A 57,671-nucleotide genomic window follows, 5' to 3' on the forward strand; every position below is an offset into this window, starting at 1 on the left:
GGTATAAGTACCGGCATTTCCACAGCCTGAAGAAGCTGTAAACGAACCGCTTACTTTGATGATATTGCTTACATCGGTATCACATAAATCGGCTGCAATCGGTAGTGCAGTTTGTGCATTGGCCAATCCCTGAGTATCACTACATTCCAAAGTTACATTAAGGGCAGTTGCAGCAGTTGTCCATTTTGGAGCTGTAGTATCTTCAATAGTGATGATCTGAGTAAAGACATCAGAGGTATTTCCGCAGTCATCTTTGGAAACCCAGGTATTGGTATAAGTTCCGGCATTCACACATAATAAAGAAGGGACAAATGCGCCACTTGTTTTTGTATATGTTACTGAAGAGCATGTATCAGTGGCTTGAGGTGCCTGATTTTGAGCTGTTGTCAAATCTGCAGAGTTGCTACATTCCAGAGTGACGTCTAGCGAAGTGGCTAATGTTGTCCAGGTTGGTGCTGTATTGTCTGTAACAGTGATAGTTTGACTTACCGGAAGGGATTCGTTATTACACGCGTCTTTTGCGGTCCACGTTCTTGTAAGAGAATAGGTTCCAACACAAGATCCGGGAGTATTTAAGTCAACATAAGTTAAAGAAGCTACAGTACCACTATTATCGGTAGCAGTAGCTTGAGCAAATATTGGTGTGTCAGGACAATTAATGGAAGAGGGAGCTGGCAAAGGATCAATTATTGGCTTGATTAAATCACCGCTACTTATCGTTACAGAGAGTTGTTTGGTACAATTGTTTGCATCTGTAACTGTAACTGTATAAGTTCCTGGCGCTACATTAGTCAAATCTTTAGAGGTAGCACCTGTATTCCATAAGTAAGTATAAGAAGGAGTTCCACCTGCAGGAGTTAATATTATAGTTGAGGTTCCTCCACTACAACCTACATTGGTATGAGATTCACTTAACGTCAACTCTGCAGGCTCAATTATAGGAAGTGTATAAAAGTTTGATATACCTTGAGAATCGGTTACTGTTAGTCTTGCTGTATTATTTGAAGTTGTATACGTATAGGTTGGGTTAGGGCTGGTTGAATCTGCCGGCCCACCATCATTTTTAAAATCCCATGCATATGTATATGGTGTTTTACCTCCATTGGTTGTGGAGTTGAAGACAACAGTTGTGTTAGTGCCCACTTTACACGCCTTATAGGTAAATTGAACAGCTAAAGGCTTAGATATTGTAAATGAATTTGTGAAATCACATTGTGAGTTTGTAAAACTGCCACAATTATAATTTGGTCCAGGGTCATTGTTACTGTTCGTTTTCCAGGCTATTATAGTATTGCTAAGACTTAGCTCCTGACCACAAACCCAATTAAATGGTCCATATATTAACTTTTTATTACTTCCCGGCATAATATCTCCCAATAAAACATTTAAAAAAGTGGTAACTCCATTTATAGTTAAATCAGAGTTTAACCTTGTGAAGTGAATACTGGAATTTGAATTTGAAGAATAATTAAGATAGATGTATACGGGCTGTACCTGTCCAATGGTACAAGTCGTATTAGTAATTGGAGTTCCATTTACATCAGAAAGACTTAAGTAAACATCCGTCAAAGTGTAATTGTTGGATGTACAGGCAAAGCCGCATGTTCTCAAATCTACTTGTGAAAACGAATTATGGACATTAAATATTAAAAGTAACGCTATAAAAACGCCTTTAATATTGATATTTTTTAAAGAAGAAGTAATGTTTTTCATAATCTCTAATTTTTAAAACTTTAATACTTTTATTATGAGACTTATATATTTTTTTAATCAGTTTTGTTTTGATTAAAAATTATCGATCGGCAATAACAAGGAACTGATATTTGAAGAGGCTTTCCTGTTTCGTTTGGGAGTGTATTTCTTTTAATACTTTATAAATGAAATAGATTAAGTAGTAATAGAATTGTTGGATTTATATTGAAAAGCAATACTAAATTCCGTTATAGTACTTTTAAAAGAATCTGTAAAAGGCCTAATAAGTGCAATGTTTGGAATATTTGAATTGCAGTAGACATCTAGAGAAGAAATTTTATTACTTCTGTGGGTATCGATCTTTAGAATTAGATCGAGAGAGTTGGCTCGTTCAAATGAAATAAGTATAATGAAACAGAACAGTGCAGAAAAAATGTTTTTTTGGAAGATGTTTTTTCTGAACGAAAAAATAAACTTACAATTGTTGACAAATTTTAAGGCTTTTATTAGAGTAGTTTTAGTTCTCATAACTTGGGTTTTTATTTTTTGGTATTTGTTCATTTTTAACATAATCAAAGTTATATAGAGTGTTTTATTTTGATTTTTTTTGTCTGTAACTAACCTAAAAACTCGTTGAAATGTATTTTTTTTGTTAAATAATGATCAAAAAAACATTTTTTTATGCCATTTCTAACAAATAAAAAATTGCCGTTTTTTTACTTTTTCCAGTTAAAAAGCAATTTTTGATCGATTATAAATAATTGATAATCAGATATTTAGTTAAAAATTTATTAATTTGAATAAATCGACTAAGTGAATGGTTTAATAGATGAAGTACACTTTTTTTTAAAATTGAACATTTTTATTTTTTGATTTTCTTCATTCCGGCCTCTTCTTTTTTCTTGTTAAAATTTTGAGCTAAATGTTAACAGAAATAAAAAAGTGAGAACTATTAAAATTTCTTTTGTAAATTAGAACTTCAATAAATCAGAACTTCTTTTTTTGATGTTTCTAAATAACTTCAGCCTATGAAAAATTTAATCTTAATACGTCATGCTAAATCAAGTTGGGAAGCACCTTTAAAAGACTTTGACAGACCTTTAATGAAAAGAGGGATTTTAGATGCGCATGATGTATCGGCCAATATTTCAAAATTTCTTCCAAAAACATATATAATATGGAGTAGCACTGCGGCACGCGCCTCAGAGACTGCTTTAATTTTTGCCCAAAATATTTCATACCCTATCGAGAGTATCGTTTATAAAGACGATCTTTATACTTTTGATGAAAGACAGCTCGAAAAGGTTATTAAATCATGTGATAATAGTTTCGAAAGCGTTATTCTTTTTGGACATAACGAGGCTATTACAAATTTTGTTAATAAATTTGGGGATGTTTTTATCGAAAACGTCCCGACTTCAGGTTTTGTATCATTACAATTCGACAGTGAAAGCTGGGATAACATCAATAAAGGCAAAACCCATAAAACAATTTTCCCCAAAGATTTAAAATAAATAAAGTGTACGAACAGAAATATATCGATAGAGAAAAAAGTTGGTTAGCGTTTAATGCAAGAGTGCTTCAGGAAGCAGCAGATAACACAGTACCACTTTTAGACAGGTTGCGTTTTGTTGGAATTTTTTCGAACAATTTAGATGAGTTTTTTAGAGTTCGTTATGCCGCAATCCGTAGACTAAGCCTTTCAGGAATTTCTGGCGAAAAATATTTAGGAGGCGTTTCTGCCCATCAGTTAGTAAAAGATATTACAGAAATAGTTATTCAGCAGCAATCTGAAAGTCTTCGTATTTTAGGTAATATCGAAGCTGAATTGGAAGCTGAAAACATATTCATCATTAATGAAGATCAAATTACGCACGATCAGGAAAGATTTCTGAAAGATTTTTTTATTCAAAAATTGAGTCCCGAACTGGTAACGATCATCCTGAATGATTTAGCTGAATTCCCTATTCTTAAGGATACTTTAGGATATTTGGCTGTTCGTCTGGAAATGAATCAAAATGATGAAGTTCGTTATGCGGTTATTGAAATCCCAAAAACAATAAACAGATTTGTGGTTCTGCCATCGCATGATGATAAACATTATGTTATTTTGATTGATGATGTGATTCGATATAATCTGAAGAATATTTTCAATATTTTCGATTATAAGAGTGTTTCGGCACACATGATTAAAATTACACGTGATGCACAGTTGGATATCGATAGTGATTTGAGTAAAAGTATGCTCGAGAAAATTGCTTCTTCGGTAAAAGACAGAAGAATAGGTGAACCCGTTCGTTTTATTTATGATAATTTAATTGAAGAAGACACTTTGCGTTTCTTTTTGGATAAAATGAAAATTGTCGAGACAGATAGTATTATTCCGGGAGGAAGATATCATAATCGTCGTGATTACATGAACTTTCCCAATTTAGGACGATACGATTTGCTTTATAAACCAAATGAACCATTACCAATTCCGGGATTGAGTTTAGGAGGAAGTATATTGGAGAAAATCAATAAAAAAGATTATTTATTGCATGCCCCATATCAGTCATTCTCTTATCTGACGAAGTTTTTACGTGAGGCTGCTTTAGATCCTAAAGTAACCAGTATAAAGATTACTTTATACCGATTGGCCAAAAACTCACAAATTATCAGTTCTTTGATTAATGCAGCCAAAAATGGTAAAAAAGTAACAGTTCAAATTGAATTGCAGGCTCGTTTCGATGAAGCAACGAATATTTCGTATGCTGAACAAATGCAGACAGAAGGAATTAATCTTATTTTCGGAATTAAAGGATTAAAAGTACACAGCAAAATATGTGTTATTGAAAGAGTTGAAGACGGAAAAACAAGGCGCTACGGATTTATTTCAACCGGAAATTTCAACGAATCTACGGCTAAAATTTATACTGATGTTACGCTTTTTACCTGTCATCAGGGAATTTTGAAAGACATATCTAAAATATTTGAATTCTTTGATATCAATTATAGAGTACACCGATACAAACATTTGATTGTATCACCACATTATACCCGAACCAAATTTATAAAACTGATTGACCGTGAAATTTTGCACGCGCTTGCCGGCAGAAAAACGCATATAAAGCTTAAAATGAATAGTTTGTCTGATTTTAAAATGATCGATAAATTATACGAAGCCAGTAATGCCGGAGTGAAAATTCAGTTACAGGTTAGAGGAATTTGCTCTTTGATTCCGGGAATTCCAGGAATGAGTGAGAACATCGAGGCCATAAGTATTGTAGATAATTATCTGGAACATTCAAGAGTTTATATTTTTGGAAACGCCGGTTTAACCGAAGTTTATATTTCATCTGCCGATTTTATGACCCGAAACCTGGACGGAAGGGTAGAAGTTACTTGTCCGATTTATGATCTTGAAATTAAAAAAGAACTTATTGATAATTTTAATATTGCATGGAAAGGGAATGTTAAAGTGAGATATCATTCCTATAAATTAGATAATAAATACAAGCCTAGAAATCATCATGCCCCATTTAGAGCTCAGCTTGAAACCTATAAATATTACCAAAATAAAATTGCGGTATTAGAGCAGATTCCTCAGAAAATAAATTAATAAAAACCAAAATCAATTTCAAATCATAAGTGAGCATGATTAATATAAAGAAGTTTGCAGCAATAGATATCGGATCAAATGCCATGAGGCTGCTGATATCGAATGTTGTAGAACAAGAAGGTAAAGAACCACAATTTAATAAAAGTTCCCTTGTTCGTGTACCAATTCGTTTGGGACAAGATGCCTTTACTGTAGGAGAAATTTCAGAAGAAAATATAGATCGAATGGTGGATGCGATGAAAGCATTCAATCTTTTGATGAAAGTACATAAAGTAGAACGTTATATGGCGTTTGCCACTTCAGCAATGCGTGAAGCGTATAATGCCAAAGAAGTTGTCGCTTTGATTAAGAAAAAAGCCGACATAAAAATCGAAATTATTGATGGAAAAAAAGAAGCTGCTATTATTGCTTCTACAGATTTGCATCATTTATTAAAAACAGACGAAACTTATTTATTTGTAGATGTCGGCGGTGGAAGTACCGAGTTCACGTTATTCTCTGACGGAAAAATGATTAATTCAAGATCGTTTAAAGCCGGAACAGTTCGTTTGCTAAATGATATGGTTTGCGATGTGGTTTGGGATGAAATCGAAAAATGGATTAAAACCAATACGGCAGATTATGAAGAAGTAACGCTGATAGGTTCTGGTGGAAATATCAATAAATTGTTTAAAATGTCTGGAAAACAGCAGGAAAAACCGCTTTCTTACATTTACATCAATTCACAATATGCTTTCTTGAATTCGTTAACATACGAACAAAGAATCGCCGAACTAGGACTAAACTCTGACCGCGCCGACGTAATTATCCACGCAACAAGAATTTATCTTAACGCAATGAAATGGAGTGGAGCACGCCAAATTTACGTTCCAAAAATCGGACTTTCTGATGGTATCGTAAAAGCAATGTACTACGGTAAAATTTAATTCCATAACATAATTTTGTTGCCACGACTCGAGCGATAGCGAACTTGCGAAGCAATTTCACAAATTTACACGAACTTAATATATTCTCCAAGAATAAAAAATTAGTGAAAATTAGTGTAATTTGTGGCAAACCCTTTTTTAAAACTTACATAAAATGAATAAAACCAGACTCGAAGCTTTTAGTGATGGTGTTTTAGCAATCATTATAACCATAATGATTTTAGAAATTAAAGTACCACACGGACATGAATTTGCCGATTTAAAACCGCTCATTCCAAAGTTTCTAAGTTATATTCTGAGTTTTATTTATGTTGGAATTTACTGGAACAATCACCATTATTTACTTCACGGTTTATCTAAGGTAAACGGAAAAATACTCTGGGCCAATTTACATTTACTATTTTGGTTGTCACTAATTCCTGTAGCGACAGGCTGGATGGGTGAACATAATTTTGCAAAAGCAGCAATGGCATTTTATGGCGGTATCTTATTGCTTTGTGCTATAGCATATGTAATTCTTCAAAAAACGGTATTAGATGTCGAAGGAAGAGATTCTGTATTAGCAAAAGCGCTGGCGAAAGATGTAAAAGGGAAAGCTTCAGTAATTTTATATACGGTTGGAATTGTGGCTTCATTTTATAACGAATGGATTTCCGGCGCAGCTTATTTCATTGTTGCAATGTCATGGCTTATTCCGGATAAAAGAATTGAAAGAGTTTTTGCTTCAAAAAATTAATTCATGAAAACTGTTTTTCAGTCGATTCATTCTTTATCAGACAATGAATTAAATAAGCTTGACGATTTAATCACTTTTCGAAATCTAAAAAAAGGAGATTTTTTATTAACTGAAAACCAAGTTAGTAATGAAATTGTTTTTATAAAAAAAGGAATTTTACGTTCGTATTTCTTTAATCATCAAGGTGATGAAGTTACCAATTGTTTTGCTTTCGAAAACGAATTTATGGCGTCATTTTCCAGTTTTATAACCCGTGAATTAGCTCAGGAAAATATTCAGGCTTTGGCCGATACAGAATTACAGATTATCACTCATGAAAATCTGGAAAAACTTTATAAAATAGGAATTCACTGGCAGGAAATCGGTAGAAAATTGACTGAAATGGAATATGTAACGCTTCAAAAAAGAATGATTTCTTTTCAGAAACTATCAGGGAAAGAACGTTATGAAGAGTTGTATAAAAACCATCAAAAATACATTAAGCTGATTCCGCTTCAATATCTTGCGTCTTATTTAGGTATTACACCAAGACATTTAAGCAGAATCCGAAAGGCTGCTTTATAGGACATTTGTCCAGTATCATTTTTCATGCGAATTGTATTTTTGAAAAAAAATGTAAATATGAAAAATATACTGATCATAAACGGACATCCAAATTCGGAAAGTTTCAATTTCGCTATCGCAGATTCTTACCAAAAAGGTGCTATAACTTCTGGCGCACAAGTAGAAACAATTACAATCGCCAATTTAAATTTTAGCCCGAATTTAAAATTTGGTTATCAAAAAAGAACCGAATTAGAACCTGATTTATTAGACTCCTGGGAGAAAATCCAAAAAGCAGATCATTTAGTTTGGATTCATCCTGTTTGGTGGGGCGGACTTCCGGCCATCACAAAAGGATTTATTGATCGTTTGTTTTTACCCGGAATGGCTTTTCAGTATCGTGAAAATTCTGTTTGGTGGGATAAACTTTTAAAAGGAAAAACGGCACACATTATAACAACTTTAGATCAGCCAGGCTGGTATTACAGATTATTTTATGCGAGGCCAAGCGTTAATCAATTAAAGAAATCAACCCTGGAATTCTGCGGTGTAAAACCTGTAAAAGTCAGTTATATTGGGATTATTAAAGGATCCAATGAAGCTCAAAGAGAAAAATGGCTCGATAAAGTATATGATTTCGGACTAAGAAATAAATAACAGTATTACGAACAAAAACATTAAGTATGTAAATCCAATCCAAAAGTTGTACGTAAAAGTTCAATATTTGGGTTGATTTCTAATAAACGATTGTAGCGATCCTGGTCATTAAAACTTCTTTTAGTTTCTATAGCTTCGTTTACAATAATCTCAATTGAAATATCGTGATTGTGCAAATGCCCTCTCAAATGCCCTAAAAGCCCATTTAGCTGACTTTCAAAATCTAATTTAGAACCTTCATTTGGTAATTCAAGAGTAATTTGTGTGCCGTTTAATTTTGGGTCGTTAATCAATAATAGCGATTCCATGATTTTGAAACCTTTTTCACCCAAACGTTGCGCATATTTGTTCCATTGTACCAACATTTCTGTTTCTGTAAAATCTTCAGTAGGTAAAACAGAAGTAGGCTTTACATAAGATCTGTTGCTTTCTTCCATTTCTTTTTTCGCACGAATACTCGCCAGAGAAAAAGCAGAAACTTTTTTCGGTTGATTTTCAGTTGAAGAAGTTTGGTTTTCAACGGAAGGAGAAACAGGGGTTTCAGCTTTTGCAGTTGAAACTATTTCTTCTTTTTGTGGATTTAAAGCTTCAGAAGAATTTTTTGAAGTTTCAGTAGAACTTTCGACATTCGACTTTTGACTTTTAACTTCAACTATAGAATAACCTCCATTTTTAAAATAAGTAGGCGGAATTATGAATTGCTCAACTTTTTTTTTTCTCCATCAAAGTTGATAGAGGCTAATTGCATCAAACATAATTCGACCAAAAGACGTTGGTTTTGACTTAGTTTGTATTTTAAATCGCAATCGTTGGCAATGTCAATTCCTTTTAATAAAAAGTCCTGAGAACATTTTTGAGCCTGAACACCATACATTTGTTGTGCTTGCTCGCCAACTTCAAGTAAACTCAAAGTTGCAGGCGTTTTGCTTACCAATAAATCTCTAAAGTGCGAAGCCAGACCAGCAATAAAATGATGTCCGTCAAAACCTTTTGCCAGAATATCATTGTAAGCCAGTAAAAGATCCGGAATCTTATTTTCTAAAAGTAAATCGGTAATGCTGATGTAAGTTTCGTAATCTAAAACGTTTAGGTTTTCAGTTACGGCCTGACGCGTTAAATTAGTTCCGCAATAGGAAACTACACGGTCAAAAATAGATAAAGCGTCACGCATGGCACCATCTGCTTTTTGGGCGATAATGTGCAAAGCATCGTCTTCAAAATTGATTCCCTGACTTGTTGCAACTTCTGCCAAATGTTCTTTAGCATCTTTTACCGTAATTCTTTTGAAATCAAATATCTGGCAACGAGATAAAATCGTTGGAATAATCTTGTGTTTCTCTGTTGTTGCTAAAATGAAAATAGCATGTTTTGGCGGTTCTTCTAATGTTTTCAAAAAAGCATTAAAAGCTGCCGAAGACAACATATGAACCTCGTCAATAATATAGACTTTGTATTGCCCGGTTTGTGGCGGGATTCGAACCTGATCAATAAGGTTACGAATATCATCAACCGAGTTATTTGAAGCCGCATCTAACTCAAAAACGTTAAAAGCAAAATCTTCATTTGGATCATCATATCCTGGCTGATTTATTTTACGGGCCAAAATACGTGCACAGGTCGTTTTTCCAACACCACGTGGTCCTGTGAATAAAAGGGCAGAAGCAAGATGGTTGCTATCAATAGCATTCAACAAAGTGTTGGTAATGGCTTTCTGACCTACAACATCCTTAAAGGTCTGTGGGCGATATTTACGAGCCGATACTACAAATTGTTCCATATTCTATTTTATTCGATAGCAAATATAGGGTATAATTTAATGATTTGAAAATTTAAAAAATGAAAGATTTTAAGTGTTTTGAATATCAGAAAGTAAGGTCTTGTTATTTAAAATTTAAATTAAAAAATAACAATATTACTCTTGTCAAATGGATTTCAAATTACTTAGATGCGTCTTTTTTTTCTTTAAAATTATTCTTTCTAAGATTCATTCCGTAAGTATAATTTGTAGAAAGAATTACATCATTGCAGTCAAAATGTTTTATGACCCCATTTTCTTGCAAGGCGACAACCCAACAAGTATTCTGATGCATTCCGTAATCAATAAGAAAAATAGCCTGACCGGTTCCGAGCGGTGTTTCGACTAATATAGAAGGTTTTAATTGATGTATCATAATTTCTAATTTTCGTAAAAGTACATTTACTTAGAAACAAGGAAGTTATATGATTATTGGAATGCTTTACAGAATTCCTTTTTCGAAAAATACGGACACCAAATGTTCGCCCCTGATTATTTAGACTAATATTTTAGTTTACAGTCTCAGTCATAGTTTTCAGTCTTGATATTTGATATCACGGACTTAAAACTGTGACTCTATACAGCTACTGTAAACTAAAAAAAACTGGAAATAATATAAATTTGATAACATAATTGTGTAAAATGTTGATTTTTAATTTTTTAACTTTAAAAGTTACTAAACTAAAAAAATATCATTATGAAAATTAAATCAATTTTATTAGGAATGAGCTTTGCTTTTCTGTTGGTCGCCTGTGGTCCTAAAGACGCAGATATTGAAAAGGAAATAGATGCAAAAATTAGTGGCCTGCCGGGAGTTGATGTCACGGTTGTAAAAGGTGTTGCTACGATTTCGGGTACTTGTCAGGATGATAGCGTTAAACAAAATGCAGAAAGTATTGTAAAAGGAGTTAAAGGCGTTAGATCGGTGGTGAATAACTGCGAGATTATAGCTCCGGAACCTGTAGCGGCCGAACCTGCTCCGGTTGAAATTAATCCGGATACTGTTTTAACAACTTCGGTTAATGAGGTGGTGAAAGCTTATAATGGTGTTAGTGCAACTGTTGCTAATGGTGTCGTAACACTTACAGGAGAAATTAAACGCAGCCAATTAGCACCATTAATTCAGAGTGTGCAGGAATTGAAACCTAAAAAAGTAGAAAACAAATTAACTATTAAATAATGATGTTATGAGTTTACAAGAGAAATACAAAGAGTTAACAGACTTGGCTTCTTCTTTGGGTGTAGCAAATTTACAAGTTAGAGAACAGGATAATGTATTGTATATTGATGGTACGGCAAAATCTGCAGCTGATAAAGAGAAACTTTGGGATAGTTACGGAACATTAGATCCTGATTACAGATCGGCTGATGTGGTGATGAATATTGAAGTTACCGAAGGAACAACTACTGAATATACAGTTAAAAGTGGCGATTCTTTGTCAAAAATAGGAAAAGATCATGGTGTTTCATGGCAGGATATTTTTGAAGCCAATAAAGATATTATTAAAAATCCAGACCTGATTCAGCCGGGTTGGAAATTGAAGATACCAACTTCGTAATTTAGTTGCGAAGTGTTTTGAAAGTCTGTCATTTTATGATGGACTTTTTTTGTTTTAACCGCTTTACTTAACCGCAAAGAGCGCAAGGGCTTTACGCGAAGTTCGCTAAGTATTTTATTCTCATTTTTGTCATTTCGAGGAACGAGAAATCACATTACGGATTTACAGTTCGTACGCTCTGAATGTGATTTCTCGTTCCTCGAAATGACAAGATTATTAACTTCTTTTGAAACTGAGTGCCCTAGCCCTGATGGGAGGGAAAATCCTTTTGTGGTGGGGTTCACCACAAAAGATTTGGAAGGACAGCAGGATTAGCTCCTGAAAAATCACCTACCCTTTATACTCAAATCAAATAAAAATTTTGCGGTTTCCTGATCGGAATCGGCGGAGAAACCTGCTACATAAACGCCCTTTTTGCCCGAATTCGATTTAATTCCGTATACAACTGCCTCATCGCCTGGATCTGAATCCCCTTCGTATCGATACACATGTACAATTTCAAATTTTTCAGGATTTTTTTTAATCATTTCAGAGTTTCGATTAAAATCGCATGTAAATCCTTTTTCATGAAGTTGGTCCAAAGCTTTTGAAACAGTTGCGTAGTGATACATTCTTGTCATGATAATTGATTTAAAAATTAAGGATTTTAAAGGTAACCAATTTAAAATTAAATTATTATGAAAAATTTATAAAAATCGGAAATTTAAATGGCTGATTCTTCGTTGATAAATCGCTACTTTTGCACCGCAGACCGCCTTATCGTCGCTCAATTCGTTGGGGGGAGGAAAGTCCGGACACCACAGAGAAGCATAGCGGGTAACACCCGTCGGCGTTAGAAATGGCGCAAGGACAAGTGCAACAGAAAGTATGTACAGGTAATGCTGTAGTGAAACCAGGTAAACTCTATGCGGTGAAATACCAAGTATATCAGCATTTAAGGGCTTCTCGTCCGTTGTTGAAGGGTAGGTAGCTTGAGTCCAGTAGTAATGCTGGATCTAGATAAATGATAAGGCCCTGATTTATCAGGGACAGAATCCGGCTTATAGGTCTGCATTTTTTATATATTTGTGAAAGCGCTAAATCAAATTCATGAATATCCCTACTCCAAACTCTTCTCCGAAAACTAAGAAAAGCACTTTTCATGCTGTAATTACCAATCTTACTTTTTGGGTTCTAATTGCCATTATTGCTGGTGTTTTGCTCGGACATTTTTCGCCCGAAAATGGTGTAAAAATGGAAATTGTCGGAAAAACATTTGTCGATATTATCAAACTATTTATAGGTCCGATTATATTCCTGACGATTGTTTTGGGAATTTCCGGAATGGGAAATCTGAAAAAAGTAGGCAGAATTGGTGTAAAAGCTTTGTTTTATTTTGAAGTGGTTTCGACGATTTCATTAGCAATTGGGGTTGGCGTTGCTTATTTCTTTCAGCCCGGTAAAATTGACAAATCAGGTTTGGCTTTGCAGGATGCAAGCAAATACACGAATCATGCTGCGGAGAATTTTTCGTGGCTGCAGTTTTTCCTTTCTAATTTTACATTACAGGTTTTGTTGGCTGCAATTGTTTGCGGAATCGCCTTGAATTTTTATCAAAAGAGAGAACAGACTATTTTGGTTTTAGAACGTTTCTCGAATGTAGTTTTCCTCGGATTGAAATATGTAATGTACTTGGCTCCAATTGGTGCTTTTGGAGGAATGGCTTATACCATTGGAAAATTCGGGTTGCAAACTTTGATTCCACTAGGAAAATTAATGCTTTGCGTTTATTTGACGATGGCTTTATTTGTCTTCATGATTTTGGGAACTATTCTAAGATATTATAAAATCAATATCCTTTCGATTCTAAAATACATCAAAGAAGAACTTTTATTGGTTTTGGGAACATCTTCTTCTGAAGCGGCTTTACCAAGCATAATGGTAAAACTGGAACAAATGGGCTGCAGTAAATCGGTAGTAGGTTTGGTGATTCCGACCGGCTATTCTTTTAATTTGGACGGAACTTCAATTTACTTGTCAATGTCGGTGATATTCCTTGCTCAATTATATGATGTGCATTTGAGTTTTGCTGAGATTTTGAGCGTAATTGGGATCTTGATGATTACTTCGAAAGGTGCGGCAGGCGTAACCGGAAGCGGATTTATTGTTTTGGCTTCGACCTTGACAGCCATTCATAAAATTCCGGTTGAAGGTTTGGCTTTTTTACTGGGCGTTGATAAATTTATGAGTGAAGCAAGAGCAATTACAAACATAATTGGAAATACAGTTGCCACAATTGTAATTTCGAAAACAGAGCATGATTTTACGGAATTGAATTTGGAACCTGTTATTGAGGAGTAGTTTTGGCACACGGATGAAACGGATTTAAACGGATTTGTACTGTTTTTTGTTTTGTTTTTTTATTATCGCAGCTAGTTGGAATTTGGAATTTAAGAATTGGAATTTTAAATATTATGATAAGAATTGGAATTTTAGGACTTGGTGGAGTAGGAGGATATTTCGGTGGACTTTTGGCGAAAGCGTATTATAATTCAACTGAAGTTGAAGTTGTCTTTATTGCCAGAGGCGCAACAAAAGAAGCCATCGCGGAGAACGGATTGAAAATTATCAACGACGATTCTGAAGTGATAGCGTATCCAAAATTGGTTTCGAATAATCCAGATGAAATTGGTGTTTTAGATTATTTAATTTGTGCTACCAAAACCTATGATATTGAAGAAAGTTTGCTTTCGTTGCAAAAATGCATCACTCCAAAAACTGTAATTCTTCCTTTATACAATGGTGTTGATGCGCCAGAACGTATCCAGAAAATATTTCCTGAAAATGATATTTTACAAGGCTGTGTTTATATTGTTTCGATGATTGCCTCACCGGGAACAATTCGCAGGTTAGGATTTTATGAAAAACTGTTTTTTGGTTCAAAAACCACTTCAATTGATAAATTAGAAGAACTGCAAAACATCCTTCAAAAAGCGAAGATTGAAAGTTATTTGGTAGATAATATTGAAGAAACGGTTTGGGAGAAATTTATTTTTATTTCGGCTTTGGCTTCAGCGACTTCTTACCTAAATCAGAATATTGGTGAAATTCAAAAGAAAAAGAAATCTATGAAGGTTTATGTAGAATTACTTCATGAAATTGAATCAGTTGCCAAAGCAAAAGGATTGCAATTGCCTGATGATATTGTGGGTAAAACTATTATTAAGCTTGAAAAATCGCCTAAAGAAGCGACTTCATCCATGCACAGAGATTTACTGGCAAATCGAAATACAGAAGCAACTTCGTTGACACAATTTGTAGTCAACGAAGGTTTAAAATATGGTGTTACGACTCCTCTTTATGAAAAGATCGCAAATGCATTATTGTAAAATTACAACCGTCTACGATTCGTCTTTTGTAGTTCTAACTAAACTTATTCCGGATGTAAAGAAAACGATTCCAAGGATTCCGTAAATAATTAGCGATTTAATATCTCGCTCTCCTCCTGAAGTATCAGCAAAAATAACTGCTGTGTAAATAAGACCTACAATTCCAAGAATGGTAAGTATTCCTCCAAATAATCTTTTTAGGTTCATGATTTTGATTTTTAATGTTTATCAAATTTACTTTCTAAAAACTTTACGACTGTTATACAATTACTTAGAGAACTTATATGATTTGCAGTAGAAATCATGCGGTATAGAATCGATTGACTTTAGGATAAAGCAGTTACTTAATATACTGTAAGAAAATTTTTTATTTTTTTAATTTGATTATATTGTTTAAATGCTATTTTTGCCACAACTAATTTAAAACCACCAATGAAGAAAAATTACCTATTCGCTATTTTATTTGCCTTTTTATTTAATGCATCTTACGCACAGGATGAAGCAGTTACAGCTGTTCGAAAAAATCAGTTTAAAATCAACATGTTATTTCCTGGATTTGTCTATGAACACGGATTTTCTGAAAAGAACACACTTTATTCTGAAATAGCTTTAGGTCTTGGATATCGATATAATAGTTATCATAACGATGGAAACGTGTATCTCTTTCCGCTTATTAGTGAACAATTTCGTCATTATTATAATTTAGAAAAAAGAGCTGCTAAAGGAAAAAGAACCGCTTTTAATTCTGGAAATTATATTGCTGCAAATGCACTTTATAATTTTAAATCCATCTCAACGAATGATGATTATGGTAATTATGATTCATCATTTACTGTAGCTGCACTTTGGGGATTGCAACGTACCTACAAAGGGAAATTTAATCTGGAATTTAATATTGGACCAGGAGTGAATTTTGACCAATACGATACAGAATTTGTACCGGTTGGAAACTTTACTTTAGGTTGGGTTCTTGGAAAATAAATCTTATTTAAAATAGAAAAACCTTGATGTATCAAGGTTTTTCTATTTTAAATTCTAAGCCAATATTACGAACACTTTCAATTTTGATTTTAGGATCTGAATTAAAATATTTTCTAAGCCTGCTGATAAAAACATCCATACTTCGTCCTGAGAAATAATCGTCTTTTTTCCACACCGACATTAAAATTTGATCTCTCTTTAATAATTGGTTATGGTTTAGATACAAATACTCAATAAGAGAAGCTTCCATTTCTGTGAGTTGCTGAACGTGGTTTTTATTGTTGAGGGTTAATCTTTCATTATCAAAAACATAAGAGCCAATTTCAATTATATTATTTCCTTCCAGACTTCTCTTTTGTTCGATTCTCTTTAGAATATTCTGCAAACGCAAAATTAGTTCGTCGACTTCAAAAGGTTTTATGATATAATCGTCTGCACCTAGTTTTAATCCGATGATTTTATCTTCTTTTAACTTTCTTGCGGTCAGAAAAATAAATGGAATTTCGGGATTGATTGTAATTACTTTTTCGGCCAGTGAAAATCCGTCTATTTTGGGCATCATTACATCAAAAATACAAATATCAAAAGTTTGGGTTTTAAAATAGTCTAAAGCTATTTCTCCATTTTCTGCCCAGATTACTTCGAATTGATGCAATTCTAAATATTGTTTTAAAATGGCTGCAAAATCAAAATCGTCTTCAGCTAAAAGTAGTCTTTTCAAAATAAGGTAATTAAACTTTTAATAAAATAGTAAACTCGGTTCCTTTTCCTAAATCACTCACGACTTTAACAGAACCCTGATGCGCTTTTACAATTTGATCTACATAATAAAGACCTAATCCTAAGCCTTTTGTGTTGTGCAGGTTTCCTTGTTGTACGCGATAAAACTTGTCAAAAAGAAGTGATTGTTTGTTCTTTTCAATTCCTATTCCATCATCTTCAATACTGATCGAAAACTGATTTTCTATGATTCTGGTTTTTATGGTAATCGTTTTTGAACCATATTTTACAGCATTTTCCAAAACATTTAAAAAAGCGGTTGTCAGATGGAATTTATCTAAAACCAAAATGGTTTTCTGAGTTTGAAAATCGGTTTTAAGATTAATTTTCGGAAATGTAATTTTAAAATCATTTACAATGGAAAGCAGAAAATCTTCGGTTTCTATTTTTTCTTTCTGTAATTCAATTTCATTTTCTGCCAATGAATTTGCCATAACTTGATCGATCAGATTTTGTAAACGATTATTCTGACGCGAAATCGTATTGACAATCGCATTAAAATTTTCATCGTTTTCACGAATGTTTTTTTGCTCTAAAATTTTAGTAGAAATCCCTAAAGTTGCCAAAGGCGTTTTGAGTTCGTGTGTGATATTATTGATGAAATCAGTTTTGACATCACTTACTTTTTTCTGTTTGATTAAAGCTTTAATGGCTATTACAAAAAGTGTAATTAGCGTTAAGATAGAAAGTAAGGATAAGATCAGAATGAAAGTCATTCTTCTTAAAATAATCATTTCCCAATCAATGACAGAAACATACATCGAATCTTCTGTCAACAAACTGTAATCCTGATTTTCGAAAGTTCCATTGGTTGTTCCAACATAATTCCGAACCAGAAAGGCATTGTTTAAAGAGGCTAAGTTGCCATATAGCTTATTACTTATAAAAGGTTTTTCACAGAATATGGTATCAGCTTTTTTACTGTTTTTATACAGAATATATTTGTTGAGCACGATGGCAAAATCGATTTTCAGATTTGGTAATTCTCTTTCAAACTTGCGTTGGATTTTCTGCGTTAAAAGAGCACTGAATTCATTTTTAACAATACTGTTTTTAATATCTATTTTAGAATTTTTTCCCTGAAGATAATTCTCTGATAATGATTTGTATAGTGCTTCCTTTTTAGCTACCAGAACCGAATCGATATCACTGTAATTATTAGAAATCTGAGCGATTTCATTTTTGATTTCCGTATGAAACTGCGCCACTTTATAATCATAAGTGGTTTTTACCAAATAGCATTGTACAGTCGACAAAACGATTAACGCGACAACTGAAAATGCTATTAATAAATTGATTCTTTGTTTCATAGTTTTTATGGCTCGCGGATGACGCGGATGACGCGGATTAAACAGATTTATTTTATTTTTCACGCAGATTTAAAAAAGATTTTAGCAGATTAAAAATTGATCTTTTTAAATCTGCTTCAATCTGTATAATCTGCGTGAGATTATCCCACGCTGATCAATAAAATCTGTAGGCAATTTTCTCATCCCAAAAATAAAGCTTTTACAATACAATTTCAGCATTAACCCCGCATTAACCTTCAATTAACTTTCAAAACGCATTTTTAAAGGCATTTTTGCATCAAATCAAATCCTTTTAGAATGAACCTTTATTTGCCCTTTAAACTTTTCCTGATTCTAATTCTTTTCTTTTTTTCGCTCTTTGCAAATGCACAAAACGAAATTCCAAAAGATAGCATTTCAAACAAATTGAATGAAGTTGTAATTACTCAAAATAAAAAGACTTTTACTAACACCAACGGAAATATAAAAGTGGATGTTGCTAATTCTATATACAGCTCAATTCCTAATTCAGTTGATTTGTTAGCCAAATTGCCGACAATTCAAATTAGTTCAGACAAAGAAAGTATTTCGGTTGTAGGTAAAGGAAATCCGCTAATTTATATTGACAATCAAAGAGTTGGGATGAATGATTTAAATGCTTTGGCTGTCGCCGATATTAAAACAATTGAAATCATTCAGAATCCATCTGCTAAATATGAAGCTGAAGGGCGTGTCGTGATTTTGATTACTCGAAAATTTAGTAAAAAAGACAGTTTTAGAACAGAGATTTCAGAAGTGGCTTCGTTTAAGAAAAATTACAATAATTATCTCGGATTTAATTCTAATTTCAAAAAAAATAAAATTGAATGGAAAGCTAATTTCAATTATAATCAGTTGCAACCATGGGAAAGTCACACTATTGCCTACGAGATTCCGCAGGCAAATATTACTTCAAATTATGATGTGGAAGCGTTCACGAAAAGAACCCAGTTTATTTTTGGTGGAGGTTTGTTTTACAAAATAAACGACGAGGATTCTTTTTCATTTAATATAAATAGTAAACTGCAGACGGATACTTTTCCTATTAATACAGTAACAGAAAATAAAAACCAGGAAGTTGTAAATAATGTTGTGACGTATAGTGATAATAATGGTGATAAAAACTTTGTGAACTCTTCTTTAAATTATAATAAAAAGATAAATTCACTCGATGCGCAAATTTTTAGTGGATTACAATACTCTAATTTTGATCAGACTTCGTGGAGTCAGGTTCAAAACAATTTTAATGAAACAGAATTTGAATTAGCTCAGATTCGGGATCAGAGGTTTAAAGTCAATGTTTTTTCAGGCAGAATTGATATTGAAAAGAAGTTTAAAAATGAAATGAAATTTGAAGTAGGCGGACTGTACTCCGCCGCAGATTCAAAATCTGATTTTGATATCTTTTATTATGAAACCAATACAAATGAAGTAAGTCATTATGATTTTAAAGAAGAGAATTTAGCCGGATATAGTCAACTTTCGGGAAAAATTAAGAAAATTGATTTCTCTGTTGGAGTTCGGGTTGAAAATACGAATGTAAACGGAAAGTTTAAAACAGATTTATTGCCATTGATAGATAAAAATTATACTAACTTTTTTCCAAAAGCACAGTTTACATTTCCTATTGACAGCACAAAAAATATTAGTATAAATTATGCGAAAAGCATTTCCAGGCCCAATTATTCGTCATTAAGTCAGGGCGCAACGTATATAAATCCTTATTTTCTTTACGCTCGAAATATCAATTTAGACCCAACTTTTACTAACGAAATTGCATCGACTTTCCAATATCAGGATAAATCGGTGAAGCTGAGTTATTATCAGAATAAAAATCCGGTTTACAGTAGTTTTATTTATGACGAAGATGATAATATAATGACTTTCAAAGAAATAAATTTAGATAAGGAATCAGGTATAAGTCTTGACTTTGAACTTCCATTTACTTATAAATTCTGGACAACGACCAATTCTGTTATTTTTATTTTGGAGAAAATTGAAGATTCGTCTGCGGTTTTTTTGTCTTCAAAACCATACATCTATTATTATTCAAACAACGAATTCAAATTTCCCAAAGATTATACTTTTGTCGTAGGATGGTGGGGTGCTACTAAGCAAAATAAGGGTGTTTTTGAAAGAAGTGCTAATTTTATAATGGATATGTCACTTTCGAAAAAGATCAGGAATTGGAACATTACGCTGAACTTCAATGATATCTTTAGAAATACGATCTATAAAGAGCAATTTACGATCAATGAAGTCAGTTCAAAATCAAGATATTTGGTTGATGCGCACGAAATTTCGATTGCAGTTCGATATTCTTTTGGAAAAATTAAAGAAACGGAATTCAACGAAAAAAGTATCAATGAGAATGAAAATAGAATTAGATAAAAGAAAAAGCCCTTGAATTTCAAGGGCTTTCTTATGCTTTAAAGGAAATTATCCTTCGTCTTCTTCTGTAACTTTTTTTAATGAATCGTCTGGTAATTCCTCGTCATCGTCAGTTGAATTCAATTCGAAGAAACTAAAAAACGAGCCACCGTAACTTTTCTGGAAAGAGAAATTACTTAAATGCTCCATTTTAGTATATTTTGAATGTTCGATAATCATCATGCCGTCTTCATGCAATAAATCTCTTTCGAAAACGGTTAGCACAATTTTTTCAAACGCAGCCTGATCTAACCCGTAAGGCGGATCGGCAAAGATAATATCGTAAGAAGTTTTGCAGTTTTCTAAAAATTTATAAACATCACTTTTGGTTGCGGCGATATCAAAATCATATTCTGATGAAACTTGTTTGATGAATTTTACACAACCAAAATCTCCGTCAACAGAGGTGATTGGTGCACTTCCGCGTGAAGCGAATTCAAAGCTAATATTGCCAGTTCCAGAAAATAAATCTAGAACTTTTAAACTGTCAAAACTAAAATGATTGTTCAAAACATTAAATAATGCTTCTTTACTCATGTCAGTTGTAGGTCTTACAGGAAGGTTTTTTGGCGGAAAAATGCGGCGTCCTTTGTATTTTCCAGAAATGATTCTCATGATTGAAATAAGATATAATGTTTTTGATTTTGTGCAGTAGAAAAGTCATTTTTCTCTTGTAATGTGCTTACATCTAAGAAGGAAACATTACGAATGTATTTATACGCGATGGCATAAAAAGGATCATTTTTTTCTATAGTACCTAACAATTCGAGCGGGAAAATCTCAGGATTTAAATTCGATTGTTCGGCCGTAAAAAGCAAGTAATAGATAAAATCTTCTGGTGTATTGTATTCAAAAGAATTGAATAACAATAATTTTTGATTCTGAACTACAATAATTTCAAAATGCTCCTGATTAAAATTGACGATCATTTTTTTGTCGTCATTGTTTCTTGAAGCATCAAGGATTTTTTCGACTAGAATGCTGTTAACATGTTTGTAATCAAAAGATCCGACGTTATCAATCAGGAAATTATTGATGTTTACATACGGAATGTAAACGGCATTCATTTCGTAATTTGATATAGTATCGAAGGTGAAAAAATCAGTTTCAAAAACTTTTGTGTTGTATTGTAAATAGCTGCCCAGATAATTTTCATCAAAAAGAGCAGTTGGAACAAAAGTGGAAAGATTGTTATTATGAATGACCATTATTTCGTCATACGTATCTTTTAGCTCTGGATACTTTTTGAAAGCATCACTAAATGACTCCTCAATTTTAGTCGGTTTTTGAGTAGTTTCAAATTTAACTTCATTAAATGAAGTTATGGTATTATTTAAAGTATCAAAACAACAAAAAGAGAATCCGGTCAGTGAAACCTGAATAGAAAGTTTTTTATAAAGTTTTGATGTGATATTAGTATTTTGAAATGCCATAATTTGATTTTCAATTCATTACCTGTTATAGTGTCAAGAAAGAATTTAATTCGAATACAAACTTACAAATTAAAAAGCAACAATAATAATTGCAATTTCAAAAAACAATTTAATATATATTTTAAGGTATCGTTAAGTTTTTTTCGCCATATGAGTGAAAAAAAATAAATTCCAATTTTTTAAAATTCCAAATTCCAATAAAACCTTTTTTTATTCGCGTCTTTCCTTAAGTGAATCAGTTTGATTTTGCTTCAGTTTATTTTTTTGATATTTGAAATTGTCAATGTATTGTAATTTTGGATTAAAAAAAATTGGAATTTTATAAATTGAAATTGCCATTTAAAAAACCGTACTTTGTAGTTCAATTTTACCCTATGAATTCAGCACTGTTTTACGGCGTTTTACAAAGAAAATTTCCTTTTGCTCCTACTTATAAACAAGATATTTTTTTTCAAAAAATTGCCATCTTTTTAACCGAACCGGCAAACGATACCATTTTTGTGCTGAAGGGATATGCCGGAACAGGAAAAACAACGGTGATTTCGACTATTGTAAATAATTTAGGGGAAATTAATAAGAAGTATGTTTTGCTGGCGCCAACGGGCCGTGCGGCAAAAGTAATTGCCAATTACTCGAATACTCCTGCATTTACTATTCATAAAAAAATATATTTTCCGAAAAAATCTTCTGGCGGAGGCGTAGCTTTTACCAAACAGGTCAACAAACATAAAAACACGATTTTTATCGTCGATGAGGCATCGATGATTTCAGACAGTAATTCGGATTCGAAATTGTATGATAACGGATCGCTTTTAGATGATTTGATTCAGTATGTATATTCGGGAACCAATTGCAAAATGATCCTTTTGGGAGATACGGCTCAGTTGCCTCCGGTGAATTTAGATATTAGTCCCGCACTTGATATTCAAACTTTAGGTATTCACTACGATAAGGAAGTGGAACATATAGAATTGGATGAAGTAATGCGTCAGGAAGAGAATTCCGGAATTTTATACAATGCAACTGAATTACGCGAACTGCTTAAAGAAAGCTTTATTACAGAGTTTAAATTCAATGTAAAAAAATTCAAAGACATCGTTCGTTTAACGGATGGATATGATATTCAGGATGCGATAAACACAGCGTACAGCAATTATAGCATTGAAGATACGGCCTTTATTGTGCGCTCGAATAAAAGAGCAAATCAATACAATGAACAAATAAGAACACGAATTTTGTTTAAGGAAAGTGAACTTTCTGTTGGCGATTTTTTGATGGTCGTAAAAAATAATTATTTCTGGCTGAAAGAAACGGATGAAGCCGGATTTATTGCCAATGGAGATATTATTGAAGTGTTAGAAATGTTCGGAATTAAAGAACTATACGGATTTACTTTTGCCAAAGTAAAAATCAGAATGGTCGATTATCCGGATCAAAAACCTTTTGAAACAGTTTTGCTTTTGGATACGATTAAAAGTGAATCTCCGTCTTTAACCTACGAAGAGTCCAATCGTTTGTATGAAGAGGTGATGAAAGATTATGAAGATGAAAGTACAAAATACAAGAAGTTTCAAAAAGTAAAAGAGAACGAATATTTTAATGGATTACAGGTAAAATTCTCCTACGCCATAACCTGTCATAAATCGCAGGGAGGGCAGTGGGATACGGTTTTTATCGAACAGCCATATTTACCAAACGGAATCGATCGCGATTACATTCGATGGTTGTATACGGCAATGACACGTGCTAAAAATAAGTTATATTTGATAGGATTTAAAGACGAAAGTTTTGAAGAATAAATTTTTCGCCACGAATTCACGAATTTTATTTGAATAATTCGTGAATTCGTGGCGAAAAAAAACTTTAGCTAATGACAACACTAAACGACTTACATTCGATTTCCTCTACGTTTTCGACTACAGATAAAATGCCAGTTTTGTTTTTGGGACACGGAAGTCCGATGAACGCTATTGAAGAAAATCAGTTTGTAGCTGGTTTTCGCAATTTGGCTAAAACATTGCCGCAGCCAAATGCGATTTTGTGTATTTCTGCGCATTGGTTTACCAAAGGAACCAAAGTAACATCCATGCAAATGCCAAGAACGATTCATGATTTTGGTGGTTTTCCGCAAGCCCTTTTTGATGTGCAATATCCGGCAAAAGGAAGTCCGGAATTGGCTGTAGAAACGAAGAAAATATTAGAACCTGTTCATGTTGATTTAGATGAACATTGGGGATTAGATCACGGTGCGTGGAGCGTTATTAAACATTTATATCCTGAAGCAAATGTTCCTGTAATTCAGTTAAGTATTGATTATACAAAATCGGGACAATATCATTTTGAATTGGCTCAGAAATTACAAGCATTACGTCATAAAGGTGTTTTGATCATTGGAAGCGGAAACATTGTTCACAATTTACGTTTAGTAGATTTCAGAAATTTTGATAAAGACAATTACGGTTTCGATTGGGCCATTGAAGCCAGAGAAACGGTAAATAATTATTTGTTGGATGGAAATTTTCAGCCGTTGATTGATTTCGAAAAAATGAGTAAAGCGGTTCAGATTGCAATTCCAACACCGGATCATTATTTGCCTTTGTTGTATACGCTAGGTTTAAAAGAAAAGTCAGAAGAATTGAGTTTGTTTAATGATAAATTATTGGCGGGTTCGTTGAGTATGACTTCCGTGAAAATTATGTAAAAATAACTTTGCGAATCTCTGTGAAAACCTTCGTGTAAATTTGTGTTATAATTTTTACCACAGAGAATCGCAAAGGTTTTCACAGAGTTTCACAAAGAAAAAAATAAATTTAAAAATATTAGAATGAAAATAATAGCTGTAATTCCGGCGCGATATGCATCAACACGTTTCCCTGCAAAATTGATGCAGGATTTAGGAGGTAAAACGGTAATTCTAAGAACATACGAAGCTTCTGTAGCAACAAATTTATTTGATGATGTATTTGTTGTTACCGATTCTGATCTGATCTTTAATGAAATTGTTTCAAATGGAGGAAAAGCCATTATGAGCATCAAAGAACACGAATCAGGAAGTGACCGAATTGCTGAAGCTATATTTAGTCTGGATGTTGATGTTGTTGTGAATGTTCAAGGGGATGAACCGTTTACAGAAGCAGGACCGTTAGAACAGGTTTTGTCAGTTTTTAAAAATGATGAAGATCACAAGATAGATTTAGCTTCGCTAATGCGCGAAATCACAGATGAAGAGGAAATCAATAATCCAAATAATGTGAAGGTTGTTGTTGATCAGTCGCAGTTTGCATTGTATTTTTCACGTTCTGTAATTCCGTATCCGAGAGACAAAGATGTTGGTGTTCGTTATTTCCAGCATATCGGAATTTATGCTTTTAGAAAGCAGGCTTTATTAGACTTTTATAGTTTGCCAATGAAATCTTTAGAAGCGTCTGAGAAATTGGAACAATTACGTTATTTGGAATTCGGAAAACGTATTAAAATGGTCGAAACGACACATGTTGGAATTGGAATTGATACTGCTGAGGATTTAGAAAAAGCTAGGAGTATTTTGGCTTCGAAGTAGTTGTATTGTGGTGAATGGCACGCGGATGAAACGGATTCGCTAAAGCGAAAGCGCAGATAAAACGGATTTTTTCTCATTTTATGTCATTTCGACGGAGGAGAAATCACATAAAGTAAAGACACACAGTGCGTCACTCTCTGGATGCGATTTCTCCTTCGGCGAAATGATAAACAGTGCGAAAACAAAAAAGCTCCAAATATTTGGAGCTTTTTTTATATCTAATACATTCTAAATCCTTAATACAAATTAGGAAATTTAGAAGGATTAACTTCATGCATCATGCTGTATACTTTCTCAAAAATATCTTCTGCAGAAGGTTTAGAGAAATAGTCACCATCAGTTCCGTAAGCCGGTCTGTGGGCTTTTGCAGCAAGAGTTTGTGGTTTGCTGTCTAAATGAACATATGCATCTTGCTCTTCCAAAATTTGTTGTAAAATAAAGGCAGAAGCTCCACCGGGAACATCTTCGTCAATTACTAACAAACGATTTGTTTTCGCGATACTTTTTACTATATCTTTATTAATGTCAAATGGAAGTAAAGACTGAATGTCAATAACTTCACAATCAATTCCTAAATCTAATAATTCAGTTGCTGCTTGTTCTACTAATCTCAATGTTGAACCATAAGAAACAAGTGTAATATCAGATCCTTCTTTTAATGTTTCAACCACACCAATTGGTGTTTTGAATTCACCAAAATTTAAAGGTGTTTTTTCTTTTAAACGGTATCCATTTAAACATTCAATTACCAAAGCAGGTTCGTCAGTCTCTAAAAGAGCGTTATAAAATCCTGCAGCCTGAGTCATGTTTCTTGGAACCAAAACATGGATTCCACGAATAGCGTTGATAATCATTCCCATCGGAGAACCAGAATGCCAGATACCTTCTAAACGGTGTCCACGAGTTCTGATGATTAACGGTGCTTTTTGTTTTCCAACAGTTCTGTATTGTAATGTAGCCAAATCATCACTCATGATTTGGATCGCATATAATAGATAATCTAAATACTGAATTTCAGCAATTGGACGTAAACCTCTCAAGGCCATTCCTATTCCCTGACCAACGATAGTTGCTTCACGAATTCCGACATCGGCAACACGAAGTTCTCCATATTTTTCCTGCATACCTTCTAAGCCCTGGTTTACATCACCAATGTTTCCTACATCTTCACCAAAAATTAGTGTTTCAGGATATTTGGTAAACAAAGCGTCGAAGTTATCACGAAGGATCATTCGGCCATCTGAATCCGGTTTTGCATTTTCTGCATATTCCGGAAGCACTTTTTGTACAGAATAAACATTCAAATCTGAATCAGAATGTAAATGGCTGCTAAATCTTGGTTGTGTTTTTGAAATGTAATCTGTAATCCAGTTAGATAACAAAATTTTACTATTTGGTACTTCTACAAAACGTAATATTTTGCGTGCTATAACCAACATTTCCTTTTTTAAAGGCGATTTGATAGCGCTTAATTCTGAAATATATTTTCCAATTCTTTCTTTATGATTGATGCTTGCTTCTGCAATTTGCTCCAATAAAGCCAAAAGATTTTTTTGATCTTCAATAATTGGGTTGATGAAAGAATTCCAAGCCTCTTTTTTAGCCTCAAGAACTTCTTTTTTCAATTCAAAATCAATTTCTGAAAGTTCTTCAGGAGATGCAATATTGATGGCAATCATCCATAAACGCATCTGGCGAATACAATCGAAATCTCTTTCCCAAGCAAGTCTTTCTCCATTCTTATAACGTTCGTGAGAACCTGAAGTAGAGTGTCCTTGTGGTTGTGTTAATTCATTTACGTGAATTAATACCGGAATATGTTCTTCGCGGGCAATAGCACCGGCACGTTCGTAAGTCGAAACCAGCTCAGCATAATCCCAGCCTTTTACTCTAAAAATTTCATAACCTTTAGAATCTTCATCGCGTTGATATCCTTTAAGAATTTCAGAGATGTTTTCTTTAGTAGTTTGATGTTTAGCGTGAACCGAAATTCCGTATTCATCATCCCAAACGCTCATTACCATCGGAACTTGTAGAACTCCTGCAGCGTTTATGGTTTCAAAAAATAAACCTTCAGAGGTACTTGCATTACCAATAGTTCCCCAGGCAACTTCGTTTCCATCTACAGAGAATTTGTCTTTGATTTTGATGCCATCGACATTTCTGTAAATTTTAGAAGCCTGAGCCAATCCCAATAATCTTGGCATTTGTCCGGCTGTAGGAGATATATCTGCGCTTGAATTTTTTTGTTTTGTCAGGTCTTTCCAGGATCCGTCTTCGTTTAAACTGTGCGTTACAAAGTGTCCGCCCATTTGTCTTCCGGCAGACATTGGATCAAAGTCTAAATCGGTATGACCGTATAAACCTGCGAAAAATTGTTTTGGAGTTAATTCGCCAATCGCCATCATAAAAGTTTGATCACGATAGTATCCTGAACGGAAGTCACCATTTTTGAAGGCTTTTGCCATCGCAAGCTGTGGAACTTCTTTTCCGTCACCAAATATTCCAAATTTGGCTTTTCCGGTCAATACTTCTTTACGACCTAAAAGGCTACACTCACGGCTGGTTACTGCAATTCTGTAGTCATTTAATACTTCAGTTTTGAAATCCTCAAATGTTAATGTAGTATTGTTTTTTTCTGTAATCATAATCTGGAATGGTCATGTTGAGACTGCGAAATTACTTAAAAACAATCAATAATCATAATTCTTTAAAATAAATATAATTTAATTATTTGTATTTAAAATCAAAAAACTACGTACTTTATTTATGTTATTTTAAATAAAAAACATAATTTAGTAATAATAATGCATATTTTTGATTAAAATTTATTCAATTAAAACCATTTTCGGGTAAAAAGATTGACTAATGTTTTAGGCGATAATGTTATAACAAATCTTATTTTTTCGTTATATTTTGTTTGACTGATTTCCCATCCATTATTTGAGTAAACCGGAAAATAGAGTTCAAAATAGTCCGGAACCAGATTTAAACGAACTCCGGTATCGTAAACAAAATCGGCGCTTTGATGTTTACTTTTCATAAAACCAATATCACCATACATTTCAACCCAGTTCCAAACAGAGTAACTTGCATTTAATGTTGTCATCCATTGATTAGCGAATGAGGGTTCGATTTTGGACTTAAAACCACCTTCAGCCATGACAAACTGCTGACTAAAAAAACCGCTGCTTTCAGATCTTCCATAAAAATTATAATCAAACATATAATCTGTAGGACGATCTAGACCAAAACTGAAATAATCCGAATCTGTTTTATTATAGAGAAAAGTTCCGGCATACATTCTTAAATTCAATTTATGATTGTTCTCAAACAGTCTTCTGTATTCAATTTCACCCGCTATTTTTCCAAAATCTCCAGAAAACTGCACATCAGTCATAAAATTAAAATGATTGATTAATTCAGTTTTGGTATTAGAATAACGAACATTGAAAATAGAATAATTTGGTGGTGAATTGTCAGTAATATATTCGCTTGCCTCTCGATTTACAATAACCTCGCGCATTAAGAAAAGTTGTTTTCTGTTGTCTCTGAAATTTTTCTCCCGAATACGGAATTGCACCATTGGATTCAATCTCAAATAAGTTGCATCCGGCGCGTAGTGAAAATAGTTCTGACTAATCGAATAACGTACATTATAGAGTGTACTGTTTCGATAATATTGACTCCATGAAAATGCCGATGAACCAGAAATTGTTCCTGCATTTATAGAATATGCCGGATTGATATCAAATGTAAAAGGTTTGTCTAAAATGGTTTTATTATGAAAACGAATTCCAGGCGTCAAACCATCATATAAATTATAGTTAAGTGTCGGAATATATAAAATCTGATTGTAATAAGGATCTTCCAGATCTTTAGCAAAATTAAATTTGATCGGACGATTGACAATAACTACACTTTTTAATGATTTCCAGTTGTTTCTTTGATTGTATTCCGGAACCTCATTGTCGTAATTAATGACAATTTTATCTGCATTTTTTCGATCAAAGTTATAAACCGAATCTTTTTTTGTGGGTTCAATCCAGGTTTTAAAAACGACTTCATTTTTCTTGATTCCATAAATCGGAATTGGAGCATAAATTCCCGTCTTATTTTTGATTTGAAATTGTACACTGTCTTTGGTTCGCGAAACATTGGAGAATTTATAATCGATAATTTGGCGAGAATCAATAATAGTTTCAAAAAACCAATTGATTTTTTTCGGACTATTTTTAGTTAATATAGCTTCAAAGTCAAAGCGGTTTGTCTGCTCTTTTTTATTCAGATTATAAAATTCCTGAACACTTTCAGGCACAATATTATGATTCAGATAATCGTCTAAATAACTCAAACTTAAACCTGCACGATATTTACTGGCAATTTGCTCGTTGAATTTTATCAGCGTATTTTTAGGGTCACCAAGAGGCTGATCCAGGTTTTTTCTTGCCATCAGCATATAATAATAGCTGTACTGCTCGTTGAAAGTTATATTGGTAATGTTATAACTTTTAAAGAGTTTCATGTCTGAAAGTCTACCCAGCATTTTCTGATCCAAATGATGTTCTTCCATGTATTTCATCATGGTGTAAATCTGAATTCCGTCATAAACCCAATTATCCCTTCTTGGATCAAGGCGCAAACTGTTCTTGAGATAATTGTTGAGGTAGGTTTTTAAAAAAGTAATCTCAAAGATAAATTCATCTGTAAACGGACTAATAAACGATGGTAATTGATTTAGTCCATAAAACGGATTTCTGTCATAATCTGCCTGAGAAACCGTGATTTTTTGATGAGGGTACTTTCCAATAAAGTTATTAGCAAAACTAGCTACTCTATCAATAATTAATGCTCTTTGTATTTCACTGACCCTTTTGGTTTTTAAATCTGAAAGTACTTCGATTTCTCCGTTACTATAACTTCTGAAGCTGTTTTGTTTTTCGATAAATAAATTAAAATCGGTTCTGTTATTGCCTGAAAAGGAATAAGCGGTATAAGCTGAATTCGAATTATCTTTTGAAACCGAGTTCAAATCGGTGGTAATAGAATAATTATGTGGAATCTTTATTTCAACTTCGTAATCTGTGCTGGCATTTGCAATATCATCAAGATTAAAATTGTTGTTTTTTACAAAATGATGATTTTCAAAACGGGCAGGACTTATAAACCAATTTTTTAGGTTCATTTCTCCATTTTGATCAAAACCATAATGTGTGAATTTGGCACTGGGAATTTTAGAAATATAAGTAAGATGTAGGTCGATTTTTTCGCCTGGACTTAATTTTCGATTCAGCTTCACAACAATAAAATCAGGGTTTTTAACGGTTCTTTGCCATTCCAAAGCCAAATTATCAGAATCGGTCAAACTCAAAATAGTCGTATTTCCTCTTTCCTCTGGTTTGGCGACATGAAAACCTCTGTAAAATTCATCTGAAAAACGTTTGGCCAAAGGAGTGTTTTTATCTGAAAAAGCATTATTCCAGTCATTCAATACAATTGAATCCAGAGAATCATTTGAGGTGTTGTAAAACGTAATGTCCTGTCTTACATTCAGTGTTTTAAGTTCAAGATTAACCGCCACATCCATCTTAGACTGATGTTGTGCATATTGTTTTATTGAACTGAATAAAACTAAAATGAAGAATATGATTTTATAAAGTGATTTCAATGATGACTCAGGATAATTAGACGTATACTTAAGTTACGAGTGTAAGGTCGTTTTGGTTTTTTGTAAAAATAGCATAAAAAAAGCTGTTTAAAAAACAGCTCTTAATTTTTATGATAATATAGAATTCAAACCTTAGAAATTTGGACTCAAATCGTATTTCTTGTAGAACTTATCCAGAACGTCAACTACTTCATCTTCAGTGTCTACTATTTTAAACAAGTTTAAATCTTCAGGACTTACCGTATGCATTTTTTCAACTAAAACCGTTTTCACCCATTCGATCAAGCCTGACCAGAATTCCACACCAACTAGAATAATTGGAAATTTTCCAATTTTCTTAGTTTGAATTAAAGTAATTGCTTCAAACATTTCGTCCAAAGTTCCAAAACCTCCTGGCATTACTACAAATCCCTGAGAGTATTTTACAAACATTACTTTTCTAACAAAGAAATAGTCAAAATTCAGGTTTTTATCATGATCGATATAAGGGTTAAAATGCTGCTCAAAAGGCAATTCAATATTCAGACCAACCGAAGTTCCGCCACCTAAGTGTGCGCCTTTATTTCCGGCTTCCATAATTCCGGGACCACCGCCCGTAATCACACCGTAACCGGCTTTACTAATTTTATAAGCAATTTTTTCGGCTAATAAATAGTATTTGTCGTCTGGTTTTGTTCGCGCTGATCCAAAAATCGATACACACGGACCAATACGCCCCATGCTTTCGTAACCGTTTACAAACTCGGACATGATTTTAAAAATCGCCCAGCTGTCATTAGTTCTAATTTCATTCCACGTTTTTTGTTTCAAACGATCCTGAATTACTTTATCCTCATCATTATCAAAATCTTCTAATCTCATTTTAGGTATTTTAATTATTTATATTTTTATTTCTAGCTGTGTCGTTTTAATTATTGCCATCCTGAGTGGAGTCGAAGGAGAAGGAGCTGATTCCTGCTGTCCACTGTATCTTTTGTGCCGAACCCCGGCACAAAAGGATGCCGTTCCCATCAGGGCTAGGGCACTCGTTTTCAAAAGAAGAATCCTTTACTAATAGCTTTGTTCTTCAATTGATTTCGTAATAGGGCTTTTTACTTTTCCGGTATGCTCTGTTGTTTTAGATTCTATAAGCATAATTAAACATTCGTCAACAGATGAAACCCAGTGATTTACTCCTTTTTTTACGACGAATAATTCGCCTTTCTTCATAGTGAATGATGGCTCGTTTTCAATTTCCATTAATAGTTCACCTTCGACAATATAAAATAGTTCGTCTTCGTTTTCGTGATTATGCCACGGTATTTCCTGACCTTTTATTTTAGCCACTTTAATATATTGATCGTTTACTTCATCAATTATTTTGGGTGAAAAATATTGGTTTACGTTGCTGAACTTGTCTTTAAGATTCATATATTCTATATTTAGTCTTCACCGAAAACAAAAATTTTTTCAAAAACGGCTAGCTAAATTAAGTCTTTTTTTGAGAATTGTCACAAGATTGTCCATTTATTAATTTAAATGTAACAATTAACATTGGGTTGATTTTGTATTGTTATTCATTATCAAAGGATTAATGAATTCAAATAAATATGTCGTTCCTATGGAACTTAAGTACGGAGATGCAAATTATCAACGGATTAAACCCGAAGCCTAGGGACGTTGCTATAAATATTTCGTTCCGATGGAACTATTATAGTTATTAAAATAATATGTAAATATTACAAGTCAGATGGTTTATCCACTGAGAAAAGTATTCACATTTTTGTCATTCCGAGGAACGAGGAATCCCCGTAAGAAACTCCTTAAAGCAAAGTCACCAATCTTTATCGAGCTACTTGTAGAGATTCTTCGTTCCTCGGAATGACAAAGATTGTGCTTATTGGTTAGCAAAAAAGCTTTAATTATTCCAATTCTTTCTTTAAAAACTTAGCCGTATAGCTTTTTTTATTTTTCGCTACTTCTTCAGGAGTTCCTTTGGCGATCAATTGTCCGCCGCCTTTTCCGCCTTCAGGACCAATATCAATAATATAATCAGCAAGCTTTATTACATCCATATTGTGCTCGATGACCAGAATGGTATTTCCTTTGTCTACCAATTTATTGATCACATCCATTAAAACACGAATATCTTCAAAGTGCAAACCTGTGGTTGGTTCATCTAGTATATAAAAGGTATTTCCGGTGTCTTTTTTAGATAATTCTCCAGCCAGTTTAATACGTTGTGCCTCGCCGCCAGAGAGTGTTGTGCTTTGTTGACCAAGCGTAATATATCCTAAACCAACATCCTGAATTGTTTTTACTTTTCTATAAATTTTCGGGATATTCTCGAAAAACGGAACTGCTTCATCAACCGTCATATTCAAAACATCCGAAATTGATTTTCCTTTGTATCGAATTTCCAGCGTTTCTCTGTTAAAACGTTTTCCCTGACACGTTTCGCATTCTACATAAACGTCTGGTAAAAAGTTCATTTCGATAGTTCTAACTCCAGAACCTTCACAGGTTTCGCAACGTCCGCCTTTTACATTAAAACTAAAACGTCCGGCTTTATAACCACGAATCATACTCTCAGAAGTCATCGTAAACAGGTTTCTGATTTCAGTAAAAACTTCAGTATAAGTCGCGGGATTTGAACGTGGTGTTCTTCCAATCGGACTTTGGTCGATATCAATTACTTTATCAATATGTTCTAAACCTTCTATTTTTTTATAAGGTTGTGGTTTTTTTACACCATTAAAATAATAGGCGTTTAAAATGGGGTAGAGTGTTTCATTTATTAAAGTCGATTTTCCACTTCCTGAGACTCCCGTCACGCAAATCAATTGGCCTAGAGGCAATTCAATAGAAACGTTTTTCAGGTTGTTTCCAGTTGCTCCAGTCAGTTTTAGGAACTTGCCATTTCCTTTACGACGTTCTTTTGGTATCTCTAGTTTCATCGTACCATTCAAATATTGAGCAGTAATCGTATTCGATTTTAAAGTTTCGGCCGGAGTTCCAATACTGATAATTTCGCCTCCGTACTTTCCCGCTTTCGGACCAATATCAATTACATAATCGGCACGTTCGATCATGTCTTTGTCGTGTTCCACCACGATAACAGAATTACCAATATCGCGTAATTGTTCCAAAGAATGAATTAGCTTTTCATTGTCTCTTTGGTGCAAACCAATGCTTGGCTCATCCAAAATATATAAAACACCAACCAATTGTGAACCGATTTGGGTTGCTAAACGTATACGCTGTGCCTCACCACCAGAAAGTGATTTTGAACTTCGGCTTAAAGCCAAATAATTCAAACCAACATTCATAAGGAAGTTCAATCGATCTTTGATTTCTTTAACTACTTCAGAAGCGATCAAAAGTTGTTTGTCTGTTAAATGACTATTTAAATCCTGAAACCAGGCTGTTAAGTCAGAGATATCCATATCACACAATTCTGTGATATTTTTTCCATTAACTCTAAAAAATTGCGCTTCTTTTTTCAAACGTGAACCATCACAAACGGGACAATTTACTTCATCCATGAAATCTTTTGCCCAACGTTTTATAGTGGTTGAAGAAGTTTCGTCAAACTGATTTTTGATGAAATGCGAGATTCCTTCAAAATCTATTTTATAATCGCGGGTAACTCCTAAATCTTTAGAATTAACAACGAATTTATCCTTACCTCCATGCAAAATCATGATCATGGCTTCCTCTGGAATTTTCTCAATTGGGTCTGTTATCTTGAAACTGAATTTTTCTCCAATAACTTCCAATTGCTTGAAAATCCAGGAAGATTTATATTCGCCAAGTGGAGCAAAACCACCTGCTTTAATGGATAATTTCGGATTCGGAATAATCTTTTTGATATTGATTTCGTGGACCGTTCCCAAACCATTACAATGCGGACAAGCACCTTTTGGAGAGTTAAATGAAAACAAATTCGGTTCCGGATTCTGATACGAAATTCCTGTTGAAGGACACATTAAATTCCTGCTGAAATAACGTACTTCATTGCTATCCTGATCTAAAATCATCAAGACATTCTCGCCATGATGCATGGCAGTATTAATACTTTCAGACAAACGTTTTTGATTGTCCTCCGTATCTTCAATCAACATTCTGTCGACTACAATTTCGATATCGTGTGTTTTATAACGATCCAGTTTCATTCCTGAAACCAAATCCTGAACTTCACCATTTACACGAACCTTAAGGAATCCCTGTTTGGTAATTTGTTGGAATAATTCGGCATAATGTCCTTTTCTGGCTCTAATAATCGGAGCTAAAATATTGATACGTTTCCCATTAAAGTCCTGAATAATCAAATCTTTAATTTGTTCATCAGAATAAGAAACCATTTTCTCGCCTGTGTTGTAACTGTAAGCGTCAGCACCACGAGCGTATAAAAGTCTTAGGAAATCGTATATTTCAGTAATAGTTCCAACAGTCGAACGCGGACTTTTACTGGTTGTTTTTTGTTCAATTGCGATTACTGGAGATAGTCCGTCAATCTTATCAACATCAGGGCGTTCTAAGCCTCCAAGAAACTGTCTGGCATAAGCCGAAAAAGTCTCCACATAACGACGTTGTCCTTCAGCATAAATCGTATCAAATGCCAAAGATGATTTTCCCGATCCTGATAAACCGGTAATTACAACCAGTTTTTCACGCGGAATTGAAATATCGATATTTTTTAGATTATGAACTCTTGCGCCAAGAACTTCAATAGTATTGTCTTTTTCTAACATAATTTTGAGCAAAACGCAAAGTTACCACTTTGATTTGTTCTTTTAATACTAGAGTACAAAACTTTATGTTACAATTAGTAACAAAAAACGCTAGTGTGAACTAGCGTTTTTTAATTTTTAGATTTTCATTTTATTCCATTCCTAGTCCTAGAGTCTGTAAAATTCCAACTATCCATACTATTGGTTTCCATAGAACTATAAAGCCTATTATTGATAAAATCGAAAAGACTGACCAGTACCAAAAACCGCCATCAGATGAGAAAATAGGAAACCATTCATTTAGTAACATATAAATTCCAAATGGAATTGCTGCTAAAACTAATAATACCCAAACAATGCATTTTATAATAAAAACGATAAAATTTAATAATAATTGAAATAACATAATTTTGTAAGTTTATGACTTTCGTCTGATTAAAAATGATTTACTTAATAATAGTTTGTATTTTAGCTTTTGAAATTAGAGGATGACTTTTCATCATCTAAAGCAGTCATCAAACCCGTTACTAATAGCGAAAGGCCAACACCAATCATACCTCCTGTTTGCGGGTTTTTACCCAAATGATTTGCAATTGCCATTCCTGCGGCTGCACCTGAAGTCAGAATGGTACTCAAACTACTAAAGTCCATTTCTGTGTTTTGTTTTTTGAAAAGATTTTTCATGATACTTTATTTTAAATTGATTACGAAATTATAATCTGAAACTGTCAATTGTTGTCAGTGTAAAATAAAATGATAATAAAACAAACTGACAGTAATTGTCAGTTTGTTTTACTATTTTCGTAGTATGAAAATTAAAGAAAAGCCGAATTTCAACAACCCTCAAGTTTATCAAACCAAACAATTAGTAGAAATTCTTAAGAAGTTTCCTTTTGAGAGTATGGAAAATTTAATTAATTATATTAGTCCTACTAGAGAAAATAAAATAAGTGAACGTACTTTTCATAGAATAAAAGCTACTTTAAGAGATGATTATGGTATTGTAATTAAATATTCGAGAGCTAATCAAGGGTTTTATTTAGATGAAGAAAAATCGATTAATATCGAATCGTTTTTAAGTCATATGGAAATTTTGGCTACTGGTGAACAGATTTCCCATAATCTAAATGGAAATAATAATTCGTTATCGTTTATTGAGTTTGAAAATAAATCTGCAATAGAGGTAATTCCTAATTTTAAATCTGTTTTAGACGCAATACAACAAAATTTGCCTATTACTTTTGTACACAGTAGTTTTTATTATTATAAAGAAATAAAAGAGCAGGAATACACTTTAAAACCTTATTATTTAAAACAATATCAAAATCGTTGGTACGTGGTAGGTGAAACTCAAAAGGGCTATCGTACATTTGGTTTAGACAGAATAAAAAGTGTTGAAACAGGGATTGAAAAATTCAAATCGAAAATAAATGAAGCTAAAGAAAAATTTTCTAATGTTGTCGGCCTGAATAGTATGGATCATGAATTACAAACTATAAAGCTTTCTTTCCATATTTCGCAAAAACTATATGTTGAATCATTGCCTTTGCATAGTTCCCAAAAAGAAATTAATCTTGACAATGATAAATCATTTGATATTTCATTAAACATCCATCCTAATTTCGAGTTCAGTCAGCAAATTTTGAAATATGGCAGTTTGGTAAAAGTTTTAGAACCAAAATGGCTAGCGGATGAGATCAAGGAGGAATTAAGGAGAGGCTTTGAGAATTACTAAAATCATAAAAAAGGTTCAACTTGTAATGCTTTAGTTGAACCTTTTAAATTTAACGTGTTATTTCAGCTTGACTTTTGATTAAAATTTCACGTACTAATGCTTCCGAATCTTCAATTAAATCAGAACCAAAACTATCTGTCATTTTGTATCCAATTCCAGCCGCTGCAATTTGTCCAACAAAAGGAATATATTTTAATACTTCTTTAGAACCTATATTCACTGCTAATCTCTTCAATAACATCATTATTCCTTCTCTAGCAACAAATTTAGCTGCATATTGTGCGGCTTTTGTTTTAATGATTGTGAAATTTGCATTATTTCCCATTCTTCTTGATAATTCAGTAATACTTTTTTCGTCTAAACCATAAATCTTTTGAATCTCTTTTGACATTGTCAATAAAATCGCAATATCTAAACTTATGTCTAAACCAGGAATTGGATTGATTCCATTAGCAGCAGCCGAATATGCACCATAAGAAACTGCTTTTCTTGCTAGAATACTTTTTTCTTTTAAAATTTGTTCATTCAGAGGAGCAACATCAGCCATAAAACGTTGTTTTTTGATTCCTGTCAAATTTTGCTCAATGTCTATTAATAATTTTGACAAATCCATTTTTAAGGGTTCTCTCGAAGAAGTTAAATAAATACCTTTAATTTCAATATTCCCAATATTGCTTATAATGTCATTTTTTACTTTTTCAAAAACTTCATATTCTGTCAAATTATCATCATGCTTTCCGTTTCTGATAGATTCATCCATTTTTGTACGAACCACATAAACTGGTCTTCCAATTCTAATCATTTCTTTTATTAACCAAATGTCATTCTCATAAAATCGATTTGCAGTTACAACAACTACTGCATCAAAACTCTCCAAATTACAAATTTCTAAATATGATTTAACTGGGAATTTTTCAGTTCCACATCCTGGTAAATCCGAAAAATGAATTCCATTACTAGTATATTTTTTTATGTGTAAAGTTGTTTCTGTTATTCCGACGTCTGCAACTTTTCTACCAACAATTGCATTAATTAATGATGATTTTCCTGCACCACTTTGTCCAGAAATGGCAATATTTACAGTTGCGTTTTTCATAGCATCATATTCCTTTTTTAAATTCTCGATAATTGTTGTGATTTCTTGAGTTCCAAATACTGTCTCCATTGTTGTTTTTTATTTAATTTATAATTTATTTCGAAATATATTGATCAATAATTTAAGTAAAACTACCCTTTGAAACTGTCATTTTATGTCAGTAATAAATTATTGAAATGTAGCGCTGTGTAATTGAGTTCTTTTAATTTAGTTTTTAGAGGTTTTTGAGAGACGATTTAATAAAGCTTGATGTCAAGCCAGATCTACTTGAACTCTTTTACTACGCTAATCGAAATAAAAATGAGGCATAGTAAAAATTTAGTTTTGTTAGTCTTCAAAAATAAATCATCACAAATTCTCTAATTTTTTTACCTTTTGAAAGTCATCTTATTTAACACGAAAGCATCTTTCTATACTATAAAAAGAAAAAAGCACTTGTAATCGTTAACAAGTGCTTCTACATTATGAGTGCGAAAAAATTAAACCAAAAGTAAAATAGTGACTATTGTACCATTATTTTCGGTAAAAGTAATTTCGATAGGATCTTTTAATTCCTGCAAAAGTGAAAGTCGCTCTTTTGTAAGCTGAATTCCTTTTGACTGATGTAGTTTATTTTTTTTTGAGGCCTTAATTCCTAATCCGTTATCGGTGATTTTACATTCTAAAATAGTTTCTGAAATCATTTTAAACGAAATGATCAATTGGGGAGCAACACTTGATTCATTAAAAGCATGAACAAAAACATTCTCAACAAAAGGCTGTAAAAGCATTGTTGGAATTTTGGTAAAACAAGTATCTACTTTTGGTGAAATTTGAATTTCGAAATCTATTCGATTATCAAAACGCATGTTTTCGATCATAATGTAACCTTCAAGATATTCTATTTCTTCATCAATCGTTATTTTTTGTTTAGATGAGTTTTCTAATGTTTTTCGAATTAATTTTGAAAATTCGCTAATGTAGAGGAGGGAGTTGTCAATGTCGTTACTTATTATAAAATCCTGGATAGCATTCATAGCATTAAAAGTAAAATGTGGATTCATTTGACTCAATAATGCTTCAAGTTTGGTCTCGGCAATACGGCGCTGGATGATGGTTTTTTCATTAGATTTTCTTTTTATTCGAATAAAAATATAAATCATTAGCCCTGATAAACAAATAATAGTTATTGTAATAAACCACCAGCTTAACCAAAATGGAGGCAGAATTTTAATTTGCAGAATACTGAAAAACCTTGATTTTCCGGCATTCATATCAAAAACTTCAAGCTCTAGATTGTAGTTTCCGAAGGGCAGGTAAGGTAAAAATAAATTGGTTTTTTCGCTATAAGGACTCCAGCGATTATTCTCATTTAAACGATATCTGAATTTTAATTTGTTGGGAAATGAATGTCCTTTTGGAACAAAATCAATTGATAAAGAATTGTGCTTGTAGTCTGAAATTAATTGTTTAGAATGGTATCTGAACCATTTATATTCTGAAGGCTTTAACGGAGTATTATTTATTGCAATAGAACTTATTCCAATTTCAGAAACAGTTAACTGAGCCGCAATCAAACGATTTAAATCTATTGTATAAAAACCTTTTTGGGTTCCCAGCCATAATGTGCTATTAAAAATTTGAGAAGTTGTAATTCGGCAATCTTTTAAACCTTGTTCTTTATCAATTAGTCTAATAATACCGTCTTTGTAAATATTGATACCCTTTTCTGTACCTATCAAAATGTAATTCTTATAAGATTCCAGGAATAAAATAGTATTCCCAATAATCTGTTTTTTTGAAATTGTTTTTAGGATTTTAAAAAATTTTGAATCGTCAATAACAAAAACATCACCAAATTCAGCGGCTAAAATAAGTTGCCCTTTATTGTTTTTTGTAATGTGTTTAAACTTTTTTTCTTTCCAGATTCCATCTGCCAGATACGATTTAAACTGATTCTTTTCATATACATAAACACCATTAAAAACAGATAAGAGATATGTCTTGTTATTATTGGTTAAAATTTTTACGATGTATTGCGGCGTATTTTTTTCAAACTTTGAATAATGGTTGTTTTTTAAAGTTTTTAAATCCTCATAAATGCGAACTCCGGCATAAGTGATCGTTTCAATTAATTTATTATTATAAGTAAAACCAATTTTTAAACTATGCTTAGGTAAGTAACTAGTTATTACATAATTTTTATCGATTTCAAAAATTCCTATATTACTATTGATCCATAAAGAATTTTGGTTTTTTACGATTTCGTAAAACTCAATTTGATTTGTGGGAATATTAAAATTTAATTCAAAATCCCTGGATTCAGCTGATTGTTTGCGAAGAATATCTTTTCCTTTTTTGTAAAAATTCATTTCAGTTTTCTTAAAATGTTCAAGTGAAATAGATTTTATAACTTGCTGTTTAGAGTTTAGAATTTTTACCCCTCTGGTTTCTAATATTAATTTATGATTATTAAAATTTTCAAAATCTATAATGGATGAACCATCAAAGGAATTATAGTTAATGATTTTATCCAACCTCACCTGATAAATTCCATTGTTGTTAGAACCAACATACAGGATATCGTTAAATTGATCGTACACAACATTTAATAATACTTTAGAATCAATTCCGTATGCAGATGAAACATCCGTCATTTTATCTTTTGCAATAGTATAAAGCCCACCATCGGGAGTATAAACGCCCCAGGCGGCTGCAAATATGGTATCTCTCTTGTCTTTTGCAAATTGCCAGACAAACGATTTTCCAAAATTTACAGATGATTTGTCTCCTTTTGAAATTTTATTAAAATCAAATTTGTTAATATGACCTTCGTTTCCGCTATAAAGTGTAGAGCCAAAAAGACATAATGAATAAGAGTTTTTATGTAAAATAATAGGTACTACGCGCGGATTCGAAGTTGATTCATCAATTTTAAACAAACCTTCAAAAGTTGAAGTAAAATATACTACACCATCATACTCAACAAAGGCTAAAGAAATAAAATCTTCTTTGTGTTCCGGAACTTTTGGAGTTACAAGTTTGTTTGTTTTGATGTCAATTATAGAAACGCCCTGTTCTGTACCTACATAAACTTTGTTTTTAAAAGGGAAAACTTTTCTTGTTTTATTAGCAAGAAGTCCGTCTTTAATTGTGAAAACAGTAAATTTTTTGCCATCAAATTTACTCACGCCGCCGCCATAACTGGCAAACCACATATTTCCGTCTGCATCTTCATTAATATCCCAACAACTGTTATGACCTAAACCATTGCTTTCATCAATCGTGGTAAAAGTTCCGTTTTCCATTCTTGAAATTCCGTTTTCGGTGCCTATCCACAAAATACTTTTAGAATCTAAAAATAATGAACGAACCGCATTATTGGGCAGACCGTCTGAAGTAGTAAAATTTTTTGATGGAAAATATTGACCAAAAGCAAATGATGAAATAAAAAGAAAAAAGAACTGAAAGAAAATCTTATTTAGTGATAGCATCAATAAGCTCTTTTTTATTAAATGATTTGTCTGATACAGGAATCTCATGTCCAGAAGTCATTTCTAAAACATAATCATCAGATTTGAAATTTTTCACATATTCTGCGTTAATCAAATAACTTCTGTGCACTTTTAGAAATTTGATTTCAGATTGTAATAATTCACATATTTCTTTAAATGATTTTGAAGTGTGATGCTGCGATTCTTTGGTGTAAATTATGGTGTAAGAGCCATCAGATTTACAAAAAATTATTTTATTTACATGAATTACTTCAAAACCGGTTTTTGTTGGAAAGGCAATTCTTTGTTTTCCAGAAGTTTGATGGCTTAAATTCTCAGTCAGTAGCTCATATCTGTTTAAATTGGTCTTATTTTCTAGAACAGACTCAAACCTTCCAATAGCTGTTTTAAAGTCTTGCACATCAATTGGTTTTACTAAGTAATCTAAAGCACTTTTGCGAATTGCTTCAATAGCATATTCTTTATGAGCTGTTGTGAAAATAATTTCAAACGGAATAATTTCAAAGTGAGTAAGCAGTTCAAAACCATTTTTATCTGGCATTTGAATATCTAAAAAAACAAGATTTGGTGCATTTTTTTTTATTGAAATTAAAGCTGTAGCAACAGAATTGCATTCATCAACTATTTCGATTTTGTCTGGAAAATATCTACTGCATATGTTTTTCAGCAAACTGCGTCCACGCGATTCATCATCAACAATAATAGCTTTAATTTTCATAATAGACTTTGGTGGTATTTGGTTTATTGTTTTTGGAAAGAATCGAAATTACTTGGATTAGGATTAATAAATCACTTTTATTCTATCGTCATAGAGCGAAGTTTCATTCTATAAGCTTCAAGTGCTATAGATTTGGAAATGAAGCCGTAATATTTTTCATTTCGTAAAACGGGAAGAAAAGCTGTTTTTGATTTTTCGAACTTACTCATTACAATTTCCATGCTGTCATAAGAAGAAATGGTAGCCGCTGGGGTCTTCATGACATCTTTAATCAAGGTATATTTTACACGATAACTATTAAAAATAATTTCGCGGATATCATTAAAATGAACGACACCAACTAATTCTTTTTCATTATTTACGACAGCAAAAACAACCTGATTGGAGTGCGAAATAAGATCAACTAATTTAGTAAGGTTTTCATCTGGATGAACCGTTAAATAATCACATTGGATAATGGTATCAATATCTAAAGTTGAAAGAATATTGGAGTCTTTATTACTTGTAAAAGCATGTCCCTTTTTAGCCAGACCCTTTACATCAAGTGAATATTTTTCAAAACGTTTTGAGATGGCAAAACTTATAGAAGATACAATCATTAACGGAATCATTAAACTATAACCACCCGTAATTTCGGCAATTAAGAATATTGCGGTTAAAGGAGCATGAAATAATCCGCTCAAAATACCCGCCATTCCGACCATGGTAAAATTACTGATTGGTAATTTTGACAAACCAATCATGGTTACAAATTTTGAAAAAAAGAATCCCAGATAAGAACCTAAAAATAGGGAGGGAGCAAAGTTACCTCCATTTCCTCCACTTCCAATAGTTAGTCCGGAAGCGAAAACTTTTACCATCATGGTACATCCAACAAAAAGAAGTAAAACCCATTGGTTATTTCTAAAATCTCCAAATAAGGTATTGTCCAGTATTTTACCCGGATCAGCCTCAGACAAAGTTTTAATGCTTTCATAACCCTCACCAAAAAGCGTTGGGAAGACAAAAATAAGCAACGCTAATAAGGAAGATCCAATTAATGCTTTTTTGTAAGCACCCATTTTTAAGTGTGCAAAATAATGCTCTACTTTTTGAAAGTTTCTTGCATAATAAACGGCTATAAAGCCAGTTAAAATACCAAGAATTACATAAAACGGAATATTGTGATAATTGAAAGCTTCTTGTTTTTTGAAAGACAATAAAATAGTTTCATCCAAAACAATTGCAGAAACCAAAGCACCAGTTGCGGCCGAAATCATGATAGGGGTAAAGGCTGAGATACTAACATCAACCAATAAAACTTCGATAGCAAACAAAACGCCGGCAATAGGTGCATTAAAAGCAGCTGCAATTCCTGCGGCAACACCACAGCCAATAAGTAAGGTTCTGTCTTTATATGGTAATTTATAATTTTGAGCAAAGTTAGATCCAAACGCGGCTCCTGTAACCACGATTGGGCTTTCAAGACCTGCAGAACCTCCTAAACCAACCGTTAAAGAGCTGGTTACAATCTGCGCATACATTTGTTTTCTCGGAATAATACTGGCTTTTTTAGCAACAGCATATAAGATTTGAGAAGTTCCCTTTTCGATCGTTCCATTAAGAACTTTTTTGATAACAAAAACAGTAAGCAGAATACCAATAATAGGCAGGATACTATTGATAAAACTCAGTTTTAAAATACCATTTATGTAAGTTGCAAAAGAAAATACACTGTGCGCAAAAGTTTTTAAAACTATTACCGCTAAAGAGCATGAAATACCAATTAAAACACTTGATAAAAAAATAAACTGCTTTGGCGTCATTAAGGACTGTGCCAAAGCAATAACGCTTTCTAGTTTTCTGAAATATTTTTTTAGCATTCTATCTGTAAAAATTAGGGGAATAGTGCAAATTTAGGGTATAACATTCAAAATTGTATGATTTTTATTTAAAATCTATTTTAATTCAAAACCCCACTGCTGTATCATCACCTCTAAAATCGGCTCCACCTTCTAAAGTTTTGTTTGGAAGTACCAAAATAGCATCGACCTTACCGATTATTGGTGTGGCTTTTTCATTGATTAAATACCCTTTTGCTTTCAGTTTATCGATAGTAGTGTTATCAAAAGTACTAGGTTCAAAAGTAATAAGATCTGGTAACCATTGATGATGAAATCTTGGTGCATTTACCGCCTCTTGCATACTCAGTTTATATTCGTAAACGTTTAAAATAGTTTGTAAAACCGATGTTATGATAGTAGAGCCTCCGGGAGTTCCCACCACCATAAAAAGTTTCCCATCTTTCTCTACAATTGTCGGAGTCATTGAACTCAACATTCTTTTTTGAGGTGCAATGCTATTAGCTTCATTTCCAACTAAACCAAACATATTTGGAGATCCTGGCTTGGCGCTAAAATCATCCATTTCATTGTTTAAAAAGAAACCTAATTCATCACAATAATATTTAGAGCCATAACCGTCATTTAAGGTTGTTGTTGCTGCAATCGCATTTCCGAATTTATCAACTATAGAATAATGTGTGGTTTCTGTACTTTCATTGTAAGTTACTTTTCCTTCTTTTATTTCTGAGGATAAACTGGCTTTGTCAACATTAAAAGTAGCCATTCTATCTTTTAAATAATCTCCAGAGAGTAAGGCGTTGACCGGAATTTTTACAAAATCAGGATCACCCAGAAACTGACTTCTGTCCGCGTAAGCTCTTCTTTCTGCTTCCACAATGACCTGAATGGCTTCAGGGGAATTATGTCCCATTTTTGCCAAATCATAAGGAGCAATCATTTTTAGAATTTGAGCAAGACAAATTCCGCCGCTGCTTGGCGGAGACATTGAAGTAATCTTTAAATCTTTATAGGTAAATTGAAGGGGTTTTCTCCATTTAGCTTCATATTTTGCTAAATCTTCCAAAGTGATAATTCCACCATTTTTCTGAAGATAATCAACTAAAATTTTAGCCGTTTCACCTTTATAAAATTCATTTCTGCCATTCTTTGAAATTCGTTTTAGAGTTTTGGCAAGTGCTGGATATTTTATAGTGTCTTTTTCTTTAAAATTAGAAGCTAACAAAGTGGCTGCCCCATTTACTTTTACGATAGCATCACGATAATCGTTCAGACTTTTTTCTTGTTTCTTTGTTACCACAACGCCTCTTTCTGCTAAAGCAATAACAGGTTTTAAAATTTCAGACATTGGCATCGAGCCAAATTTTCTATGAACGGCAAAAACACCGGCTACAGTTCCCGGAACGCCAATTGCCAAAGCAGTTTCGGTACTTTTTCCTTTGATTACATTTCCGTCTTTATCTAAAAACATATCTTTTGATGCCGCCAATGGTGCCTTTTCACGATAATCTAAAGATCCTACTTCGCCATTTGCTTTTCGATAAACCATAAATCCACCGCCACCAATGTTTCCCGCAAACGGAAAAGCAACGGCCAAGGCTAATTCGGTACCAACCATTGCATCAAAAGCATTTCCTCCTTTTTTCATAATGTCTGCACCTATTTTAGAGGCTTCTTCTCTGGCCGAAACGACCATAGCTTTTGAAGTTACCAATCCGGTTGGATTTTGTTGTGCAAAGCTAAAAGCAGTAATAAAACAGTATAAAAAGGTAATTTTTTTCATATGGGGAAAGATTGTCTTTTATAGAATCAATTTAATTTTACAAGGATAGTAATTTTTGTTTGGCCTGATGTTGTATTTCTACAAAAAAAGTAGTGAATTCCTGCTCAAATTCGGCATAAAATTCTTTAAGTTCTTCGCTGGCAAATTGCATTTTAGATAGATTTTTTGACCTTCGATCCATTTGCGTTAAAATCTGATGAATGCCGTCCACCGTCCGATAACTCAAAAGCCAGTTTCTTTCGATCATATAAGGCATAAGATCTTGTGTTTTTTCAGTCAGAATATCATAATTGGTATGAAGTGAATTGTAGAATCGATTTATAAAATCTTCTAGTTTTTCATCGGAATAGTTGCTCCAGTTTTTAGCTAAAAAATGATCATAAACAATGTCTACAATCACGCCGGCATAGTGATGGTATTTTTCATGTAATCGCTTGGTGCTTTGTCTAAAAACATCATGCGAATCAGTATAAGTATCAATAAAACGATGCAAAATAATTCCTTTTTGCACCTCTTCTGGAAAGTGTTCAAACTGTTTTCCACGAATACCGTCCGCCATAAAATTACCGATTTTGATCAAATCATTATCACCTGAAAGATATATGTGGGCTAGGAAGTTCATTTTTTTTGAGTTGCTAAGGTTCTGAGATGCTAAGTTACTAAGGTTTTTTATAGATATGTAAGATACTAAGTTGCTAAGATCCTAAGTTATTTAAGTAAAAGTATGAAAAGTTTTTGACATCGTTTTTTAGAGAATAATATATAGTTTCAACGTAAATATTTAAAAATCTCAGATCCTTAAAATCTTAGTCTCTTAGCAACTTTTTTTAAAAATCTTAGCATCTTAGTAACTTAAAAAAAATCTATATTTGTAACTGATAACCATAACTCAAAAAAATGACTTTAATAAAATCAATATCCGGAATTCGCGGAACTATAGGAGGAAAAGTTGGTGATAATCTAACTCCGGTTGATGCTGTAAAATTTGCATCGGCATACGGAACCTTTCTGAAAAACAATACTTCAAAAGAAAAATTAACGGTTGTGATTGGTCGTGATGCCAGAATTTCTGGTCCGATGATCCATAATCTTGTTGTAAATACGTTGATAGGTTTAGGAATTAATGTAATTGATCTTGGACTTTCAACAACACCTACTGTGGAAGTTGCTGTACCTTTAGAAAAAGCGGACGGGGGAATTATTTTAACGGCTTCTCACAATCCAAAACAATGGAACGCTCTTAAATTATTGAATGAAAAAGGAGAGTTTTTAAGCGGAGCTGAGGGGGCTAAAATTCTTGAAATTGCAGAAGCTGAAGCTTTCGATTTTTCTGATGTAGATAACTTAGGCGAAATTACTGTGAATGATGCTTATATGGATATTCATATCGACGAGGTTTTAAATTTACCTTTGGTTGATGTTGAAGCTGTAAAAGCGGCAAAATTTAAAGTTGTTGTTGACGGAGTTAATTCTTCGGGAGGAATTATTATTCCGAAATTATTAGAATTAATGGGTGTTGAAGTTGTGAAATTATATTGCGAACCAAACGGACATTTCCCTCATAATCCAGAGCCTTTAAAAGAACATTTAACGGATATCTCACAATTGGTAGTTAAAGAAAAAGCGCATTTAGGAGTTGTAGTTGATCCGGATGTAGATCGTTTGGCTTTCATTAGCGAAGACGGAGAAATGTTTGGAGAAGAATATACATTAGTGGCTTGCGCTGATTATGTTTTGAGTAAAACTCCTGGAAATACAGTTTCAAATATGTCATCATCACGTGCTTTACGTGACGTTACTAAAGCGCACAACGGAAGCTATGAAGCAAGTGCTGTAGGCGAGGTGAATGTTGTTGAATTGATGAAAAAAAATAATGCTATTATTGGTGGTGAAGGAAACGGAGGAATTATTTATCCAGAATCTCACTACGGACGTGATAGTTTAGTTGGAGTTGCTTTATTCTTAACACATTTAGCAAACAAAAAAATGTCAGTTTCGGCTTTAAGAGCTTCTTATCCGGAATATTATATGAGTAAAAATAAAATTGAATTAACACCACAAATTGATGTTGATGCCATTTTAGTTGCCATGACTGAAAAATATAAAAACGAAGATATTACTACGATTGATGGTGTAAAAATTGATTTCGCTACAGAATGGGTTCATTTAAGAAAATCAAACACAGAGCCGATTATTCGTATTTATACGGAAGCTCCTTCTCAGGAAAAAGCTGATATTTTAGCACTTCGAATAATTGATGAAATAAAAGCAATTGCGGGAATTTAGTTAGAAAGATTCTAAGATACTAAGGATCTAAGTTGCTAAGATTTTTAAATCTGTTTCAAACAAAAAACTCTTTCATTAAGTTGAAAGAGTTTTTTTTTGGGGAACTATTTTAGAGAGATGGTTATTAATTTTTGATGATTTTTATTGATTTCCTTACTATTCCATAAGTTGCATTAACAATGTAAACACCGCTAGAGAGTTTATCGCCAATTTTGATATCTTCATTCGTAAAATGATCATTGGATGAATAGCAGACAATCCCTTTCATGTCAATAATTTTTAGGCGTAAGGGCTCTGTCACATCTGATTTAATATGAAGAGTTGATTGTGTTTTAATAGGATTTGGATAAACAGTAAAGTAATCTTTTTCAATTGTTGGGTCGTTTACACCTAAGTTAGCCGCAGTAACATCGATAAAGTTAAAATTCATATCATTTGATTTGAATTTTATTTTAAGATAAACTTCTCCTTTTGGTAATGTAACGCCAGTTACAAGTTTATCAGCATAGGTTTGGTACCCGCCAGTAGCTGGAAAAGTTTCATCTGTTTTCACTACGGCATCATTCACTAAAACATCAAATTTACCTGGAACCGTTGGAGATGCTACTCTAAAAGTCAAATTATAAGTTCCGGCATCAGCAACATTTAGCATGAATTCATTCCAATCTCCCGCTGCAATAAAACAAACATTTTGACCAGTTCCGGAATCTGTTGTATTTTGTAAACCGGTACCTTTTCTTCTATAATGTTTGTTGGCTGTAATTCGGCCAGGAACATTCATTTTTTTTGAGGTGTACGTTGTATTTATGTATTCAGTACCAATTGGTTTTAAAACACCACTTTGAGGAGCTAATAATTGTCCTTCCTGCATGTCAATCCAATCGGCAGGAACTCTTCCAGTAAACCATGAATATCTGTAAATATCTGGATCATTTTCAAAACTGGTAATGATTTCTTTCATGAAAGTTATTTTCTCAGCTGCAGTCTGAATGACCCTGTTAGCAAATTCAGTTACCCAAACCGGACGATTGTATTTTTTAAGAAGTCCTGTAACACCAATGACAGAACCTGATGTATTATCATAAGTATGAAAAGCAATATAATCTACTTTACAGGTTGGACATAAAAGAAAAAATTGGTCATGCCAGGCTACAGGATCAGAAAAACCACCGTAGTTGTTTGGTCCATTGTAAGCCGGCGAAGCACTAACGATTTCAAGATTTTTTGCCGCAGCAATTTTTTCTACATTAACCCATGCATTTACAGCTTCTTGCGGCGTTAATCTGGCGCCATCTGTAAAATTGGGTTCATTAAAAGCCAGTAAATATTTGGCGCCTGGTTTAATTTTGTCGATAAAAGCTTGTAAATCTGCATCATTAATTTTCCCCCAGGCCATTGGTACATATTCAATACCTAGTGATTCATAATTTGAATTGATGTCATTTTCAGGTGATGATCCCCAATTATACCACCATGAAATACCTGGTTTTAGAGCAAGTAAATCAGCGGTAGAATTGTTTCCATAAGCAATGCCCCTTTTTGGACTTTGAGCAAAAGTGGTCATGGAAATGAATGATATCAAAAATGTAAAAAGTAATTTTTTAGACATGGTAATACTTTTAATGTGGTTTTTGGATAGATTTTAATCAACTTCAAATGTATATTGTTTGTGTAAAATACCATTTGTTTAAAAGAGGAAAAAATCATTACAAAAACCCATCAAAATGCACTTTACATGACTTAAAAACATTGTTTTCGAGTTTTAACCGACTTACATAAATGCAAAAGTCCAAAAAGCAATTACTGCTTTTTGGACTTTTAAGTTTTCTTATAAAAGAAACATTATTGAACGCGATGTTTCCATCTTTTGTGTGTCCATAAATAATATTCAGGAGCTTCATAGATTTGTTTTTCTACTTCTCTTAAATATTTCTCAGTTACTTCAAAATTTTCATATTCTTTAGGATTATCAGCAATTGGTACAATTGTAGCTTCATAATAACCTCTGCCAACTTTTTTTACTTTGATAAAAATAACACTTAAGTCGTATTTTTTGGCCAACATTTCAGCTCCTGTATGAACCGGAACTTCAATTCCCATAAACTTCATCGAATGAAAAATCCTATCCAGTTTTGGAGATTGATCACTAGCTAAACCGTAAAGACTCAAAATTCCATCACGCTGGTTTTGCGCCATTAACGGAATGGCTTTCTTAGTTTCAACCAATTCGGCATCATATTTTCCTCTGATTTTTCGAACCAGTTTATCAAAATAAGGATTGGCAATTTTTTTATAAACACCAACACCATTAAAAAGCATTCTTTTATTAAGTGTCAAAAGCCATTCCCAGCTTGCGTAGTGTGAAGCAACTAATACAACACTTTTTCCTTTATTTTCATATTCATGAAAAAGATCCATATTGGTAATGGTAAATCTTTTTTCCATTTCTTCAGGCGTAATACTCATCGTTTTGATCATCTCCAAAAACATATCACACATATGCTGATAAAACTTCTTTTCAATTTCTTTTCTTTCAGTATCACTTAAATGGGGTAAAGTAAGTGCCAGATTAGCGCGCACTACTTTTTTGCGATATCCAATAACGTGATATACAAGGAAATATACAAAATCTGAAAACCAATAAAATATACGAAAGGGAAGTATAGAAATAAGCCAAAGAAAGGGATAGGCCACTATATAAGCTAGAAACTGCATCTAATTTTTTTTACAAAGATAAATTAAAAATGAATAACCATGGATGTTTTGGTTTCTTGTAAACTTATGTTTGAGAATGATTATATTTACCCTTCACATTAAATGTTTTTTATGTATAACGTTAATACCGTTTTGGCGGGGATTATAATTGCCAATGCCTTGATTAGTTACAAAGGTTTTAATGACCTTGCTTTTTTTAGAAAATACGAATTTCATGTTGGAAGTATTCGTTCAGGAGAACAAATCAGAATGTTGTCCTCCGGTTTCTTGCATGTTGATATGATGCATTTAATATTTAATATGTTTACACTTTGGATGTTTGCACCGGTTGTCATCGAATGGCTTGGATCAATTTCTTTCGTTCTGATTTATTTTGGAAGTTTGATTTTTGGAAGTTTGCTGACAATGCTTTTTCATAAAAATGATTATAGTTATCGTGCAGTAGGGGCTTCAGGCGCCGTTACCGGAATTTTATATTCTGCCATATTGTTGCAGCCCGATATGATGTTGGGAATCTTTTTTGTTATTCCAATACCAGCTTATCTTTTCGGAATTTTATATTTATTGTACTCAATTTACGGAATGAAAGCCAAAAATGACAATATTGGACACACAGCACACTTTGGAGGTGCTATAGGCGGTTATTTGATTACTTTGGTAAAAGAACCTTCTTTAATTGTAGACCACAGTTTGATGGTTATTTTATTAGCCATTCCGATTTTAATACTTTTTGTTATGGCCAAATTAGGAAAATTATAATGCTGGCATAACTTTTGAAATGTGCTTATTAATAATTTTAAAATATAACAAAAATGAAGAAAGTAGTATTATTTTTAACAATCATGTTTATGACTATGTCTTACGGCCAGGAAACCAAACAAATTCCGCAGATCAATGTAAATGGAGAAGGAAAAGTAAAAGTAGCTCCAGATCAGGTTTCTATTTCAGCTACAGTTGAAACGAAAGGAAATAATGCTAAAGACGTCAAAAAGCAAAATGACGAAAAAATGGACGCAGTTTTAAAATTCATCAAAAAAATGAATATTCCAACAACTGATTTCAGAACAAAACAAGTGGCTCTTAATCCGCAATACGATTACGAAAAAAAGAAAACAAGCTATAATGCAGTTCAGACAGTTGAAATTTTAGTAAAAGATTTATCTAAATATGATGAATTGATGGAAGGTTTAGTTCAGCAAGGAATTAACCGTTTGGATAAAGTTTCCTTTGAATCATCAAAATTAGCGCAATATCAATCTGAAGCAAGAAAAATTGCAATGAAAGATGCTAAAGCAAAAGCAGAAGATTATGTTTCTGTTTTAGGTCAAAAAGTTGGTAAAGCCTTTGTTATTTCTGATAACTCACAAGTTTATCACCCACAACCAATGTATGCTATGAAGTCTATGGCTATGGATAACGCTGAAGGTGCTTCTAACGAAACATTAGCTATTGGAGAAATTGAAATTACAGCCAATGTAAGTGTGAGTTTTATTTTAGACTAAACGACATAATAAATTCCAATATTTAAATCCCAAATTCCAACTTAACAATTGGAATTTGGGATTTTTTATTTATAGTTGCTTTGCAGAATTTGGGTCAATACGAAAAGCTGTGGAGAGAAAAAAAAATTACCACAGAGAACACAGCGTTTTTTAAAATATTCTAAGTTTAGTAAAAACACAAAGTTCACAAAGCTTTGCGGACTTAGATTGTGTAAATACAACTTAAAATTTAGTGAACTCTGCGAAAAATCTTTGTGTTCTCTGTGTTAAAAAATAATTAAGATGTATGAAATTTTCAATGTTTCCCAACAACATCTAGCGTTGATTCTAAAAGATCCTGCATTTCTATTTGATTTTAAAAACATAAACTCAGCATTTTAATATTTCTCCACAACAATCTGTATTGATCCCAGAATTTCAGCTTTGGAATTTGGAGTTTGAGCTTTGGAATTTTAATATTTAAACCGGCAGATTTTTTTCAAACGCAGCACCAAAAGAAAAAAACGAATCCGTACTTCCAACGCCTTCAATCTGATGAATTTGTTCGTATAAAATTTTACGAAGTTCTTCATTGTTAAAAGAAACAATTTTAATAAATAAGGCATATTTTCCTGAAACCCAGTGGCATTCTATCACCTCGGGGATTTCTTTCAGTTTTTCTGCTATAGAATAGGAATAACGAGCTTCTTTGGTAACAATTCCAGTATAGGTAATAGTTTCAAAACCAAGTTCTTTAGCATTTAGTTTTACAGAGAAACCTGTAATAACTCCAGCTTCCTGTAACTTCTTCACTCTTAAATGTACCAAAGAATTGGATATATTTAATTCCTTCGCAAGATCTGAAAATGGTATTCTTCCATTCTCACTTAGTTTTTGCATGATTTCTCTATCTAAATAATCAGTATTTTCATTCTTCTTGGTACTCGCCATAGCTCTTGATTGTTTAGAGATTCTATTATTTTGACAATTCTTATGTTAAAACTGGATTTTAAAGTGTCAAAATTACAAAAAAAAGCATTTAAAATGTCTAGATATCAATAATCGTATGTAATGACTGTTATATTTACATCTTTATATATAGATTTGTGTCATAATAACAGTATTTTAACATAACCGAAATGAATAAAGATCAATTACTTACGAAACTATGGGAGCAATATGCTGATATTACTCCATCTGCAAAAAAAATACATGAATTGTTAGAAGACAGAGGTGAAGAAATTCAGAATGACCATATCGCAATTCGTACTTTCAATGATAAACGTGTTAATATTGCCGTTTTAGAAAAACCTTTTTTAAATGTTGGTTATGAAGCAAGAGGAGAATATAATTTTGAGACTAAAAAATTATATGCTAAACATTATGAACATACTACTGATAAGAGCGCTCCAAGAATTTTTATTTCTGAATTAGAATTAGAAAAGTGTTCAGCTGAATTGCAAGAAACAGTTCAAGATATCTTAAACAGTTGTGATCAAAATGTCTTCAACGATCCTGAATTGGTTTTAAGCGGTTCTGTTTGGAAAGGAAATTCACAAAAAATCTACAAATCATTATTAGAGGAATCTGAATATGCTGCCTGGATGTATGTTTACGGTTTTAGAGCCAATCATTTTACTATAAATACTAATGCTTTAAAAGAGTTTAAAACGTTAGAAGAATTAAATAACTTTTTAGAAGCAAGCGGATGGAAACTCAATGCATCCGGAGGAAAAATTAAAGGTACACCAGAGCAATTGCTGGAACAATCAAGCACATTAGCAGATTTGTATGTGGTAGATTTTGAAGAAGGTGCTTTAGAAATTCCATCTTGTTATTATGAATTTGCCCTACGTTATCCAATGGCAAACGGAGAATTATATCAGGGATTTGTGGCATCATCTGCCGATAAAATATTTGAGAGTACTGATGTAAAGCTGCAGGAAACTAAATAATAAAATCAAAATTTTATAAAAGAAATGGAATACTCAGAAAAGCTTTTCTGAGTGTAAAATAGTACCCTGCTTTTTTACAAATGCAGCATAACAAATTAATAAAAAGTCGAAATGACAACAACAGAAATAGGATTCGGAATTAAAGAAGCTTTAGACCAATTGGGTATAAAGGAAATTAACGAAGGAACTTCAACAGGAATAAACAATTTTTCAAACGGAGAAATTTTAGAGAGTTATTCTCCGGTCGATGGAGCATTAATTGGGAAAATTAAAACTTCGACCGCCGCAGATTATGAAAAAGTAATGGAATCAGCGACAGCTGCTTTCAAACAATTCAGACTAATGCCAGCACCACAACGTGGAGAAATCGTGCGTCAGTTTGGTGAGAAATTGAGAAAAAACAAAGAAGCTTTAGGTAAACTGGTTTCTTATGAAATGGGAAAATCGTTGCAGGAAGGTTATGGTGAAGTTCAGGAAATGATCGACATCTGTGATTTTGCAGTTGGTCTTTCACGTCAGTTACACGGTTTGACAATGCACTCTGAGCGTCCTGGACATAGAATGTACGAACAATATCATTCTTTGGGAGTTGTTGGAATCATTTCGGCATTCAACTTTCCGGTAGCAGTTTGGGCGTGGAATACTGCTTTGGCCTGGATTTGCGGTGATGTTTGCGTTTGGAAACCTTCTGAAAAAACACCTCTTTGCGGAATTGCATGCCAAAATATTATTGCTGAAGTTATCAAAGAAAACAACCTTCCGGAAGGAATTTCTTGCTTAATCAATGGCGATTATAAAATAGGAGAATTATTGACAAGTGATAAACGTGTGCCGTTAATTTCAGCTACAGGTTCTACTCGTATGGGTAAAATTGTCGCGCAGGTAGTTGCTGGACGTTTAGGAAATTCATTATTAGAATTAGGTGGAAACAATGCCATTATTGTAACCCCGGATGCAGATATTAAGATGACTGTGATTGGTGCCGTTTTTGGTGCCGTGGGAACAGCCGGACAAAGATGTACTTCAACGCGTCGTCTGATCATTCACGAAAGTATTTATGATAAAGTTAAAGATGCGATAGTTTCTGCTTACAAGCAACTTCGTATCGGAAACCCATTAGACGAAAAGAACCATGTAGGTCCGTTAATCGACAAGCATGCGGTTGAAATGTATAATCAGGCGCTGGAAAAAGTAGTTGCTGAAGGAGGAAAAATTCTCGTTGAAGGCGGCGTACTTTCAGGAGAAGGTTACGAAAGTGGCTGTTACGTGAAACCTGCAATTGCTGAAGCTGATAATACCTTTGAGATTGTACAACACGAAACTTTTGCCCCTGTATTGTACTTATTAAAATATTCAGGAAGTGTTACAGACGCAATTGAAATCCAAAATGGCGTAGGACAGGGATTATCATCTGCAATTATGACCAATAACTTAAGAGAAGCGGAACTATTCTTATCAGTTACAGGCTCTGATTGTGGTATTGCCAATGTAAATATAGGAACATCCGGTGCTGAAATTGGCGGTGCTTTTGGTGGAGAAAAAGAAACAGGCGGAGGAAGAGAGTCAGGCTCTGACGCGTGGAAAGTTTACATGCGAAGACAAACGAATACAATCAACTACACTACGAGTTTGCCATTAGCACAAGGAATAAAATTTGATTTATAGACCCCGGAACAGGTCTGTAAAAAAAAATAGAATAAAGAGAACACCGTAGTTTATTTGGTCAATGTTTTTTTCGGCATTGACCAGATAAATTGCCTGCATAAACTAAAAAACAAAAAAAGAAAACAAGAAAAAAAATTAATCAAAACTATTAACCAAAATGAAAAAACTATTAATCAGGAAACTAAATTTTATTCCTTTACTGTTATGCTTGTGGTTGCCAACCATCAACTTTGCACAAGCACAAAAAACAATTTCAGGAAAAGTCACGGATGAAAAAAATAACTTTTACCCAATTCACTTAACAGAACTACAAACCAATTAGTAATGTAAATGATTTTAATTTAAAAAGAATAGCCTATATTTCTTGGGCTATTCTTTTTATGTAAAAAAATCTTCCATAAGGAGAAGTAGAAATTGAAGTAAAAACACATCATAAAAACAAAATAACATGGGCAAAAAGAAAATACTTTTTATTCTTGCACCCTTTTTTGTACTGCAGTTTGGTTGGTCTCAAAAAAGTTTCCCAAACTTAGAATCCGCCAAAAACAGTATTAATTATAAAGGAAACCCAACAAATGCTACAGACAGAAAATCATTAGCTTTCTCAGATAAAGGTGCGTGGTTTGCATTCGGATTTTTAGAATCATCAGAAGTTAAGGCAGGATTTTCAGGACCTTTTTTAATGACAGAACAAAACGGGGTTTGGTTAAGTCCTTCCTTTGTTGCTTTAGAATTAAAGGACGAAAATAAGCAGGAAGTCATCAATTGGAAAAGTGCATTAATTGATCAAAATAGTTACAATAGCCATTTAGAGCAACAATTTAAAAATGACAAAGTAGAAATAAACCAACAGTTGGTATTTTTATCCGGTCATTCAGCATTACAAAAAACAAGCATTACTAATAAATCAGGAAAAATGATAACCCTTTTTCCGTCTTATAATGGGAACATTTTTTTAGATGATTTACAATTGTCTCAAGAAGATAAAAAATTAAAAATCGTTTCTGTAAAAAGTACAGCGACAGGCTACATTCAGTTCTTAAATAGTAACCCTGAAATTGAAATCACCAAACAAGGATACAAAGCTCAGACAGAAAAACTGGTATTAAAACCAAATGAAACTAAAGAGATTGT

The 57,671-nt window shown here is 33.1% G+C and carries 49 protein-coding genes and 1 other RNA gene (1 of these 50 running past the window's edge); 24 read left to right on the forward strand and 26 right to left on the reverse strand.

Annotation, left to right across the window (positions count from 1 at the left end):
• On the reverse strand, positions 1-1,713 hold a 1,713-nt coding region (locus BUA98_RS21775), incomplete at its 3' end, for a PKD domain-containing protein (protein WP_139257042.1).
• Positions 1,714-2,720: 1,007 nt separating this feature from the next.
• Here BUA98_RS21775 and BUA98_RS21785 point away from each other — a divergent pair.
• The 6 genes from BUA98_RS21785 to BUA98_RS21810 all read left to right on the forward strand — a co-directional run bounded on the left by BUA98_RS21785 (position 2,721) and on the right by BUA98_RS21810 (position 8,155).
• Complete coding sequence (locus BUA98_RS21785) at positions 2,721-3,206, forward strand: SixA phosphatase family protein (protein WP_072976070.1); 486 nt, start codon at positions 2,721-2,723, stop codon at positions 3,204-3,206.
• A 5-nt stretch (positions 3,207-3,211) separates the two neighbouring features.
• Positions 3,212-5,293 (forward strand): polyphosphate kinase 1, encoded by a 2,082-nt coding sequence (gene ppk1 / locus BUA98_RS21790; RefSeq protein WP_072976072.1) that lies wholly within the window; start codon positions 3,212-3,214, stop codon positions 5,291-5,293.
• A 35-nt stretch (positions 5,294-5,328) separates the two neighbouring features.
• Positions 5,329-6,219, forward strand: coding sequence for a Ppx/GppA phosphatase family protein (locus BUA98_RS21795; protein ID WP_072976074.1), 891 nt, complete (start codon positions 5,329-5,331; stop codon positions 6,217-6,219).
• A gap of 154 nt (positions 6,220-6,373) precedes the next feature.
• Positions 6,374-6,955, forward strand: a complete 582-nt coding sequence (locus BUA98_RS21800; RefSeq protein ID WP_072976075.1) for a TMEM175 family protein — start codon at positions 6,374-6,376, stop codon at positions 6,953-6,955.
• Between the two features lie 3 nt (positions 6,956-6,958).
• The gene (locus BUA98_RS21805) at positions 6,959-7,519 is read left to right on the forward strand and encodes a Crp/Fnr family transcriptional regulator (protein ID WP_072976077.1); all 561 of its coding nucleotides are present in this window, start codon (positions 6,959-6,961) and stop codon (positions 7,517-7,519) included.
• A 57-nt stretch (positions 7,520-7,576) separates the two neighbouring features.
• A complete protein-coding gene (locus BUA98_RS21810; protein ID WP_072976168.1) occupies positions 7,577-8,155 on the forward strand; it encodes an NAD(P)H-dependent oxidoreductase in 579 nt (192 codons plus the stop codon).
• Positions 8,156-8,175: 20 nt separating this feature from the next.
• Here BUA98_RS21810 and BUA98_RS21815 read toward each other — a convergent pair whose 3' ends face one another.
• The 3 genes from BUA98_RS21815 to BUA98_RS21825 all read right to left on the reverse strand — a co-directional run bounded on the left by BUA98_RS21815 (position 8,176) and on the right by BUA98_RS21825 (position 10,326).
• The gene (locus tag BUA98_RS21815) at positions 8,176-8,592 is read right to left on the reverse strand and encodes a DNA polymerase III subunit gamma/tau (protein WP_072976079.1); all 417 of its coding nucleotides are present in this window, start codon (positions 8,590-8,592) and stop codon (positions 8,176-8,178) included.
• Between the two features lie 254 nt (positions 8,593-8,846).
• Positions 8,847-9,932: a DNA polymerase III subunit gamma/tau gene (gene dnaX / locus BUA98_RS21820; RefSeq protein WP_072976081.1), complete on the reverse strand. Its 1,086-nt coding sequence runs from the start codon at positions 9,930-9,932 to the stop codon at positions 8,847-8,849.
• A gap of 160 nt (positions 9,933-10,092) precedes the next feature.
• Positions 10,093-10,326: a hypothetical protein gene (locus tag BUA98_RS21825; protein WP_072976083.1), complete on the reverse strand. Its 234-nt coding sequence runs from the start codon at positions 10,324-10,326 to the stop codon at positions 10,093-10,095.
• Between the two features lie 321 nt (positions 10,327-10,647).
• Between BUA98_RS21825 and BUA98_RS21830 the strand changes: the two genes are divergently transcribed.
• Both BUA98_RS21830 and BUA98_RS21835 read left to right on the forward strand, forming a co-directional pair.
• Positions 10,648-11,130, forward strand: a complete 483-nt coding sequence (locus tag BUA98_RS21830) for a BON domain-containing protein (RefSeq protein WP_072976085.1) — start codon at positions 10,648-10,650, stop codon at positions 11,128-11,130.
• A gap of 7 nt (positions 11,131-11,137) precedes the next feature.
• Complete coding sequence (locus BUA98_RS21835; protein WP_072976087.1) at positions 11,138-11,509, forward strand: LysM peptidoglycan-binding domain-containing protein; 372 nt, start codon at positions 11,138-11,140, stop codon at positions 11,507-11,509.
• 326 nt (positions 11,510-11,835) lie between these two features.
• On the opposite strand, the gene BUA98_RS21840 is transcribed toward BUA98_RS21835, so the two are convergent.
• On the reverse strand, positions 11,836-12,129 hold the full coding sequence (locus BUA98_RS21840; RefSeq protein WP_072976089.1) for an SH3 domain-containing protein: 294 nt from the start codon (positions 12,127-12,129) through the stop codon (positions 11,836-11,838).
• Between the two features lie 123 nt (positions 12,130-12,252).
• Here BUA98_RS21840 and rnpB point away from each other — a divergent pair.
• From rnpB to BUA98_RS21855, 3 genes are all read left to right on the forward strand, one after another.
• An RNA gene (rnpB, locus tag BUA98_RS21845) (RNase P RNA component class A) lies at positions 12,253-12,568 on the forward strand.
• 30 nt (positions 12,569-12,598) lie between these two features.
• Complete coding sequence (locus tag BUA98_RS21850; protein WP_072976090.1) at positions 12,599-13,849, forward strand: cation:dicarboxylate symporter family transporter; 1,251 nt, start codon at positions 12,599-12,601, stop codon at positions 13,847-13,849.
• Positions 13,850-13,962: 113 nt separating this feature from the next.
• Positions 13,963-14,877 carry a ketopantoate reductase family protein gene (locus tag BUA98_RS21855; protein WP_072976092.1) on the forward strand — a complete coding sequence of 305 codons (915 nt, stop codon included), beginning with the start codon at positions 13,963-13,965 and terminating at the stop codon, positions 14,875-14,877.
• A gap of 12 nt (positions 14,878-14,889) precedes the next feature.
• Here BUA98_RS21855 and BUA98_RS21860 read toward each other — a convergent pair whose 3' ends face one another.
• On the reverse strand, positions 14,890-15,084 hold the full coding sequence (locus BUA98_RS21860) for a hypothetical protein (protein WP_026984339.1): 195 nt from the start codon (positions 15,082-15,084) through the stop codon (positions 14,890-14,892).
• 225 nt (positions 15,085-15,309) lie between these two features.
• Between BUA98_RS21860 and BUA98_RS21865 the strand changes: the two genes are divergently transcribed.
• Positions 15,310-15,858, forward strand: coding sequence for a DUF3575 domain-containing protein (locus BUA98_RS21865; protein WP_072976094.1), 549 nt, complete (start codon positions 15,310-15,312; stop codon positions 15,856-15,858).
• 31 nt (positions 15,859-15,889) lie between these two features.
• On the opposite strand, the gene BUA98_RS21870 is transcribed toward BUA98_RS21865, so the two are convergent.
• Positions 15,890-16,579 carry a response regulator transcription factor gene (locus BUA98_RS21870; RefSeq protein ID WP_072976096.1) on the reverse strand — a complete coding sequence of 230 codons (690 nt, stop codon included), beginning with the start codon at positions 16,577-16,579 and terminating at the stop codon, positions 15,890-15,892.
• Between the two features lie 10 nt (positions 16,580-16,589).
• Positions 16,590-17,948 (reverse strand): sensor histidine kinase, encoded by a 1,359-nt coding sequence (locus tag BUA98_RS21875; RefSeq protein WP_072976169.1) that lies wholly within the window; start codon positions 17,946-17,948, stop codon positions 16,590-16,592.
• 297 nt (positions 17,949-18,245) lie between these two features.
• Between BUA98_RS21875 and BUA98_RS21880 the strand changes: the two genes are divergently transcribed.
• Positions 18,246-20,357 (forward strand): outer membrane beta-barrel family protein, encoded by a 2,112-nt coding sequence (locus BUA98_RS21880; RefSeq protein WP_072976098.1) that lies wholly within the window; start codon positions 18,246-18,248, stop codon positions 20,355-20,357.
• A gap of 48 nt (positions 20,358-20,405) precedes the next feature.
• On the opposite strand, the gene BUA98_RS21885 is transcribed toward BUA98_RS21880, so the two are convergent.
• The gene (locus tag BUA98_RS21885; RefSeq protein WP_072976100.1) at positions 20,406-21,011 is read right to left on the reverse strand and encodes an RsmD family RNA methyltransferase; all 606 of its coding nucleotides are present in this window, start codon (positions 21,009-21,011) and stop codon (positions 20,406-20,408) included.
• Positions 21,008-21,829, reverse strand: coding sequence for a DUF3822 family protein (locus BUA98_RS21890; protein WP_072976101.1), 822 nt, complete (start codon positions 21,827-21,829; stop codon positions 21,008-21,010). Before BUA98_RS21890 ends, BUA98_RS21885 begins: the two co-directional genes overlap by 4 nt.
• Before the next feature lie 374 nt (positions 21,830-22,203).
• Between BUA98_RS21890 and BUA98_RS21895 the strand changes: the two genes are divergently transcribed.
• From BUA98_RS21895 to kdsB, 3 genes are all read left to right on the forward strand, one after another.
• Complete coding sequence (locus BUA98_RS21895) at positions 22,204-23,628, forward strand: ATP-dependent DNA helicase (RefSeq protein ID WP_072976103.1); 1,425 nt, start codon at positions 22,204-22,206, stop codon at positions 23,626-23,628.
• A gap of 71 nt (positions 23,629-23,699) precedes the next feature.
• The gene (ygiD, locus tag BUA98_RS21900) at positions 23,700-24,530 is read left to right on the forward strand and encodes a 4,5-DOPA-extradiol-dioxygenase (protein ID WP_072976105.1); all 831 of its coding nucleotides are present in this window, start codon (positions 23,700-23,702) and stop codon (positions 24,528-24,530) included.
• A gap of 123 nt (positions 24,531-24,653) precedes the next feature.
• Positions 24,654-25,388, forward strand: a complete 735-nt coding sequence (kdsB, locus tag BUA98_RS21905; RefSeq protein ID WP_072976109.1) for a 3-deoxy-manno-octulosonate cytidylyltransferase — start codon at positions 24,654-24,656, stop codon at positions 25,386-25,388.
• Positions 25,389-25,624: 236 nt separating this feature from the next.
• On the opposite strand, the gene BUA98_RS21910 is transcribed toward kdsB, so the two are convergent.
• The 7 genes from BUA98_RS21910 to BUA98_RS21940 all read right to left on the reverse strand — a co-directional run bounded on the left by BUA98_RS21910 (position 25,625) and on the right by BUA98_RS21940 (position 36,452).
• Positions 25,625-28,036, reverse strand: a complete 2,412-nt coding sequence (locus tag BUA98_RS21910) for an alpha-ketoacid dehydrogenase subunit alpha/beta (protein ID WP_072976111.1) — start codon at positions 28,034-28,036, stop codon at positions 25,625-25,627.
• Between the two features lie 188 nt (positions 28,037-28,224).
• A complete protein-coding gene (locus BUA98_RS21915) occupies positions 28,225-30,975 on the reverse strand; it encodes a gluzincin family metallopeptidase (RefSeq protein ID WP_072976113.1) in 2,751 nt (916 codons plus the stop codon).
• A 213-nt stretch (positions 30,976-31,188) separates the two neighbouring features.
• Complete coding sequence (locus BUA98_RS21920) at positions 31,189-31,917, reverse strand: LOG family protein (RefSeq protein WP_072976115.1); 729 nt, start codon at positions 31,915-31,917, stop codon at positions 31,189-31,191.
• A 189-nt stretch (positions 31,918-32,106) separates the two neighbouring features.
• Entirely contained in the window at positions 32,107-32,466 is a 360-nt protein-coding gene (locus tag BUA98_RS21925; protein WP_072976117.1) for a cupin domain-containing protein, read from the reverse strand.
• Positions 32,467-32,957: 491 nt separating this feature from the next.
• A complete protein-coding gene (uvrA, locus tag BUA98_RS21930) occupies positions 32,958-35,789 on the reverse strand; it encodes an excinuclease ABC subunit UvrA (RefSeq protein WP_072976119.1) in 2,832 nt (943 codons plus the stop codon).
• A gap of 130 nt (positions 35,790-35,919) precedes the next feature.
• A complete protein-coding gene (locus BUA98_RS21935; protein ID WP_072976120.1) occupies positions 35,920-36,174 on the reverse strand; it encodes a hypothetical protein in 255 nt (84 codons plus the stop codon).
• Between the two features lie 62 nt (positions 36,175-36,236).
• Positions 36,237-36,452 carry a hypothetical protein gene (locus tag BUA98_RS21940; protein WP_072976122.1) on the reverse strand — a complete coding sequence of 72 codons (216 nt, stop codon included), beginning with the start codon at positions 36,450-36,452 and terminating at the stop codon, positions 36,237-36,239.
• Positions 36,453-36,576: 124 nt separating this feature from the next.
• Here BUA98_RS21940 and BUA98_RS21945 point away from each other — a divergent pair, with 124 nt between their 5' ends.
• Positions 36,577-37,503: a helix-turn-helix transcriptional regulator gene (locus BUA98_RS21945; protein ID WP_072976124.1), complete on the forward strand. Its 927-nt coding sequence runs from the start codon at positions 36,577-36,579 to the stop codon at positions 37,501-37,503.
• Positions 37,504-37,552: 49 nt separating this feature from the next.
• Here the strand turns inward: BUA98_RS21945 and BUA98_RS21950 are convergent, their stop codons facing one another.
• From BUA98_RS21950 to BUA98_RS21975, 6 genes are all read right to left on the reverse strand, one after another.
• On the reverse strand, positions 37,553-38,668 hold the full coding sequence (locus BUA98_RS21950; protein ID WP_072976126.1) for a GTPase: 1,116 nt from the start codon (positions 38,666-38,668) through the stop codon (positions 37,553-37,555).
• A gap of 410 nt (positions 38,669-39,078) precedes the next feature.
• Positions 39,079-42,072: a sensor histidine kinase gene (locus BUA98_RS21955; protein ID WP_072976128.1), complete on the reverse strand. Its 2,994-nt coding sequence runs from the start codon at positions 42,070-42,072 to the stop codon at positions 39,079-39,081.
• Positions 42,056-42,811, reverse strand: coding sequence for a LytR/AlgR family response regulator transcription factor (locus BUA98_RS21960; RefSeq protein ID WP_072976130.1), 756 nt, complete (start codon positions 42,809-42,811; stop codon positions 42,056-42,058). Before BUA98_RS21960 ends, BUA98_RS21955 begins: the two co-directional genes overlap by 17 nt.
• A gap of 77 nt (positions 42,812-42,888) precedes the next feature.
• Positions 42,889-44,673 (reverse strand): chloride channel protein, encoded by a 1,785-nt coding sequence (locus BUA98_RS21965; RefSeq protein WP_072976133.1) that lies wholly within the window; start codon positions 44,671-44,673, stop codon positions 42,889-42,891.
• Positions 44,674-44,758: 85 nt separating this feature from the next.
• Entirely contained in the window at positions 44,759-46,435 is a 1,677-nt protein-coding gene (ggt, locus tag BUA98_RS21970) for a gamma-glutamyltransferase (protein WP_072976135.1), read from the reverse strand.
• A gap of 37 nt (positions 46,436-46,472) precedes the next feature.
• Positions 46,473-47,057: an acyl carrier protein phosphodiesterase gene (locus tag BUA98_RS21975; RefSeq protein ID WP_072976137.1), complete on the reverse strand. Its 585-nt coding sequence runs from the start codon at positions 47,055-47,057 to the stop codon at positions 46,473-46,475.
• Positions 47,058-47,332: 275 nt separating this feature from the next.
• Between BUA98_RS21975 and glmM the strand changes: the two genes are divergently transcribed.
• Positions 47,333-48,721, forward strand: coding sequence for a phosphoglucosamine mutase (gene glmM / locus BUA98_RS21980; RefSeq protein WP_072976139.1), 1,389 nt, complete (start codon positions 47,333-47,335; stop codon positions 48,719-48,721).
• 124 nt (positions 48,722-48,845) lie between these two features.
• Here the strand turns inward: glmM and BUA98_RS21985 are convergent, their stop codons facing one another.
• Positions 48,846-50,330, reverse strand: a complete 1,485-nt coding sequence (locus tag BUA98_RS21985) for a glycosyl hydrolase (protein ID WP_086065496.1) — start codon at positions 50,328-50,330, stop codon at positions 48,846-48,848.
• Positions 50,331-50,563: 233 nt separating this feature from the next.
• Positions 50,564-51,436 carry a lysophospholipid acyltransferase family protein gene (locus tag BUA98_RS21990; protein WP_072976143.1) on the reverse strand — a complete coding sequence of 291 codons (873 nt, stop codon included), beginning with the start codon at positions 51,434-51,436 and terminating at the stop codon, positions 50,564-50,566.
• A 111-nt stretch (positions 51,437-51,547) separates the two neighbouring features.
• On the opposite strand from BUA98_RS21990, the gene BUA98_RS21995 reads away from it, so the two are divergent.
• Positions 51,548-52,195: a rhomboid family intramembrane serine protease gene (locus tag BUA98_RS21995; RefSeq protein WP_072976171.1), complete on the forward strand. Its 648-nt coding sequence runs from the start codon at positions 51,548-51,550 to the stop codon at positions 52,193-52,195.
• 53 nt (positions 52,196-52,248) lie between these two features.
• Positions 52,249-52,938 (forward strand): SIMPL domain-containing protein, encoded by a 690-nt coding sequence (locus BUA98_RS22000; protein WP_072976145.1) that lies wholly within the window; start codon positions 52,249-52,251, stop codon positions 52,936-52,938.
• A gap of 459 nt (positions 52,939-53,397) precedes the next feature.
• Here the strand turns inward: BUA98_RS22000 and BUA98_RS22005 are convergent, their stop codons facing one another.
• Complete coding sequence (locus BUA98_RS22005) at positions 53,398-53,868, reverse strand: Lrp/AsnC family transcriptional regulator (RefSeq protein ID WP_072976147.1); 471 nt, start codon at positions 53,866-53,868, stop codon at positions 53,398-53,400.
• 188 nt (positions 53,869-54,056) lie between these two features.
• Here BUA98_RS22005 and BUA98_RS22010 point away from each other — a divergent pair, with 188 nt between their 5' ends.
• The 4 genes from BUA98_RS22010 to BUA98_RS22025 form a co-directional block, all read left to right on the forward strand.
• Complete coding sequence (locus BUA98_RS22010; RefSeq protein WP_072976149.1) at positions 54,057-54,872, forward strand: DUF1338 domain-containing protein; 816 nt, start codon at positions 54,057-54,059, stop codon at positions 54,870-54,872.
• Positions 54,873-54,983: 111 nt separating this feature from the next.
• On the forward strand, positions 54,984-56,537 hold the full coding sequence (amaB, locus tag BUA98_RS22015; RefSeq protein WP_072976150.1) for an L-piperidine-6-carboxylate dehydrogenase: 1,554 nt from the start codon (positions 54,984-54,986) through the stop codon (positions 56,535-56,537).
• A 157-nt stretch (positions 56,538-56,694) separates the two neighbouring features.
• Entirely contained in the window at positions 56,695-56,859 is a 165-nt protein-coding gene (locus tag BUA98_RS22425; protein ID WP_159433483.1) for a hypothetical protein, read from the forward strand.
• Between the two features lie 126 nt (positions 56,860-56,985).
• Positions 56,986-57,671, forward strand: partial view of an MGH1-like glycoside hydrolase domain-containing protein gene (locus tag BUA98_RS22025; RefSeq protein ID WP_072976152.1) — the beginning only. The gene runs 1,321 nt beyond the window's last position; only the first 686 of its 2,007 coding nucleotides appear in the window; its start codon is at positions 56,986-56,988; its stop codon lies off the right edge, out of view.

The sequence above is a fragment of the Flavobacterium saccharophilum genome (assembly GCF_900142735.1).
GTDB lineage: Bacteria > Bacteroidota > Bacteroidia > Flavobacteriales > Flavobacteriaceae > Flavobacterium > Flavobacterium saccharophilum.

Excerpts from the sequence above, each read along its gene's own strand:
- BUA98_RS21785 (WP_072976070.1), top strand. The coding sequence starts at position 2,721 with ATGAAAAATTTAATCTTAATACGTCATGCTAAATCAAGTTGGGAAGCA.
- BUA98_RS21795 (WP_072976074.1), top strand. The coding sequence starts at position 5,329 with ATGATTAATATAAAGAAGTTTGCAGCAATAGATATCGGATCAAATGCC.
- BUA98_RS21800 (WP_072976075.1), top strand. The coding sequence starts at position 6,374 with ATGAATAAAACCAGACTCGAAGCTTTTAGTGATGGTGTTTTAGCAATC.
- BUA98_RS21805 (WP_072976077.1), top strand. The coding sequence starts at position 6,959 with ATGAAAACTGTTTTTCAGTCGATTCATTCTTTATCAGACAATGAATTA.
- BUA98_RS21810 (WP_072976168.1), top strand. The coding sequence starts at position 7,577 with ATGAAAAATATACTGATCATAAACGGACATCCAAATTCGGAAAGTTTC.
- BUA98_RS21815 (WP_072976079.1), bottom strand. The coding sequence starts at position 8,592 with ATGGAAGAAAGCAACAGATCTTATGTAAAGCCTACTTCTGTTTTACCT.
- dnaX (WP_072976081.1), bottom strand. The coding sequence starts at position 9,932 with ATGGAACAATTTGTAGTATCGGCTCGTAAATATCGCCCACAGACCTTT.
- BUA98_RS21825 (WP_072976083.1), bottom strand. The coding sequence starts at position 10,326 with ATGATACATCAATTAAAACCTTCTATATTAGTCGAAACACCGCTCGGA.
- BUA98_RS21830 (WP_072976085.1), top strand. The coding sequence starts at position 10,648 with ATGAAAATTAAATCAATTTTATTAGGAATGAGCTTTGCTTTTCTGTTG.
- BUA98_RS21835 (WP_072976087.1), top strand. The coding sequence starts at position 11,138 with ATGAGTTTACAAGAGAAATACAAAGAGTTAACAGACTTGGCTTCTTCT.
- BUA98_RS21840 (WP_072976089.1), bottom strand. The coding sequence starts at position 12,129 with ATGACAAGAATGTATCACTACGCAACTGTTTCAAAAGCTTTGGACCAA.
- BUA98_RS21850 (WP_072976090.1), top strand. The coding sequence starts at position 12,599 with ATGAATATCCCTACTCCAAACTCTTCTCCGAAAACTAAGAAAAGCACT.
- BUA98_RS21855 (WP_072976092.1), top strand. The coding sequence starts at position 13,963 with ATGATAAGAATTGGAATTTTAGGACTTGGTGGAGTAGGAGGATATTTC.
- BUA98_RS21860 (WP_026984339.1), bottom strand. The coding sequence starts at position 15,084 with ATGAACCTAAAAAGATTATTTGGAGGAATACTTACCATTCTTGGAATT.
- BUA98_RS21865 (WP_072976094.1), top strand. The coding sequence starts at position 15,310 with ATGAAGAAAAATTACCTATTCGCTATTTTATTTGCCTTTTTATTTAAT.
- BUA98_RS21875 (WP_072976169.1), bottom strand. The coding sequence starts at position 17,948 with ATGAAACAAAGAATCAATTTATTAATAGCATTTTCAGTTGTCGCGTTA.
- BUA98_RS21880 (WP_072976098.1), top strand. The coding sequence starts at position 18,246 with ATGAACCTTTATTTGCCCTTTAAACTTTTCCTGATTCTAATTCTTTTC.
- BUA98_RS21885 (WP_072976100.1), bottom strand. The coding sequence starts at position 21,011 with ATGAGAATCATTTCTGGAAAATACAAAGGACGCCGCATTTTTCCGCCA.
- BUA98_RS21890 (WP_072976101.1), bottom strand. The coding sequence starts at position 21,829 with ATGGCATTTCAAAATACTAATATCACATCAAAACTTTATAAAAAACTT.
- BUA98_RS21895 (WP_072976103.1), top strand. The coding sequence starts at position 22,204 with ATGAATTCAGCACTGTTTTACGGCGTTTTACAAAGAAAATTTCCTTTT.
- ygiD (WP_072976105.1), top strand. The coding sequence starts at position 23,700 with ATGACAACACTAAACGACTTACATTCGATTTCCTCTACGTTTTCGACT.
- kdsB (WP_072976109.1), top strand. The coding sequence starts at position 24,654 with ATGAAAATAATAGCTGTAATTCCGGCGCGATATGCATCAACACGTTTC.
- BUA98_RS21910 (WP_072976111.1), bottom strand. The coding sequence starts at position 28,036 with ATGATTACAGAAAAAAACAATACTACATTAACATTTGAGGATTTCAAA.
- BUA98_RS21915 (WP_072976113.1), bottom strand. The coding sequence starts at position 30,975 with ATGGATGTGGCGGTTAATCTTGAACTTAAAACACTGAATGTAAGACAG.
- BUA98_RS21920 (WP_072976115.1), bottom strand. The coding sequence starts at position 31,917 with ATGAGATTAGAAGATTTTGATAATGATGAGGATAAAGTAATTCAGGAT.
- BUA98_RS21925 (WP_072976117.1), bottom strand. The coding sequence starts at position 32,466 with ATGAATCTTAAAGACAAGTTCAGCAACGTAAACCAATATTTTTCACCC.
- uvrA (WP_072976119.1), bottom strand. The coding sequence starts at position 35,789 with ATGTTAGAAAAAGACAATACTATTGAAGTTCTTGGCGCAAGAGTTCAT.
- BUA98_RS21935 (WP_072976120.1), bottom strand. The coding sequence starts at position 36,174 with ATGTTATTTCAATTATTATTAAATTTTATCGTTTTTATTATAAAATGC.
- BUA98_RS21940 (WP_072976122.1), bottom strand. The coding sequence starts at position 36,452 with ATGAAAAATCTTTTCAAAAAACAAAACACAGAAATGGACTTTAGTAGT.
- BUA98_RS21945 (WP_072976124.1), top strand. The coding sequence starts at position 36,577 with ATGAAAATTAAAGAAAAGCCGAATTTCAACAACCCTCAAGTTTATCAA.
- BUA98_RS21950 (WP_072976126.1), bottom strand. The coding sequence starts at position 38,668 with ATGGAGACAGTATTTGGAACTCAAGAAATCACAACAATTATCGAGAAT.
- BUA98_RS21955 (WP_072976128.1), bottom strand. The coding sequence starts at position 42,072 with ATGCTATCACTAAATAAGATTTTCTTTCAGTTCTTTTTTCTTTTTATT.
- BUA98_RS21960 (WP_072976130.1), bottom strand. The coding sequence starts at position 42,811 with ATGAAAATTAAAGCTATTATTGTTGATGATGAATCGCGTGGACGCAGT.
- BUA98_RS21965 (WP_072976133.1), bottom strand. The coding sequence starts at position 44,673 with ATGCTAAAAAAATATTTCAGAAAACTAGAAAGCGTTATTGCTTTGGCA.
- ggt (WP_072976135.1), bottom strand. The coding sequence starts at position 46,435 with ATGAAAAAAATTACCTTTTTATACTGTTTTATTACTGCTTTTAGCTTT.
- BUA98_RS21975 (WP_072976137.1), bottom strand. The coding sequence starts at position 47,057 with ATGAACTTCCTAGCCCACATATATCTTTCAGGTGATAATGATTTGATC.
- glmM (WP_072976139.1), top strand. The coding sequence starts at position 47,333 with ATGACTTTAATAAAATCAATATCCGGAATTCGCGGAACTATAGGAGGA.
- BUA98_RS21985 (WP_086065496.1), bottom strand. The coding sequence starts at position 50,330 with ATGTCTAAAAAATTACTTTTTACATTTTTGATATCATTCATTTCCATG.
- BUA98_RS21990 (WP_072976143.1), bottom strand. The coding sequence starts at position 51,436 with ATGCAGTTTCTAGCTTATATAGTGGCCTATCCCTTTCTTTGGCTTATT.
- BUA98_RS21995 (WP_072976171.1), top strand. The coding sequence starts at position 51,548 with ATGTATAACGTTAATACCGTTTTGGCGGGGATTATAATTGCCAATGCC.
- BUA98_RS22000 (WP_072976145.1), top strand. The coding sequence starts at position 52,249 with ATGAAGAAAGTAGTATTATTTTTAACAATCATGTTTATGACTATGTCT.
- BUA98_RS22005 (WP_072976147.1), bottom strand. The coding sequence starts at position 53,868 with ATGGCGAGTACCAAGAAGAATGAAAATACTGATTATTTAGATAGAGAA.
- BUA98_RS22010 (WP_072976149.1), top strand. The coding sequence starts at position 54,057 with ATGAATAAAGATCAATTACTTACGAAACTATGGGAGCAATATGCTGAT.
- amaB (WP_072976150.1), top strand. The coding sequence starts at position 54,984 with ATGACAACAACAGAAATAGGATTCGGAATTAAAGAAGCTTTAGACCAA.
- BUA98_RS22425 (WP_159433483.1), top strand. The coding sequence starts at position 56,695 with ATGAAAAAACTATTAATCAGGAAACTAAATTTTATTCCTTTACTGTTA.